The sequence below is a fragment of the Pseudomonas sp. RL_15y_Pfl2_60 genome, from assembly GCF_963970595.1.
Classification (GTDB): domain Bacteria; phylum Pseudomonadota; class Gammaproteobacteria; order Pseudomonadales; family Pseudomonadaceae; genus Aquipseudomonas.
Genome location: NZ_CAXAOE010000002.1, coordinates 169,592 through 227,262 on the forward strand (window position 1 = coordinate 169,592; position 57,671 = coordinate 227,262).

Here is a 57,671-nt window from a genome sequence, read left to right on the forward strand (position 1 = left end):
GAGCCCGGCAAGAGTCGTCTCCAGGTTCTTACGCCGTGATTTGTAGAGCTGGGTTTCCGACTTGATCAACTGCAACTGGCCATCAAGCTCTGCCGGAAAAGCAAGCGGCGTACCGTCGACTTCCGCACGCAACCGCGAGGCCGTGGCCAAGGCTGCGGCATATTGTGAACGAGTCTCCTGAACAGCAGATTCAGATTTGATGATGTCCAGTTGGGCCAAGGTCTGGCCCTGCTCCACGATATCCCCCGTTCTTACATAAAGTTGTTTGAGAATGCCGCCTTCAAGCGATTGAATGGTCTGTTCGTGCGCCGAAGGGACAATCTTGCCGATGCCTGTAGTCACTTCATCCAGTTCAAAGTATGAGGCCCAGGCAAGAAAGCAGCCTAGCAACAGCAAGATAACAAGAATTGTAAGACTCGACCCTCTTAACGGTTGCTCCCGGTGGTGCCTCGTTGCCGAATGTTTTGCAGGTAATTTCGATTCCATATTCACAGCGCACCTTTGATGAATGCTCAATGTCCTGAGACCTTTTTCAAGATTTCGCTTTTCTCGCCATCCATCACGATCTTTCCGTTATCCACGATGATGACCCGCTCGACCAATTCCAGAAGCGCTGGTCTGTGCGTTGCAAGGATCAAGGTGCGCGGCCCAAGCCATGCCTTGAGCTGAGCAATGACTTCGCGTTCGGTCACGTCATCCATTGCCGCGGTAGGTTCATCAAGTAGCAGGATATTGGGCTGGGTGAGCAGCATGCGCGCCAACATCAATGCCTGGCGTTGCCCGCCCGAAAGGCCGTAGCCGCCTTCGAGAATCATATAGTCGAGCGCCTTCGTCTGCTTCTGCACGAACGAGAGCGCACCACTCATCAGCAAGGCGCGATAGATTTCATCATCAGTGGCCAGCGGCCTGCCCATGGTCAGATTCTCGCGAATCGAGCCGAAAAATAGTCGTGAGTTCTGATGCAAAAAACCCATGTCCCGGCGTAAGTCAGCCGTATCCAGCGAGGTGATGGCAATATCATCCAGCAGAAGCTGGCCTTGGGTGGGGAAACGCATGCCGGAAAGCAATTGCAAAACCGTGGATTTACCTGCGCCATTGCGGCCCAGGATGGCTATTTTCTCCCCAGCCTTGATCGTCAATGCTGAAATACCGATATCCGAGGTTTTACCATCGGGATCGTAGCGAAACTCCACATCCTTGAGCTGATAGGCGCCACGCAGGGAAGCCTTGTGTACCGCCTTGCCCCGCTCCGGCTGATCAATCGGCCGACTCATCAGTTCATCCAGGCCTTTGCGCGCCACCTTGGCTTGCTGCCAACGCGACAGTACACCGGTAATCTGCGACAGCGGCGCAATGGTACGCGACGACAACAAGGTCATGGCAACCAGTGACCCCGTGGTCAAATCACCTTGGATGACCATATAGCAGCCAATCAACAATACTGACGCATAGACCAAGCTGGATACTTGCTGGGTCCAGGTCATCAACAAGGACGTCCAAAACCGTTGGCGCATGTTGATTTTCGCCGCAACCTCGTTGTTATAGTTCCATTGATTTTGAAAACGCTGCTCTGCACGAAGTAGCTTGATATCCTCGATGCTTTCCACCGTCTCAACTAGGGTGGCGTTGCGTATAGCTGACTCGCGCATTCCATCGTTGGACAACTTCGCAAGAGGTCTCTGCACTAGCAAGCCTGGAATCAACAGCATCGGGACTGCAGCCAAAACCACGTACACCAGCGGGCCACCAATCATCCAGAGAATAAATACAAACAAGAAGAAAAACGGCAGGTCTGCAACGGCGCTGATCGTTGTCGACGTGATCAACTCCCGCACCTGCTCCAGCTCACGTATCTGAGAAATAAACGAACCTGTTGACTTGGATCTGGCGCTATTTTGAACACGCAACGCATGGCCGAGTACACGGTCTGAGATATTGAGATCGGCACGCTTACCAATCGAATCCGAGACATAAGTGCGCACCATGCGCAGGGTAAACTCGAAGGTAATAGCCAGCATCAGCCCGCCAAACAAAACCCACAGAGTAGGATATGACTGCGCCGGGATGACGCGATCATAGACCTGCAAAGAAAATACGATGCTGGCAAGCGCCAAGACGTTAATCGCCAGGGAGGCGGCAATAATCTCGCCGTACCGACGCCAGTCGCGTAGTGCAATGTCCCAGAACCAGTTTTTCTTGAACGGCTTGATGTATTCATCAACCCGGATATCCGCGATAGTCGTCAAGGGCCGCAATACAAGCAGGCGCTCAACCTGCTCTGATAGCTCACTGACACCCATGGTCTGCGCTAGACCACCTTCATTACTGAACTGCATGGACACTTGCCCGGCACTGTCCATGCGTTCGAGCACAGCTATATCCCCATTGGCCAGCTGCACGATAAATGGCAAGTGCCGGGGATCAAGAAACTGCTCTGAAAACTCGGTGATGTAGAGCTCAAGCCCAAGTTGACGCCCCATGTCTTCCAGCAACAGATCCAGGGGCGTATCTTGCTCCCAACTCAGTGCGACCCGCACATTCTCCTCTGAAAAATCCAAGCGATAATGTTTCGCAACCATCAGCATCGCTGACAGCCATGACTCATGACTTGATGTTAAGCGACTCATTCAAGATAACCTGTCTAGCAATCACAACGGTTCTACCCCCCGCTTATCAGCAGCGTGGTAGATGTGCGATTGGAAGCGTGTAAAGGAGGGTCAGGACGACCCAAGTATTAGGTTGCCAACAGGGGGCACATGGCCCCCTGTTGGCCTGGTTGCTATGAGACCAGTAGTTGATGGTTGGCTAGCAGCGTTGCTAAATCGACCTGCACACCGCTTAGTGAAACCAGTGTGGTCGGGATAGATGCTCCACCGAGACCGTCATGATCGAACTGAATTTCAGTGCTGGAGCCGCTTTGCAGCACATTGAGGTAGTCCTCAATGTTGCCTGCCGAAGCATCCAGGGTTGCCACACCATCGATGTAACTTGCACTGCCAGTCCCTGTGTACCCAGCACTGTGCAACAACTCGCTGATATCGATGCGATCAGTGTCGTCGGTCCCCTCCCATGTACCGACGGTAAAACCATTGACGGTATCGCTACCGTTACCCAAGGTTGCATCGGTTGCGTTAAGCAACTTATAGATCAAGGTGTCGTGCCCACCGTTGCCGATATTGAGGATGTCGTTGCCACCACGCCCGTTGAACTGGTTATCACCCGCGCTGCCAGTAAAGGTATCGTCAAAACTACCGCCAGAAACACCTTCAATATCCGCCAACTGGGTTAGATTGAATCCCGTATCCTGTAGAGCGCTGGAGCCAAGGTTAAGCGTAACGCCACTGCTTGCCTGGCCGTAGTCGACAACATCCATACCGCCATTAGCAGCGACCCATGTGCCATGCTCTGAGCTGTAGCTCCAACCGCCAGCGCCGCTATAAGTGTCCGAGCCAGCCGTCGCAACAAATGTGTCGTTGTACCCTGTACCGACAAACTCCCCATTATTGCTGGCGGTGCCAGCCTCTGCAGACAGCACGTAATTGTGCGTGGCATCGCCTGTGCTCAACCCACCCCAGCCAGCGTTCACGCTCTCGTTCACATCAGCACGGACACCATCAACAATACGAATCAACTCGACAGAATAGGTTTCGTTGGCGTCCAGGCCATAAAAATTCAGTAAAGCCGAGCTGTCATTCACACCGATCCCTGATTGTTGATTGAGTACCTGGGTCGCGACCAAGGCGCCGCTGCTATCAAACAGATGCACAGTGTTGCCATACAATGCATTGATGCCATTTTGATCGAGTATTCGCAGGTGCAATGCAGTCCCTTCAGCGACAGCATTGGTGTTCTTCACCACAAAGGAATGACCGTTGCTGGTAAAGCCAACCAGGTCGACGGCCCCATCCCAGTCATAGTCCATTGCAGCGGCGCCAGTCAGCCGTGAACCGTAGCTGTAGTTCAGGTTGGCATTGGTCCAACTCAGACCATTGCCGTTATTGAGAATCAACTGAATCGTGTCGCTGCCATTGTAGCCCCCCATCTTGGCGATATCAGTGGTGCCGTTATGGTCCCAGTCGACAGCCAGGGCAATACGTGAACGAATGTCCGGGCCGGCGTTGATCTCAACGTAGTTATTCAGGGTGCCGTTGTTGTTAATTAGAACAGCTGATTTGTTCGAACCTCCTTGGTGTTGGTTGAGGTACAAATCAAGGGAGCCGTCACCATTGAAGTCGGCCCAGGTCATGCTGCTGCCTGATCCGTCGGTACCACCACCATCATTGAATACATTATTCACAACCTGGCCTATAGCCATGGTGCCATCACCTGAATTGGTGATGACGCCAAGCGCACGATTGTTACTGCCACCGCCGCCACTTATCTGACCAACGATATCAATCGCACCATCGTTATTTAAATCTACGCCGGAGATGCTGGAGCCAAATGTATAGGATGGGTTCAAGCCGCGCGTTACCAAATCTTGGGTAAAGGTTCCGTCTTGATTATTGTTAAACCAACCTGCCGAATTGCTATCTAGATTGCTATCGCCCAGCACAAGATCGAGGTAACCGTTACCCGTGCGATCGTATGCGACAGTGCCACCATAGTAGGTATCCAAGGCTCCATATGCGATGGTTTTGCTGGTATAGCTGCCGTTATCGTTCTGCCAGTACTGAAATGGACGAGCATAATTGCTTTGCGATGCGAAGATATCCATATCGCCATCACGATCCAGATCGAAATAGGTGTAGTTCACGGTTCTACCCGTGTCACTTGCTTTCGTCAGGACACCAGTGCTGTAGCTGTTCAAATCACTGCTGCGATAAACAGCTGTATTCGAAACAATATTCCACAGACCGTTTTCGCCAATGCTGTAACTTAGGCCTTGTTGGCTGTCTGTCCTTGAGCCCGGTGCATCGCCTGCCCATTGTGTATTGATAACCGGTTCGGCAACTACAGTTTGCGTCCCGATAAAGCTCTGATTAAGCAGATTACCGTTACCACCTTCGTCAACCACCCTGGTAGTTACATCATAGGTACTTAGCCCCAACGCATTATTGTTCGGAATTTGCACATACCAAGTATGGTTTGTGGCATCGACAACAACTCGACCGTCACCATAGCTCGCGCTGGATGAATAAGTGATGCCATTAACCGTGACATACAGGACCTCACTACCGCTAAAGTCAGCCCCAACCGTGCCGCGCAATATCGGCGTCTTGTCAGAGGTTACCTGCGACTCGAGCGTGATAGTGCTCGGAACACTGGTGTCCACGTTCAAGGTATAGAGATCAGAAGCTGTCGTGTTACCCGCTAGGTCAGTGACCACCGCCGAATAGTCGTATTTATTGGCGTTTTCCAAGCCGCTGAGTGCATAGGTCCAAGTGGTTCCACCAACCGTTGCGTTGCCCAGATAAATACCGTTTTGGAAAATTTTAAGCACTTCACCCGTTTGCAACGCAGCACTAAGGGTGCCTTGCAACACCGGCGCAGTGTCGTCAGTAACGTTCATAGTTGTCTGAACGCCTTGACGTGTCCCTTGGTCATCGGTATAGCCGGTAATAGTGGCCTGCTCCAGTGGAGCAATTGTGTCGACCACCACCGTTTGGCTATCTGTCTGCCCAATATTGCCTGCCTGATCGATAACCCGGAGCTGATAGTCGTGGCTGCCATCGCTCAAGATGCGCGAGTCGTTGTAGCTCCAGTCTGTGCCGCTGACATCCGTCAGCGTGATCCAGTTCGCACCACCATCTATGCTAATTTGTGCGTATTCGTCGCTTTCCAACGCTTTGCCCAAGGTGCCAGACAGCAAGAGGCTAGTGTCACTGGTAGTAAAGTCCGTCAAGGACAACCCTGTGTCGTCGCTGATGCTGTCGATACTGATCGACGTGGTCGGTGCAACGCGATCTACCGTTACAGCCTGCTGCTCGACGGGGCCCGAGTTACCGGCAAGGTCAATGACACGCACTTGATAGGTATGAACGCCATCAGATAGTGAACGTGCGTCGACGTAGCTCCAAGTCAAGCCGTCAGTCTCTACGGCGGTCCATGTTGCGCCGTCGTCCAGGCTGATCTGAGCATACTCGTCAGCATTGAGCACTGCGCTCAAGGTGCCATTGACCACTAGCTGATTATCGTTAGTGATGTAGTCCGTCGCAGACACGCCGGTATCATCCGTAATGCTGTCGATATGAATAGCGGTAACCGGCGCTGTAGTGTCGACCTCGACTGTTTGCGTGTAGGTCGAGCCAATGTTGCCAGCCACATCTATGACGCGCACTGTGTATTGGTATGAACCCTCAACTAAAGCGCGAGTATCGACATAACTCCAGCTCGTGCCCGCAACGTTCAATGCAGTCCAGGTCACGCCGTTGTCCAAGGTAATTTGCGCCTGCTCATCGACCGTTAAAGGGCTGGATAAGCTGCCATTGACTGTCAAGCTTGTGTCATTGGTGTTGTAGTCGGCGAACAAACCGCTGTCATCGCTGATGCTTGTGATGGCGATGTTTGACGTAGGCGCCGCGGTATCAATAGTCACCAGTTGACTGGCGGTTGAACCCACATTCCCTAAGGCGTCGATCAGGCGAATCGAATAGTCATGTTTGCCATCAACCAACGTTCGGCTGTCTAGGTACGTCCATGCCGTACCCGAAACATTAAGGTCTATCCAGGTTGCTCCGCTGTCGAGGCTGATTTGCATCAACTCGCCTGCCCCCAACTCAGCACCCAGCGTACCTTTGACGGCCAAAGCAGTATCATTGGTAATGAAATCGCTGCTGGATGAGCCGCTGTCTACGCTGATGCTGTCAATGGTCAGCGTCATCGATGGGCCGCTAGTATCAACCGTAAAGGAACGATCGTTGGAACCGGTGTTCCCCACGCTGTCTGTGGCTGTAGCAGTAATACTGTAAACACCCGCGTCTGCAAGAGCAGCCAAATCAGCTGTGCCTACTACCACGCTCCAGGTGTGATCCCCTTGTACTGTAGCGCTGTACTCCTTGCCATTGAGAGTCAGGGTTACAACACGCCCAGCATCAACCGATGCAGTGCCCGAGATAGTTTGAGCGCTACCTTGTTCAAGCTTGCTGAGGATATCGTCCGCAGTGAGGCTGTTGATGGTTACAGTCGGCACATCCCCTTGCAGAGAGACACTGCTGCTTGTTGAACCTGCATTGCCAGCCTGGTCGACCACTGAAGCGGTGATGTCGTAATCACCATCGGGGGTATTGAGAAAATCACGCGAATCAACATCTACGCTCCAAGTGCCATTGTCGGCCACTACAGAGTGATATGTACGACCATTAAAGGTGACCTCTACAGCCTGACCTGGTTCAGCATCAGCAGTACCGCTGATAACCTGCCCGGCTTTCTGCTCGGTGCCATCAATAACATTGTCACCGGCAACCGTATCAATGCTCACCGCGGGTACACTGGTATCCAGCGTCACATTGCTGGTGGCCGTTACCCCGTTGAGTGTTGCAGATACCGGTACCGTACCGTTGGCAATGCCATCCCAGACGTTGCTCGGCAGGTCCAACGACCAATTCAAGCTGGCATCAACGGTAGCGCTGTAGCTTTGTCCGTTGATTTCAATGCTTACTGTCTGGCCAGCAGCCGCGGCTGTCACACTCCCCGTCAGGGTTTGTGTCGCAGCAGCTTCCACACTATTGATGGCGTTATCGGCAGTCAGCGGGTTAATCCTGATGGTCGGAATCTCACCATCGACTGCAATTGTACGTGTCGCATCGCCAGTGTTACCGATGGCATCAGTAGCCTGCGCTGTAACAACCAAGTCGCCCTTGCCAAAAGACGCAACGTCAGTATCAGGGATGGTAACGGTCCATGCACCCGTGCTGTCTACGCTCGTGGTGTAGTCATGACCATTCACTGTCACCTGTAAATCGGTGCCCTCAGCCAAGCCACTGGACGTACCGCTGATATCAAGCGATTGGGTTTTCTCAGCAGCGCTGATCACATCATCAGTTGATACAGCATCAATAGTCACAGCCGGAGGCGTCAAGACCACGTTGACGTTATGACTGGCGGTACCGGTATTACCTGCCGCATCGTTGACGCTGACAGTAATGTTGGCAGTACCTGCCTGCAAAGCAGCCACGTCGGCTTTTGCAACAGAAAGCCCCCAGGTACCGTCCGCATTCACGGTGGTGGTATAGCTCTTGCCATTAAGGCCAACTGTAATAATTTCGCCACCGGCTAAACCGTTGGAGGTGCCTGTAACTTCAAGCGCCTGGCCGTGCTCGCTGGCATTGATGATGTCATCACCTGCAACGCTATTGATAGTCACAATCGGCGCCGTGAAATCCACGATCACATCATGACTGGCATATGCATTGTTGCCCTCAACACTGGAGACACTGGCATCGAAACGTAGATTGCCATCAGCAACACCAGCCCATACGGAACTGGGCAAGCTGACCGACCAGGACAAATCCTCATTTACCGTTGCGGTGTAGTCCGTACCGTTCATGGACAGCGTTACAACTTGGCCAGCCTCGACATTGAGTACACTACCGCTGACGATGACATTGGCCCCTGCCTCAACCGTATTTAGACGATCATCACCTGCGACGGTATTGATGCTAATTAGCGCGTTGAGCGTACCAATTACCACGGTGGTGTCGGTGTTTGCCTGGTTGCCAATATCATCTTCGGCTGATACCGATACCTTATGTTGGCCATCGCGCACACCGTCAAAATCACTCGGCTGGACTTCGACACTCCACTTGCCGTCAGCCGCTACAGTCGCCTGATAATCCTTGCCATTGAGCGTAAGAGTGACAACTGCACCTGAGTCCAATCCCGTAGAAGAACCACTAATTTCAACAGGAGCGCTTTTTTCGGCGCTATTGATAACGTTGTCATCGGCAATGGTGTCAATCGTGAGGGTTGGCAACAGGGTCACTACATCAACGCCGTGGTTCGTCGAAGCGCTATTGCCAGCCGCATCCGCCACCTGGGCGCCAATGCTGTAATGACCGTCGGTAAGTGTTGCAATGTCAGCAGCTGCAACGGACAGGCTCCAGGCACCATCAGCCCCGACGGCCGTGGTGTAGTCCTTGCCATTGACGCTGATGGTCAGGACTTCGCCGCCTTCGAGGCCACTTGCATGCCCTGTAACCAGTACTGCATCAGTTTTCTCATTTGCATTGATGATGTCGTCGCCAGCTACGGTATCAATGGTGATAACCGGTGCAGTTGTATCGACAGTCAACTCGCGCGATTGCTCTACGATGTTGCCCGCTTTATCGGTAGTCGTTGCTGTAATGATTAAAGTACCGTCAGCTGCGGTAGAGAAGTTTGCGGCCGCAATGCTAACGCTCCAAACGCCACCCTCGCCAACCACAGTTTGATAATCCTGACCATTGAGGCTAACTGTCAGGGCTTGCCCTACCTGTGCGGAAGTCACACCACTGACCATGAGATCCTGATTGACTTCCATGCTGTTCAGAAGATCGTCGCGCGCAGAATCCAGCCCGCTGCTGCTAGTCGTAGGTTCGATAACCAATATCGGCGTTGTCAGGTCAACCGCAACGATCTGCCCACTTTGCGCGACACTACCTTGAGTGTTGGTGACTTTAACTTCCAGGTTGCGATAACCATCGGAGAGTCCCGCAAGGTCAGCTGCAGGTACAGCAACCTCCCAGCTCCCGTCACCCGCAACGGTGGCTTGATATTGATGGCCGGCGAAATTGATAACAACAACCTGCCCAGCTTCAACATTGGCCGTGGCACCCGAAAGCAGCAATTCAGAACCCTGCTCGACGCTGTTGATGATATTGTCTTGCGCCACGGCATTGATACTGACCGCAGTGTCCGCCAAATCGACCATGACCTGATGGTTGATCGTCACAGGATTACCCGAAACATCGGCACTGCTGACATGAATGTCCAGCGCGCCTTGGGAAAAACTGGAAACGTCACTGGCCTTCAAACCAAGCTGCCAACTGCCGTCAGCGTTGACCGCAGTCATATAGCTATTGCCATTGATAGTGACAGTTACAGCCTGACCGGACGTTAGCCCTGTACTCGTACCAAAAACAGTCAGGTCCTGAGCGTGCTCGATTGCGTTGATAATATCGTCGCCGGACACAGTCGCGACACGCAATCCAGGTAAACCCGCAGCAATCGAAATGCCGCGACTGGCCTCGCTTGTATTGCCAGTAGCATCGGTAACGCTGGCTGTGATTATCAGCCCACCATCACCCAGTGCAGTCCAGGTAGAGCTTGGGATATCCAAAGTCCATGTATGATCATTGCCCAGCAAAACCTCATACAAGGCACCCCCAACGTTAACCGTGACAGTCTCACCGGCTGCGGCCCCCATTACTGAGCCACTGATGGTCTGCGCAGTCGACACTTCGGAAGCATTAAGCACATCATCCAGAGCCACGGCATTAATACTCACTACCGGAGCTGAAGTATCGACGGCCAACCCCTGGGAGGCCGTGTGTACATTACCCGCAGAGTCGGTGGCACTTACCTCGACGGTGTAAAAGCCGTCATGCAGGCCAGCCACTACCTCGGCTGGCAGTTCGAGACTCCAGCCTCCACCTTCGATAACCTGAGTTGTATAGTTCTCGCCTGCGATTGAGACAATGATTTGCGTACCGGCTTCAAGGCCTGATGCAGTACCACTCAGGAGCACAGCTGCTCCTGCTTCGCTTTCACCGATCTGGTTATCGCCGCCTATTGGGTCAATCGTCAGTTCGACGTTATCGCCTACAATATCAAGACTGATCGTGCCCGCACTGAGATTGCTGTCACCACTGAGCTGAACAACTTCATAGCTATGCTGACCCAAAGTTTGATCGGCAAGAGTAAGAGCCCAAGTCCCGTCCGCACCGACTTGGGTGCTCGCAATAACAACACCTTCTGCGTTGATTATCTGGATACTTGCGCCGGCTTGGCCAGTACCTGTGAAGGTGGGACTTAGGTCGTCTGTCTTACTACCCGAGACCAAGAGCGCCTGTACCTGGCCTTGATTATCGGTTGCAATAAATGAAGGGTGGACAATCTCAGCCGGCAAGGTGTTATCAACATATTCGACCCGGGTATGACCGCCACCATTGTCGTCATTCAATCCCGCCCCCACCAAGGCACCGCCAAGCCCTGCCCCGATTAGACCAAGTAGTCCATATTCGGAGAAAACATAATTGCCATAGAGCAACGGATCAATGCTATCGAGCACTTCGGCACTGGCTTGCAAAGGTACAATTTGGCCAGAGGCAAGTTCAGGCACATCTGCGAAACTGATGTGGGTCAATGCAGCATTATCATCTTGAAAAACTAGCGCGCTATGGTGCTCGGTTTCATCAACCTGAAAGTACCCATCGCAACGAATGACACTGCCATCCTGCATATGAATTAACAGGTCATTACCGATTCGTTCATAACGACTGACATCGGAAACGGATGCCTGAACGAGTACAACACTGGGTTCATTCAGGGTTAGGGTCAGGTTACCATTGGCGATCAGATTGACTTCATTATTGGCATCACGATCAATTATTTTAATAGACGTTTTCATATCAATTATTCACCTCTGTGATTAACTCATGAAATGCAGAGTCAAATATTTGGAAGACTTTCCGTATCTTCAATTGTGTGTATGTCTAGCACATCAACAAGGTTGTCAACGGCAGACGCATAGTCAACAGCGGCATCCCAGCCATCAAATTCAGCGTTGATCAACGCCAGATGAGACTGATACAAATCTTGCTCAACCGTTATTAGGTCATTCACGCTGCGACGGCTTAATTTGTATTCATCCAAATAAACAGCACGTGCGCGCTCAGCAATTTCAACCTGGCGAACACTCACCCTATAATTGCTCCGTGAGCCTTCATAGTTAGAATATGCCGTTGAAGCATTAGTCATTACATCAAACTTAACTTTGTTGATGCCTTGCTCTGCCGTTTCTTTGGCACCCATGGCTTGAGCCACGCGCGCGGACACAGCACCGCCGGTATAAAGTGGAACATCCAAATTCAAATAAATTTGATTATCCCAATACGGATCATTTTTATTTTGGTAGCGCGTGCGACCCGCTTCTAACTTTATGGTTGGCAAATACCCAGCTTTATTTTTTTCAATAACGCTGGAGGCTGCTTCGGATTCAGCCATCGCTCTTTTAACAGCCGCAATAGCTGAGTAGTCGATGGCTGACACTTCCATGGTTTGTTCAGACAACCCCAAAGGCGGGGTCGAATAGGTGTTGGCTCTAACCCCGGTGAGGACTACGAGCTGGGCAATGGCTGTTTCTTGGCGGGTAAAAAACTGCTCTACCTGCGACTGCATAATGGCAATACGCGACTGGGCTTGAAGATAGTCAGCGCTTGAACTAAGCCCACTGTTTGCACGGACCTTGGCAATGCGCTCAACAGTCCTAAGCGACTGGACGCCCTGTTCAGCTGCTTTCTTTAATACGCCATAACGCTTGACCAGCAAATAAGTCTTGGCCGTTTTTTTTGCCACATCACTCATGGTTTGCTGGAGCGCGAACACATAGCTTTTTTTAATGTGTTTCTGTTGCAGGATATTGTTATTCGTTTTGCCGAAGTCATAGACCAACTGCGTCAAAGTAACGCCGTAGGTTTTATCCGTGTAATTGTTGTCGTCATTTGCGAGGTTGCCATTCGCACCGCCGAGCCCTGACTGCAATCCTATTTGTGGTTGCCAAGCACTTTCGGCCTCATCGATCAACCCCTGCCCAATACTCACCTGCGCAGTCATCTGGGCAATAGTCGGGTCATGCGCAAAGGCATAAATGACACTTTCACGCAATGTCATTTCTTGATCACTGGTGAATTCAGGTGCGCGGTATGAATCCAACTCAACCGCAGTAATCGACAACGAAAACAACCCACACCCACTGACTAAAAAAACACCAACCAAACGGTTTAAAAACAAATTAATTTTCATCAACTCTTTACTCCCTGTAAGCAAGCTGAAAATTAAAATCACTCATACCTGCTTGAGGCTTTACTGGATAGCGCATCCAAAAAACACAAACCAGATACAAATAAGCTCTACTTATCCGAGCACGAGCAGAAAAGCCAATCTATTTATCGAAACAAAATCTCCACGACAGAAAATTAAATTACTAACTAATAAGTTAACGTTAGGATAAACATAGATTCGCAAAACAACATGTAGGAAATATCCTAGGCTGGCGAAGAATACTCCCATTACGCACCCATACAGCTATATGTAGCCTTGTTCAAACCCTTGGATAGGCACGCACAGTTGACAAATAACATCAAAGTTGACAGGCAACATATTTTCGAAAATTTCATACAGAACTAAAAACTGGTCTTTGATGCCAAGCAACTCGTTCGCCAGACCAAGGCCAACGCGCAGCATCAGAAAATACCGATCCCCGTAAGGCCTTCTTACGCACCTGACAACTTTGCTTTAAAGGCTCGTAAGCAACCAGGTCCTGCAGGACACCTCGTGACGTATCCTGCGGCTACTGCGCCACACTCTCGCCCTGATGCCATAAAGAACGAGACAATGGGCTGCTATCCACAGGCTCAGTTGCCCGCTCCAGCGGCCAAAGCAACCAGGGGCATCCCCTTGAGCTGCGCTAAGCACGAAGTCAGCCTGGGCTGTGCGCCTACCGCCCGGCTCTAGACCTTGGTCTACAGTTTGAAGTTCTTAGTTTGGGTTGCACGGTGCTATAATGCTCAGCCGTGACCTTACAGTCATAGAGAACGGCTCGTTCGTAACAGGACGCCCGCTTCTCGAAACGTCAGTCACTATCATCCTAGCGCTGGCGAATAACACTCTACTGGTACAACCAACCTTGCGTGGTAACTACTCGAATTCCGACTCAAGCCAAGCCGTTGAGTGGAAGTGCCTACAGGGCGCACCTCGAGATCATGTCCGCGCCTAGCAAAGAAGAGAGTTTTCTTGATGTCAAACCGCTCGAAGATCATCTATACCTTCACCGACGAAGCTCCAGCTCTCGCTACCTATTCCCTACTTCCTATCGTCAAAGCTTTCGCCGCCTCTGCTGACATTGATGTCGAAACCCGTGATATCTCTCTTGCTGGCCGTATCCTTGCTGCCTTTGCTGATCAGCTCGGTGCCGATCAACAAATTGAAGACGACTTAGCCAAACTCGCTGTGCTGGCTACTGCGCCCGAAGCCAACATCATCAAGCTGCCAAACATCAGCGCTTCGGTGCCTCAACTCAGGGGCGCCATTGCCGAACTGCAGGCTCAGGGCTTCAAGCTCCCAAACTACCCTGAAGACGCTCAAACCGAGCAAGACAAAGACACCCTGGCCCGTTACAGCAAGGTGCTGGGCAGCGCGGTCAACCCGGTTCTGCGTGAAGGTAACTCCGACCGCCGCGCACCTGCCGCCGTCAAAGCCTACGCACGCAAGCACCCGCATTCCATGGGCAAGTGGAGCATGGCTTCGCAGTCGCATGCCGACTACATGCGCGACGGCGATTTCTTCTCCAGCGAACAATCCTTCACCCTGGATAAAGCTGGCGACGTACGCATCGAGTTCGTCGGTAAAGACGGCAAAGTTGAGCTGAAAAAAGTTGTCAGCCTGCAAGAAGGTGAAATCTTCGACGGCATGCGCATGAGCGCTCGCAAGCTGCGCGACTTCTTCGAGCAAACCCTGCAAGACTGTAAAGAAACCGGCGTTATGTGGTCCCTGCACGTCAAGGCGACCATGATGAAGATCTCCCACCCGATCGTCTTTGGTCACGCCGTTAGCGTTTACTACAAAAAAGCCTTCGAGAAGCACGCCAAGCTGTTTGACGAACTGGGCGTTAACCCAAACAACGGCCTGAACAGCGTCTACGAGAAAATCAAGTCACTGCCAGCTTCGCTGCAGGAAGAAATTCTCCATGACCTGCACGAGTGCTACAGCGACCGCCCAGAAATGGCCATGGTTGACTCGGTCAAAGGCATCACCAACCTGCACATCCCAAGCGACGTCATCGTCGACGCCTCGATGCCAGCGATGATCCGCAGCTCGGGTCAGATGTGGGGCAAGGACGGCAAGCTCAAAGACACCAAAGCCGTTATGCCTGAAAGCACCTACGCGCGCATCTATCAGGAAATGATCAATTTCTGCAAAACCAACGGCGCGTTCGACCCAACCACTATGGGTTCGGTGCCAAACGTTGGCCTGATGGCGCAGAAAGCTGAAGAGTACGGATCCCACGACAAGACCTTCGAAATGGAAGCCGACGGCACCATGCGCGTCGTACTGGCCGATGGCACTGTCAAAATTCAGCACGAAGTCGAAGCCGGTGACATCTGGCGTGCCTGCCAGACCAAAGATGCCCCGATCCGTGACTGGGTCAAACTGGCGGTTACCCGTGCACGCGCCTCGAACACCCCAGCTATCTTCTGGCTGGACCCAGAGCGTGCGCACGACGAACAGCTCAAGCTGAAAGTAAATGCCTACCTCAAAGATCACGATACCAACGGCCTGGAATTGCTGATTCTTGATTACAACCAGGCGATCCGCGTCAGCATGGAGCGCATGATCCGTGGCCTCGACACCATCTCGGTAACCGGCAACGTACTGCGTGACTACCTGACCGACCTGTTCCCGATTATGGAACTGGGCACTTCGGCGAAAATGCTTTCCATCGTTCCTCTGATGGCGGGCGGCGGCATGTACGAAACCGGTGCTGGCGGCTCTGCACCCAAGCACGTACAGCAATTGGTTGAAGAAAACCACCTGCGCTGGGATTCCCTGGGCGAGTTCCTCGCTCTGGCCGTTTCCCTGGAAGAAACCGGGATCAAGAGCAATAACCAGAAAGCCAAGATTCTTGGCACCACGCTGGATATCGCCACCGGCAAACTGCTCGACAACGGCAAATCCCCTTCGCGCCGTACTGGCGAACTGGACAACCGTGGCAGCCATTTCTACCTGGCGCTGTACTGGGCGCAGGCTCTGGCAGCACAGACTGAAGACGCCGAGTTGGCCGCTCATTTCGCTCCACTGGCCAAAACCCTGACCGAGCAGGAAGAAGCCATCGTTGCCGAGCTCAATGAAGTGCAAGGCAAGCCGGTTGATATTGCTGGTTACTACCGCTCCAACCCGGAACTGACTGCCAAGGTCATGCGTCCGAGTGCAACCCTCAACGCGGCGATCGATCCCCTGATCTAAGCCTGCTGCGGGTTACAAGCAACTCCACAACCCCCGGCCACGTGCCGGGGGTTGTGTTTTACGACACACAAGGATCAGAACATGAGCTGGCAACCGCATATCACCGTCGCGACTGTTGTAGAAGACAACGGCCGTTTCCTGTTGGTTGAAGAACACGCCGAAGGCCGCCAGGTATTCAATCAACCTGCTGGTCATCTTGAAGCCAATGAAACCCTCGGCCAGGCGGCACTGCGCGAGACACTCGAGGAAACTGGCTGGGAAGTCGAACTAACAGCCGTAACTGGCATTTACCTCTATACAGCGCCGAGCAATGGCGTGACCTATCAACGGGTATGCTTTGCTGCCAAACCCATCGCCCATCACCCCGAGCTAGCCTTGGATGACGGAATCATTGGCCCGCAATGGCTGACTCGCGACGAACTGTCCGCGCAGCCTGAACGCTGGCGGAGCGAGTTGGTTCTGCGCTGCATTGACGACTACATCGCCGGTGATCGTTTTCCCCTGGCCCTGCTGCGCGACTAACCGAACCCTCAACCGTCGCCGCCAGCGTCGCATCCTGCTAGAATCGCGTCCTTTTGAGCTTCAGCGCACTTCCCCATGCCAGATATCGCCATGCAAACGACCCAAGTCTACGACCCTGCCACAACCCGCGTAATCGTCGGTATGTCCGGCGGCGTCGACTCGTCTGTGTCCGCCCTGCTTCTGCTTGAACAGGGCTACCAGGTCGAGGGGCTGTTCATGAAGAACTGGGACGAAGACGACGGCACTGAATACTGCACGGCCATGGACGACCTGGCCGATGCACAAGCTGTGTGCGACAAAATAGGCATCAAGCTGCACACCGCCAACTTTGCCGCTGAATACTGGGACAATGTATTCGAACACTTTTTGGCTGAATACAAAGCCGGTCGTACCCCCAACCCAGACATCCTGTGTAATCGCGAGATCAAGTTCAAAGCCTTTCTCGATTACGCCCTGATGCTCGGCGCCGACCTTATCGCCACAGGCCACTATGTGCGCCGTCGCGACATTGATGGCCGCACCGAACTGCTCAAGGGCCTCGACCCGAACAAGGATCAGAGCTACTTCTTGCACGCTGTCGGTGGTGAGCAAATCGCCAAGACCCTATTCCCAGTTGGCGAGCTTGAAAAACCGCAAGTCCGTGAAATAGCTGAGAAATACCAGCTAGCGACGGCTAAAAAGAAAGATTCAACCGGCATCTGCTTTATTGGCGAGCGGCGCTTCAGCGACTTCCTCAAGCAGTACCTGCCAGCCCAGCCCGGCGATATTGAAACCACCGAAGGTGAAGTCATCGGCCGCCATCACGGCCTTATGTACCACACCATTGGCCAACGCCAGGGCTTGGGCATTGGCGGCCTGAAGGACGCCAGCGATGAGCCTTGGTATGTGCTGCAAAAAGACCTGGAGCGTAATGTGCTGATGGTTGGCCAGGGTAATGATCACCCATGGTTATTTTCCAGCGCCCTGCTCGCCTCGGACATTTATTGGGTCAACCCGATCGATCTGAGCCAGCCTCGTGAGCTAACCGCCAAGGTTCGCTACCGCCAGGGCGACCAGCACTGCACGCTTGAAAAGACCAGCAGTGGCTATCGGGCGACCTTCGCCATGCCGCAACGCGCTGTCACACCAGGTCAATCCGTTGTGTTTTATGACGGTGAAATCTGCCTTGGTGGTGGCGTCATTGAAGTCGCAGAGCCATGGAGCAGTAAGGATATGCGTCGATGAACCAGACTCAAGAGCAACTTGTCGCCCTTGGCGCTGTGTTTGAAGCAGCCGTGCAAGTCGACAAACTCGCCCGGACCGGCCAGTGCAGCGAAGCCGTCACGGCCTGCCTGATCGGCAGCCTGCTGGTACGAAATCCGGACTCGACCCTAGACGTCTACGGCGGTGATGACCTCAACCTGCGTGACGGCTATCGTGCGTTGATCAGCTCTTTGGAGCGCGACCCCGCGAGCCTGCAGCGTGAACCCCTGCGCTACGCCCTGGCCTTGCTTAATCTTGAACGCCAGTTCTCCAAACGTGACGACCTGCTGCAGATCATGGGCAGCCGCCTCGACCAGATCCAACAACAAGTCGAGCACTTCGGCATCACCCATCAGAACGTCATAGCCAACTGCGGGTCGCTCTATCAAGACACCATCAGCACCTTCCGCCAACGCATCCAGGTGCAAGGCGATATGCGCCATTTGCAGCAAAGTGACAACGCGGCAAAGATCCGCGCCCTACTGCTGACTGGCATTCGTGCAGCACGGCTTTGGCGCCAACTGGGCGGTCACCGCTGGCAATTGGTATTTGGCCGGAAAAAATTGCTCACCGAGTTATATGCCATGTTGCGCGGATGAGAAATCCGCCGCAGCCTGTTGATTTAAAAACGATTCAGTAATTTCGCAGCAATTGCCTGCAATCATGTGCATGGATTACGAAGACAGCTACCGCTGAACGGCCATCACCGAATGCGGAAACTCGCTGGTTTTCATGTATGATATGCGCCCTTTTCAATGCCCGACTGTCCGAGAACGCCTTCTTATGCAGCTTTCCTCGCTCACCGCGGTTTCCCCCGTTGATGGCCGCTATGCCGGCAAAACCAGCGCTTTGCGCCCTATTTTCAGCGAATATGGCCTGATCCGCTTCCGTGTAATGGTTGAAGTACGCTGGCTCCAGCGCCTCGCTGCGCACCCAGGCGTGCCTGAAGTCGCGCCATTTTCAGCCCAGGCTCAGGCAGTGCTTAACGAATTGGCAGAGAACTTTGCCGAAGAGCACGCGCAACGGGTTAAAGAGATCGAACGCACCACCAACCACGACGTCAAAGCCGTCGAGTACCTGCTCAAAGAGCAAGCTGCAAAGCTGCCTGAGCTGGACAAGGTCAGTGAGTTCATCCACTTCGCCTGCACCTCTGAAGACATCAACAATCTTTCCCACGCGCTGATGCTGCGTGAAGGCCGCGACACTGTATTGCTGCCGCTGATGCGCCAGATTGCCGGTGCCATCCGCGAGTTGGCGGTCCGCTTTGCCGACGTGCCGATGCTGTCGCGCACCCACGGTCAACCTGCCTCGCCAACAACCTTGGGCAAAGAACTGGCCAACGTGGTTTACCGTCTTGAACGCCAGATCAGCCAGATTGCAGCAGTACCGCTGCTGGGCAAGATCAACGGCGCCGTGGGCAACTACAACGCCCACTTGTCGGCCTACGCCGATATCGATTGGGAAGCCAACGCCCGCGAGTTTATCGAAGGCGACCTGGGCCTGCAGTGGAACCCCTATACCACGCAGATCGAGCCGCATGACTACATTGCAGAACTGTTTGACGCGACCGCTCGCTTCAACACTATTCTGATCGACTTCGACCGCGACATTTGGGGCTACATCTCGCTTGGCTACTTCAAGCAGAAGACCATCGCTGGCGAAATCGGCTCCTCGACCATGCCGCACAAGGTCAACCCGATCGACTTTGAAAACTCCGAAGGCAACCTCGGTATCGCCAACGCCCTGCTTCAGCACTTGGCGAGCAAACTGCCAATTTCGCGCTGGCAGCGTGACCTGACCGACTCCACCGTACTGCGTAACCTCGGTGTTGGCTTTGCTCATAGCGTTATTGCCTATGAAGCAAGCCTCAAAGGAATCAGCAAGTTAGAGCTGAATTCTCAACGGATCGCTGCGGATCTGGACGCCTGCTGGGAAGTATTGGCTGAGCCGATCCAGACCGTGATGCGCCGCTATGCCATCGAAAACCCATACGAAAAGCTCAAAGAGCTGACGCGTGGCAAGGGCATCACCCCTGAAGCCCTGATGGACTTCATCGACGGCCTCGACATGCCAATTGAAGCCAAGGCCGAGCTCAAGCTGCTCACCCCGGCCAACTACATTGGCAATGCAGTCGCCCAGGCCAAGCGCATCTAAGCAACCCAGCCGTTTAAACGCCCGGCAGTGCCGGGCGTTTTTATTTAAGGCTAAACATTAATTTCAAAGGCTTAGCGATGAATCCTGATAATCCACTGCAATTGCTGGGCGGCTTAACTCCACGGGAGTTTCTGCGCGACTACTGGCAGAAGAAACCCTTGCTTGTGCGCCAGGCAATTCCGGACTTTGAAAGCCCGATCTCGCCAGACGAGCTGGCGGGCCTGTCACTCGAAGAAGAAGTCGAGTCACGCCTGGTGATCGAGAACGGCGAACGCCCGTGGGAGCTGCGCCGCGGACCGTTTGCAGAAGATGCCTTCAGCCAATTGCCGGAAAAGGACTGGACCCTGCTGGTTCAAGCTGTCGACCAATTCGTCCCCGATGTCGCTGAGCTCATGGAGGCATTTAAGTTTCTGCCCAAATGGCGAATTGATGACGTGATGGTCAGCTTTGCCGCACCAGGCGGCGGCGTTGGCCCGCACTTTGATAACTACGACGTATTTTTGCTCCAGGGTTATGGCAAGCGCCGCTGGCAAGTTGGCCAGATGTGCGACTCAAATAGCCCGCTACTCGAACACTCGGATCTCAAGATCCTTGCTGAATTTGCACACACTGAAGAATGGGTTCTCGAGCCTGGCGACATGCTGTATCTGCCGCCACTTCTGGCCCACTGTGGTACCGCTGAGGATGATTGTATGACGTATTCTGTAGGCTTCCGCGCGCCTAGCGCAGCTGAAGTACTCACTCACTTTACTGACTTTTTAAGCCAGTTCCTGCCGGATGAAGAGCGCTACAGCGATGCTGATGCGCAACCCACCAGCGACCCACATCAAATTCAGCACGACTCACTCGACCGCCTCAAGGCGCTTCTCAACCAGCACATGGGCGACGAGCGTCTGCTGATGACCTGGTTTGGTCAGTTCATGACTGAGCCACGCTACCCGGAACTGGTCAGCGGCATCGAAATCGACGAAGAACAGTTTCTCGATCAGATAGAAGCTGGCGCCATCATTGTGCGCAACCCAAGCGCGCGCATGGCCTGGTCTGAAGTTGGCGACGGCCTGGTGCTGTTTGCCAGCGGCCACAGCCGCATGTTGCCTGCCAACCTGCGTGAAATGCTCAAGTTGATCTGTTCTGCCGATGCCCTGCACATCGAAAACCTCGGCCAGTGGCTGGCGGACGACGAAGGCCGTCTCTTGGTTCTGGAGCTGATCAAGCAAGGCAGCCTGGAGTTCGCAGATGAATAAAATCAGCGTCCGGCTAGCCGACTGGAACAAGGACAACGCCGACATCCGGCGTATCCGCGAGGCAGTGTTTATCGCCGAGCAATCGGTGGCTCCGGAGCTCGAATGGGACTCCGAAGATGCCCAGGCCGCACACTTCCTGGCCTGCGAAGGTGATTACCCAGTTGGCACCGCACGCCTGCTGGACGATGGCCATATTGGCCGCGTCTCGGTACTCAAGGACTGGCGTGGCCTGAAAGTCGGTGACGCCCTGATGGAAGCGGCAATTGCCGAGGCCGAAAAACGTGGACTGCGCCGCCAAATGCTCAGCGCCCAGGTGCATGCCAGCGCGTTTTATGAAAGGCTAGGCTTTAATATTATTAGTGAAGAATACCTTGAAGCCGGTATTCCTCATGTTGATATGGTGCGCAACAGCGACTAAGGACCCTCTGGAAAACTACTACGCTCGATATTACCGCGTTAAAAAACTGCTCAAAATGCTCATTTACAACTCGTAAACTCCGCTTTTTCGCAGTTTTTTGCCTTGTCCTATCGTCGCTCGCTACCTTTTTCAGAGGTTCCGAACTGGCCAAAACCTGCGTTACAAGCAGCGGCCAGGTTTATCGGCTGCGCTCTAACTTGGTTTTCGAGGTCAAGATGGTCAATGAATCAGCCCCGCACGACCCCTTCGATCAAGAGCAAGCCCTTGAGCTGCCCGACATCGAGTTTGAGTCGCCGGGGCTTTTTTCTGTGCACAACCCAGAGATGGTGACCAGCACTAGCCAAAGCTCTGAACATGCGCCCTTCAGACTCGGCGAACATACCTCGCTTGAACGCTTCAATAATCAAGAGCAGGCCCGCGCGCACGCACTTGCCCTGCTGCAGCAGGCCAAACGCAGCCTGTGTATCTATAGCCAGGATCTTGAGCCATGGCTTTATCACCACAGCAGCGTGCAACAAGCCTGTACCGCGTTCCTGTTGGCCAACCCCAGGAATCGCCTGCGGATTCTGGTCAAAGACCTGAGCTTCGCCATCAAAGACGGTAACCGGCTGATTAGCCTTTCTCGACGTTTATCAAGCAACTTGCTGATTCGTAAACTAAACCCAGATTACCCGATTGAAGATACTGGCTACCTCCTGGCTGACGACCATGGCCTGCTGGTGCGCCCCGAAGCTGATCAGTTTGCTGGCTACGCCAGTTATCAAGATGCTGGCCGGGTTCGACTGCGCCAAGCACACTTCAATCAAGCCTGGGAAACCAGCATCACCGACCCTGACTTGCGGAGCTTTTTGTTATGACTGCGCGCCCCCTGCTGTTGGCCGCCCTGCTCTGCATTAGCCAAGCGCTAATGGCAGAGACCCAGGTGATTGACCTGAACTTCCGTACGGCCGATGAAATATTGCCCGCGATTCAATCAACCCTGGGCAGTGAAGGCAAAGTCACGCCCTACGGCAACAAACTGATTATCAACAGCTCAAGTGAGAAAATCAGCGAAGTGCGCAGCCTGCTTGAGCAACTCGACACCAAGCCGCGTCGCCTGCTGATCAGCGTCGATACCAGTGACTCAAATGTACAAACTGATCGTGGCTACAGCACCAATGGCACTATCAGTGCGGGTAATGGCGAGGTGGTAGTCGGCCGTGGCGAGATCAATGGCCGTGACCAGGTGCGGATCATCAACCGCAGCACCAACAGTCGTGGCGGCGGCGTGCAGCAGGTGCAAACCAATGAAGGCTATCCCGCGCTTATCCAGGTCGGCCAGAGCGTACCACTGACCTCAACTGGCACCGGCCCCTACGGCCAGGTGTACAACAACACCGAATACCGCAATGTCACCCGCGGCTTCTACGTGACAGCCAGCCTGACTGGCGACCAGGTACATATTTCCCTGAGCAGCAACCGCGATCGAGTCAGCCAGAATCGTCCTGATGTGATCGACGTACAAAGCACTGACACCCGCGTCAGTGGCCCTATTGGCCAGTGGATTACCGTTGGCGGCGTCAACGAACAAAACCAGAGCCAAAACAGCGATTTCCTGCAGCGTCGCTCGACCCAGGGCAGGGAAGATATGACCTTGCGCGTTAAGGTCGATGTAGTCGATTAATGCCTGACCGGTACTGACTTGCCGGTCATCCAGATAATTATGTAGTAGCGCTAAAAAACCACTACAAAACGTTTGACGAACGCTTGGCAGCGATGCATTATGGCCTCGCTCCCGCTAATCAGGGGCTCTGGAAAGAGCTTCCGGGTTGACTTCAGGCTTACCGCCCGAGCGACCTGTGTTGTACAAGCCCACAAGGCAGATCGACGAGATTGCGACTGGAACGAAGTTGTCCTGAGGGACGGGGAAGCGCTTTCAACCAGCATGACCGTAACAGACACTGCATCGCCTGAGGCATCCACGAGTCGAATGGCGAAAAATGACCCGCTCATGTGCAGATACTGGTGTCATAAAACTGGTCGACATCCCCCCACCTGATCCAACTCCGTATTAGTCACTTTCTCTTTATCTGTTGTGAGCCCCGCCACCAGTATCTGTCTACTACAGTTGCTGAGCGGGAAAGCGGTGCTCAACCAAACACATACTTTGAAGGATTGACCATGTCAGCTTATCAAAACGACATCAAAGCCGTTGCGGCCCTTAAAGAAGCCGCCGGCAACAGCTGGAGCGCTATCAACCCTGAGTCCGTTGCTCGCATGCGCGCTCAGAACCGCTTCAAAACCGGTCTTGATATCGCCAAGTACACTGCCGCCATCATGCGCAAAGACATGGCCGAGTACGATGCTGACAGCTCTGTCTACACCCAGTCGCTGGGTTGCTGGCATGGTTTTATCGGTCAGCAGAAGCTGATTTCGATCAAAAAGCACCTGAAAACCACCAACAAGCGCTACCTCTACCTGTCTGGCTGGATGGTTGCTGCACTGCGCTCCGACTTCGGCCCGCTGCCTGATCAGTCGATGCACGAAAAAACTGCAGTTTCAGGCCTGATCGAAGAGCTGTACACCTTCCTGCGCCAAGCTGACGCCCGCGAACTGGATCTGTTGTTTGTTGATCTGGACAAGGCTCGCGAAGCTGGCGACAAAGCCAAGGCCGCTGAAATCCAGGACAAGATCGACAACTACGAAACCCACGTAGTGCCAATCATTGCCGACATCGACGCAGGCTTCGGCAACCCAGAAGCCACTTACCTGCTGGCCAAGCGCATGATCGAAGCAGGCGCTTGCTGCATCCAGATCGAAAACCAGGTTTCCGATGAGAAGCAGTGCGGCCACCAAGACGGCAAGGTAACTGTTCCCCACGAAGACTTCCTGGCCAAGATCAACGCTGTTCGTTACGCCTTCCTCGAGCTGGGCATTGACGACGGTGTAATCGTTGCCCGTACCGACTCCCTCGGTGCTGGCCTGACCAAGCAAATCGCCGTGACCAAGACTCCGGGCGACCTGGGCGACCAGTACAACTCGTTCTTGGATTGCGAAGAAGTTTCCGCGGCAGATCTGGGCAACGGCGACGTTGTAATCAACCGTGGTGGCAAGCTGCTGCGTCCTAAGCGCCTGCCGAGCAACCTGTTCCAGTTCCGTAAAGGCACAGGCGAAGACCGCTGCGTACTTGACTGCATCACGTCCTTGCAGAACGGCGCCGACATGCTCTGGATCGAAACCGAGAAGCCACACGTTGGCCAGATCGCAGCCATGGTCAACCGCATCCGCGACGTGATCCCGAACGCCAAGCTGGTTTACAACAACAGCCCATCGTTCAACTGGACACTGAACTTCCGTCAGCAAGTGTTCGATGCATTCGTAGAACAAGGCAAGGACGTATCTGCATACGACCGCGCCAAGCTGATGAGCATCGAGTACGACAACACTGAGCTGGCTCAGGTTGCTGACGAGAAGATCCGCACCTTCCAGCGTGATGGTTCAGCTCAGGCCGGTATCTTCCACCACCTGATCACCCTGCCGACGTACCACACTGCCGCGCTGTCTACCGACAACCTGGCAAAAGGTTACTTCGCAGACCAAGGCATGTTGGCCTACGTAAAAGGCGTTCAGCGTGAAGAGCTGCGCCAAGGCATCGCCTGCGTCAAGCACCAGAACATGGCTGGCTCCGATATCGGTGACAACCATAAAGAGTACTTCGCTGGCGAAGCGGCTCTGAAAGCAGGCGGCAAAGACAACACCATGAACCAGTTCGGCTAAGCCCAGCAGTTCAGCCCTGCGCAATCAATACGCGAGGCATTAAGCCCGGCAGAAATGCCGGGCTTTTCTATTTACAGGGCGATCTGTACATCAATAAAAGCTGATCAAATGGTCAGGTTATTTGAATCTGTACAGAGTTCGACTTAATATGGCGCGTATAAATAAACCCGCACTGTTTGTTTTGGATACAATTTGGCGCAAATAGTCATACTTGCCTAGTATTGAATTGGCCGATGTGGCAAGATCTACTCCGAAGAAAAGTGTAACTAAAGTCTTCGTTTACGAGGTACGAATAGCATGTCAGACCCAGTCTCCAATTTTTCCCAAAACTGGGCGTTTGCAGTATTCATCCTCGGTGTTTTTGCCCTCATCGCATTTATGCTCGGTCTTTCCAGCTTGCTCGGCAGCAAAGCCTGGGGACGCAGTAAAAACGAACCCTTCGAATCAGGCATGTTGCCAACCGGCACTGCACGCCTGCGCCTATCGGCAAAGTTTTATTTGGTCGCGATGCTCTTCGTGATCTTCGACGTTGAAGCCCTCTATCTTTTTGCTTGGTCAGTCTCCGTACGCGAAAGCGGCTGGGCGGGACTTATCGAAGCGACAGTATTTATAGCAATTCTGTTGGCAGGTCTTGTCTACCTATGGCGAATCGGTGCGCTCGATTGGGCACCGCAGAGCCGTCGCGATCGACAGGCGAAGCTAAAACAATGAGGCTTTGGCGATGCAATACAACCTTACACGGATCGATCCGGATGCGCCTAACGAGCAGTATCCGGTCGGCGAGCGGGAGACCGTAAGCGATCCACTGCTGGACGATCAGGTCCACAAAAACATCTACATGGGCAAACTCGAAGACGTCCTCAGTGGCGCCGTCAATTGGGGTCGCAAGAACTCCCTTTGGCCTTATAACTTCGGGTTGTCCTGCTGCTATGTAGAGATGACCACGGCCTTCACGGCGCCGCACGATGTTGCGCGCTTTGGTGCGGAAGTAATCCGTGCATCCCCTCGCCAGGCTGACTTCATGGTCATCGCCGGCACCTGCTTCATCAAGATGGCACCGGTCATTCAACGCCTGTACGAACAGATGCTTGAGCCTAAATGGGTTATTTCCATGGGGTCATGCGCTAACTCAGGCGGCATGTACGATATCTATTCGGTGGTTCAGGGCGTCGACAAGTTCCTGCCTGTGGATGTGTACATCCCAGGTTGCCCTCCTCGTCCAGAAGCATTCCTTCAAGGTCTGATGCTCCTTCAGGAGTCAATTGGCCAGGAACGTCGCCCGCTGTCTTGGGTCGTCGGTGATCAGGGCGTTTATCGCGCTGATATGCCTTCGCAAAAAGAACAGCGCCGCGCCGAGCGAATTGCTGTGACCAACCTGCGCAGCCCCGACGACGTATAAGCCAGGCTCACCAAGAAGCCTGCTTACCGATGCCGTACCCTGATTAGTGACTGAGACCATGACAGCTAATAGCGTTCTGTCCATCGCGCCCTATACGCCAGATGACCACAGTGTCATTAGCGAGCTAAGCGCAAAATTTGGCGCTGAGGCCTTCACCGTACAAACCACCCGCACCGGCATGCCAGTGCTGTGGGTTGCCCGTGAACAGCTGACCAATATCCTTACGTTCTTGCGTAACGTACCGCGTCCATACGTCATGCTATATGACCTGCACGGCGTTGATGAGCGTCTGCGCACCCAGCGTCGCGGCCTGCCGGACGCCGATTTCACTGTGTTCTATCACCTGATGTCGATAGAACGTAACAACGACGTGATGATCAAGGTAGCGCTGTCCGAAGGCGATCTTAATCTGCCAAGCATCACCAGCATCTGGCCCAACGCCAACTGGTATGAACGCGAAGTGTGGGACCTGTACGGCATCCACTTTACCGGTCACCCTCACCTGACGCGCATCATGATGCCGCCCACTTGGGAAGGCCATCCGCTGCGCAAAGACTATCCGGCGCGGGCCACTGAGTTCGATCCATTCAGCCTGACATTGGCCAAACAGCAGCACGAAGAAGAAGCTGCTCGCTTTCGCCCGGAAGACTGGGGTATGCAGCGCGGCGGCTCGCATGAGGACTTTATGTTCCTCAACCTGGGGCCTAACCACCCGTCCGCCCACGGTGCGTTCCGTATTATTTTGCAGCTCGACGGTGAAGAAATCGTCGACTGCGTACCCGAGATTGGCTACCACCACCGTGGCGCCGAGAAGATGGCCGAACGCCAGAGCTGGCACAGCTTCATCCCGTACACCGACCGTATCGATTACCTCGGCGGCGTGATGAACAACCTGCCTTACGTCCTTTCGGTGGAAAAACTGGCAGGGATCAAAGTCCCGGATCGGGTTGATTTTATCCGGGTGATGATGGCCGAGTTCTTCCGTATCACCAGCCACCTGCTGTTCCTCGGCACCTATATTCAGGACGTGGGGGCAATGACCCCGGTGTTCTTCACCTTCACCGACCGGCAGCGGGCCTACAAGGTTATTGAAGCCATCACCGGTTTCCGCCTGCATCCGGCCTGGTATCGCATCGGCGGTGTTGCCCACGACTTACCGCGCGGCTGGGACAAGCTGGTCAAGGAATTTGTCGACTGGCTGCCAAAGCGCCTCGACGAATACGAAAAAGCCGCATTACAGAACAGCATCCTGCGCGGCCGTACCATTGGGGTCGCCCAGTACAACACCAAGGAAGCGCTGGAATGGGGTGTGACAGGCGCCGGCCTGCGTTCGACCGGTCTGGATTTCGACCTGCGCAAAGCGCGCCCCTACTCTGGCTATGAACACTTCGAGTTTGAAGTGCCGCTGGCCAACAACGGTGATGCTTACGACCGCTGCATGGTTCGCGTAGAAGAGATGCGCCAGAGCATTCGGATTATCGACCAGTGCCTGCGCAATATGCCGGAAGGGCCATACAAGGCCGATCACCCCTTAACGACACCGCCACCGAAAGAGCGCACGCTGCGTGATATCGAAACCTTGATCACCCACTTCCTGCAAGTCTCGTGGGGGCCGGTCATGCCGGCCAATGAGTCGTTCCAGATGATTGAGGCGACCAAGGGCATCAACAGCTATTACCTGACCAGTGATGGCGGCACCATGAGTTATCGCACGCGTATCCGTACGCCGAGTTTCCCGCACCTGCAGCAGATCCCGCCGGTGATTCGCGGCAGCATGGTTGCAGACTTGATTGCCTATCTGGGCAGTATCGATTTCGTTATGGCTGACGTGGACCGTTGATTATGAATACCCTTATTCAAACTGACCGTTTTGCCCTTAGCGATGCCGAACGCTCAGCTATCGAACATGAAATGCACCACTATGAAGACTCACGCGCGGCCTCCATCGAAGCGCTGAAGATCGTCCAGAAGCACCGTGGCTGGGTGCCTGATGGCGCCAGCGAAGCCATTGGCCAAGTGCTGGGCATTCCCGCCAGCGATGTAGAAGGCGTGGCGACCTTCTATAGCCAGATCTTCCGCCAACCTGTGGGCCGTCACATCATTCGCGTGTGCGACAGCATGACCTGCTTTGTCGGCGGCCATGAAAATGTCCTGGCCAGCATCAAGGATCAGCTTGGCATCGTGCCTGGACAAACCACGGCTGATGGCCGCTTCACCCTGCTCCCGGTATGCTGCCTGGGCAACTGTGACAAAGCCCCTGCAGTGATGGTTGATGACGACACCTTTGGTCATGTTCAGCCCGACTGCGTTGCAAGCATGCTGGAGGCCTACTCATGAGCACGCTACTGAGCCGCAGCACCGAGGTGCTGACATCAATTGGCCCGGCCAACCTGATCAAGCGCAGCGAAGAAACCCATCCGCTGACCTGGCGCCTGCGCGATGACGGCCAGCCGGTCTGGCTTGAAGAATACCAAGGCAAGAATGGCTACAGCGCCGCCCGCAAGGCGCTGAGCGAGATGGCCCAGGCCGATATAGTGCAACAGGTCAAGGATGCCGGTCTCAAAGGACGCGGCGGTGCAGGCTTCCCAACTGGTGTGAAATGGGGGCTGATGCCAGCGGATGAATCGCTGAACATTCGCTACCTGTTGTGCAACGCCGATGAGATGGAGCCCAACACCTGGAAAGACCGGATGTTGATGGAGCAACTGCCTCACCTGTTAGTTGAAGGCATGCTCATCAGCGCCCGTGCGCTCAAGGCCTATCGTGGCTACATCTTCTTGCGTGGCGAATACGTAGACGCCGCGACGAACCTTAATCGTGCAATTGCCGAAGCCAAGGCCGCTGGCCTGCTGGGCAAGAATATCCTCGGCAGCGGCTTCGATTTCGAGTTGATCGTGCACACCGGCGCCGGTCGTTATATCTGCGGCGAAGAAACAGCGCTGATCAACTCGCTGGAAGGCCGTCGAGCCAATCCACGGGCCAAGCCACCCTTCCCTGCGGCTGTCGGGGTTTGGGGCAAGCCAACCTGCGTCAACAACGTTGAAACCCTGTGCAACGTGCCGTCGATTATCGACCACGGCGTTGACTGGTACAAAACCCTCGCCCGCCCAGGCTCGGAAGACATGGGTACCAAACTCATGGGTTTTTCCGGCAAGGTCAAGAATCCGGGCCTTTGGGAGCTGCCATTCGGCGTACCCGCCCGTGAACTGTTTGAAGACTACGCTGGCGGCATGCGTGATGGCTTCACCCTGAAAGCCTGGCAACCTGGCGGCGCTGGCACCGGCTTTTTGCTCCCCGAACATCTCGATGCACCGATGTATGCAGCGGGTATCGCCAAGGTCGGCACGCGGATGGGTACAGGCCTGGCGCTGGCGGTGGACGACTCAGTCAACATGGTCTCCTTGCTGCGCAACATGGAAGAATTTTTCGCCCGCGAATCATGCGGCTGGTGCACGCCATGCCGCGACGGCCTGCCCTGGAGCGTGAAGATTCTGCGCGCACTGGAGCGCGGCCAAGGCACCCGCGAAGACATTGAAACATTGCTGGGCCTGGTCAACTTCCTCGGCCCAGGCAAGACCTTCTGTGCTCACGCACCGGGCGCGGTTGAGCCGTTAGGCAGCGCAATCAAGTATTTCCGGGAAGAGTTTGAAGCAGGTGTTACCAGCTCAGCCATTCCGGCAGCGACGGGGCAATTCGTCCCCGCGTAACGATTTCAGGCTCTGGCGGCCAGGTCAAACTGGCCACGGAGCAAACCGTTTTCCATTAGCCAAGCCCGCTCCGGCGGGGAAGAAGAAACTCAACCATGGCCACTATCCACGTAGACGGCAACGATTTTGAAGTCGATGGAGCGGACAACCTGCTACAGGCTTGTCTGTCTCTGGGGCTCGACATTCCCTATTTTTGCTGGCACCCCGCTCTTGGTAGCGTCGGTGCGTGCCGCCAGTGTGCGGTTAAGCAATACAGCGATGAGAACGACAAGCGCGGCCGTCTGGTCATGTCCTGCATGACGCCAGCGACCGACAACAGCTGGATCTCCATCGACGATGAAGAAGCCAAGCAATTTCGCGCCAGCGTTGTTGAATGGCTGATGACCAACCACCCGCACGACTGTCCGGTGTGCGAGGAAGGCGGTCATTGCCATCTCCAAGACATGACCGTCATGACCGGTCACAACGCCAGGCGTTATCGTTTCAGCAAACGCACACACCAGAATCAGGAACTCGGTCCCTTCATCGCCCACGAGATGAACCGCTGTATCGCCTGCTATCGCTGCGTTCGCTATTACAAGGACTACGCTGGCGGCACCGACCTCGGCGTGTACGGCGCCCATGACAACGTCTACTTCGGTCGCGTTGAAGACGGCACCCTTGAAAGCGAGTTCTCCGGCAACCTCACCGAAGTCTGCCCGACCGGCGTATTCACCGATAAAACCCACTCCGAGCGTTACAGCCGCAAGTGGGACATGCAATTCTCGCCGAGCATTTGCCACGGCTGTGCCAGCGGCTGCAACACCAGCCCGGGTGAGCGTTATGGTGAAATCCGCCGCATCGAAAACCGCTTCAACGGCTCGGTAAACCAGTATTTCCTCTGCGACCGCGGTCGCTTTGGCTATGGCTACGTCAACCGCAAAGACCGCCCGCGCCAGCCGATGATGATGCTCAGCAAAATGAAGATGGGCATCGACTCGGCCCTGGATCAGGGCGCTGCCTTACTCAAAGGCAAACGGGTTGTCGGTATCGGCTCGCCCCGCGCCAGCCTGGAAAGCAACTACGCGCTACGTGAGTTGGTCGGCCGTGAGAATTTCTACTCCGGCATTGCCGCCGCCGAACAGGCCAACATCGCCATGGTGCTCGACATCATGCAAAACGGGCCGCTGCCGGTGGCCAACCTGCGCGATGTAGAAAGCCACGATGCGGTGTTCGTATTGGGCGAAGACCTCACCCAAACCGCAGCACGCCTGGCCCTTGCCCTGCGCCAGTCGGTCAAGGGTAAAGCTACTGAAATCGCCGCCTCGATGAAAATCCAGAACTGGCACATGGCAGCAGTGCAAAACGTCGCGCAAGACGCTATCAACCCACTGTTTATTGCCAGCGTGACCGCCACCCGCCTCGACGATATCGCCGAACAATGCGTGCACGCCGCCCCCGATGACCTGGCCCGGATTGGCTTTGCCGTCGCCCATGCCATCGACCCAAGCGCGCCCGCCGTGACGGGTCTTGAGGCTGAAGCCGCCGAGTTGGTGCAACAAATTGCCGATGCCTTGCTCAATGCCAAGCGTCCGCTGTTGGTTGCGGGCACATCCTTGGGCAATAAGGCTTTGCTCGAAGCTGCGGCGAATATTGCCAGCGCCCTGAAAAACCGCAAGAAAAACGCCTCGATCAGCATGGTCGTCGCGGAAGCCAACAGCCTCGGCCTGGCGCTGCTGATGGGTGATGACTTTGCAACCAAGTCGGTCGATGCCGCGCTCAACGCCCTGACTTCAGGTGAAGCTGACGCTCTGGTCGTACTGGAGAATGATCTCTATCGCCGCGCTGATGCCGCTGCCGTCGATGCTGCCCTTGCAGCCGCTAAAACCATCATCGTTGCCGACCATCAGCACACACCAACGGTTGCCAAGGCGCATCTGGTGCTGTCTGCGGCCAGCTTCGCTGAAGCCGATGGTACGCTGGTGAGCAGCGAAGGACGTGCACAGCGCTTCTTCCAAGTCTTTGAACCAAGCTATTACGACGACAAGATTCTGGTCCGTGAAAGCTGGCGCTGGCTCCATGCCTTGCTCGCCACGCGTCAAGACCAGCCAGTCGATTGGACCCAGCTTGACCAAGTAACGGCAGCCTGCGCGGCAAGCAGCCCGCAATTGTCTGCCATCACCGAGGCAGCGCCAAACGCTTCGTTCCGCATCAAAGGCCTGAAACTGGCCCGTGAACCGCTGCGCTACAGCGGCCGCACGGCCATGCGCGCCAATATCAGCGTGCACGAGCCGCGCCAGCCGCAGGATAACGACAGCGCCTTTGCTTACTCGATGGAAGGTTATTCGGGCAGCAAAGAAGACCGTCAGCAAGTTCCCTTTGCCTGGTCGCCGGGCTGGAACTCGCCGCAGGCCTGGAACAAGTTCCAGGATGAAGTCGGCGGCCATATTCGTGCTGGCGACCCTGGCGTTCGCTTGATCGAGGCCAAGGGCCAGGCGCTGCCCTGGTTTGCGCCAACTGCTGCATTCAACCCAGCGCAAGGCACCTTGCAAGCGGTGCCACTGCATCACCTGTTCGGCAGTGATGAAACCTCGGCTTTGGCCGAGCCCATCCAGAAGCGTATTCCTGCGGCCTACATCGCGTTGGCCAAGGAACATGCCGATCAGCTTGCAATCAATGAGGGTGCCTTGGTCAGCTTCAGCATCAATGGCCAAACCCTGCGTTTGCCGGTGCGGATAACTGAAGAGTTGGCGATTGGTCTTGCGGGCCTACCAGTTGGCCTGAGCGGTATTCCAGCCATTATTGCCGGCACCAGCATCAGTAACCTGCAGGAGGCCGCGCAATGAGTTGGCTCACGCCTGAACTGATGGACGTGCTGATTGCGGTGCTCAAGGCCGTGGTCATTCTCTTGGTTGTAGTCATTGCCGGTGCCTTGCTGAGCTTTATCGAGCGGCGTCTGCTTGGCTGGTGGCAAGACCGTTATGGTCCGAATCGGGTCGGCCCATTTGGCATGTTCCAGATTGTTGCGGACATGTTGAAAATGTTCTTCAAAGAAGACTGGACGCCGCCCTTCGCCGACAAATTCATTTTCACCTTGGCGCCTATGATCGCCTTTGCCGCGATGTTGCTGGCCTTTGCGATTATCCCGATCAGCCCGAATTGGGGGGTTGCTGACCTCAATATCGGCATCTTGTTTTTCTTTGCCATGGCCGGTTTATCGGTCTATGCCGTGCTTTTTGCGGGCTGGTCGAGTAACAACAAGTTCGCCCTGCTCGGTGCACTGCGCGCATCGGCGCAAACCGTCTCGTACGAGGTGTTCCTAGCCTTGGCCCTGATGGGCGTCGTGGCGCAGGTCGGCTCGTTCAACATGCGCGATATCGTTGAATACCAGGCCCAGCATCTGTGGTTCATCATTCCGCAGTTCTTCGGTTTTTGTACCTTCTTTATCGCTGCGATCGCGGTGACCCACCGTCACCCGTTCGACCAGCCAGAGGCGGAACAAGAGCTGGCCGACGGCTACCATATTGAATACGCCGGTATGAAATGGGGCATGTTCTTCGTTGGCGAATACATTGCGATCGTCACCGTCTCGGCGCTGCTGGTCACCCTGTTCTTCGGCGGCTGGCATGGGCCGTTTGGGCTGCTGCCACAGATTCCATTTATCTGGTTTGCGCTCAAGACCTGCTTCTTCATCATGATTTTTATCTTGTTGCGCGCCTCTATTCCACGCCCGCGATATGACCAAGTCATGGCGTTCAGCTGGAAGTTCTGCTTGCCGCTGACCCTGATCAACCTGCTGGTGACCGGCGCATTAGTGCTGGCCTCGGCCCAGTAAGGAGTTTTGCATGTTCACTTATATTAAGGACGTCGTTTACGGCACCTACACCCAGCTTCGTAGCATGGTGATGGTGTTCAGCCACGGTTTCCGCAAACGCGACACCCTGCAATACCCTGAAGAGGCGGTTTATCTACCGCCGCGCTACCGTGGCCGGATCGTGCTGACCCGCGACCCTGATGGCGAAGAGCGCTGCGTGGCCTGCAACCTCTGTGCGGTCGCCTGTCCGGTTGGCTGCATCTCGCTGCAAAAGGCAGAAACCGAAGATGGACGCTGGTACCCGGACTTTTTCCGGATCAACTTCTCGCGCTGCATTTTCTGCGGTTTATGCGAGGAAGCCTGCCCAACCACGGCCATCCAGCTGACACCAGATTTCGAGATGGGTGAGTTCAAGCGCCAGGACCTGGTCTACGAAAAAGAAGACCTCCTGATTTCCGGTCCTGGCAAGAACCCTGACTACAACTTCTATCGCGTAGCCGGTATGGCCATCGCCGGTAAGCCGAAAGGCGCCGCGCAGAATGAAGCCGAGCCGATCAACGTGAAAAGCCTGCTCCCCTAAGGACGCATATGGAATTCGCCTTCTATTTCGCTGCTGGCATTGCCGTGGCAGCCACATTCAGGGTTATCACCGGTACCAATCCGGTGCATGCCCTGTTGTACCTCATCGTCTCGTTGCTGGCGGTCGCCATGACCTTTTTTGCCCTTGGCGCGCCGTTCGCCGGTGCGCTGGAGATCATCGTCTACGCGGGCGCAATCATGGTGTTGTTCGTGTTTGTGGTGATGATGCTTAACCTTGGCCCTGTCGCCGCTGAGCAAGAGCGCAAGTGGCTGAGCCCGGGGATTTGGGTCGGGCCGTCGATTTTGTCCTTGCTGCTGCTGGCCCAAGTACTCTATGCCCTGTTCAGCACGCCAAGTGGCGCAGTGATTGGCACCCAGATGGTCGATGCGAAAGCGGTCGGCATCAGTTTGTTTGGTCCGTATTTGTTGGTGGTCGAACTGGCTTCCATGCTGCTGCTGGCCGCGCTGGTTGCGGCCTATCACCTGGGCCGCCATGAAGCTAAGGATGTGACGCCATGAGTGCGATTCCAATGGAGCATGGCCTTGCGCTGGCGGGCCTGCTATTCAGTCTCGGCCTGATTGGCCTGATGGTTCGGCGCAACATTCTGTTCGTGCTGATGAGCCTTGAAGTCATGATGAACGCCACCGCCCTCGCCTTCGTGGTCGCGGGCAGCCGTTGGGTTCAACCCGATGGCCAGGTGATGTTTATTTTGGTGATTACCCTTGCAGCAGCCGAAGCCAGCATTGGCCTGGCCATCTTGCTGCAGCTGTATCGCCGCTTCAACACGCTCGATATCGACGCAGCCAGTGAGATGCGCGGATGAATCTATTATTTTTAACCTGCCTGTTTCCTCTGCTTGGCTGGCTTGCCCTGTCGTTCTCACGCGGACGGATCTCGGAGAACCTCGCCGCATTGATTGGCGTAGGCTCGGTCGGCCTCAGCGCCCTAACTGCAGCCTGGGTCATCCTGCAGTTCAACATCAACCCACCGGCTGACGGCGTCTACACCCAAGTGCTGTGGCAGTGGATGAGCGTGGAAAGCTTTACCCCAAGCTTCACCCTGTATCTGGATGGCCTGTCGGTCACAATGCTCGGTGTAGTGACCGGCGTAGGCTTTCTGATCCACCTCTTTGCCAGTTGGTACATGCGCGGTGAGGAAGGCTATTCGCGCTTCTTCTCCTACACCAACCTGTTTATCACCAGCATGCTGTTTCTGGTGCTGGGCGATAACCTGATGTTCCTGTACTTCGGTTGGGAAGGTGTAGGCTTGTGCTCATACCTGCTGATTGGTTTCTACTTCAAGCACCGCGCTAACGGTAATGCAGCGCTGAAGGCCTTTATCGTCACCCGTATTGGTGATGTGTTCATGGCGATTGGCCTGTTTATCCTGTTCCAGCATCTGGGCACACTGAACATTCAGGAACTGATGATCCTGGCGCCGCAGAAATATGCCGCCGGTGACAGCTGGCTGTGGATTGCGACCCTGATGTTGCTCGGCGGCGCCGTCGGTAAATCGGCGCAACTGCCGCTGCAAACTTGGTTGGCAGATGCCATGGCTGGCCCGACGCCAGTCTCGGCACTGATTCACGCTGCAACCATGGTGACCGCCGGTGTTTACCTGATCGCGCGGACTCACGGTCTGTTCCTGCTAACCCCCGAGATCCTTGAGCTAGTCGGGATTGTCGGCGGTGTGACCTTGGTTCTGGCCGGATTTGCCGCACTGGTACAAACCGATATCAAGCGCATCCTCGCCTATTCGACCATGAGCCAGATTGGCTACATGTTCCTGGCCCTGGGTGTTGGCGCCTGGGATGCGGCCATCTTCCACCTGATGACTCACGCTTTCTTCAAAGCCTTGCTGTTCCTGGCTTCTGGCGCGGTGATCAATGCCTGCCATCACGAGCAAAACATCTTCAAAATGGGTGGTTTGTGGAAGAAGCTGCCGCTGGCCTACGCCAGCTTTATCGTCGGTGGTTCGGCACTCGCTGCATTGCCGCTGATTACCGCTGGTTTCTACTCCAAGGATGAAATCCTTTGGGAAGCCTTTGCCAGCGGCCATAGCTACTTGCTGTATGCGGGCTTGCTCGGTGCATTCCTGACCTCGATCTACACCTTCCGCCTGATCTTTATCACCTTCCACGGTGAAGCCAAGATTGAAGCCCATGCAGGCAAAGGCGTTGCCCATTGGCTGCCGCTGACGGTGCTGATCATTCTTTCGACCTTCATTGGCGCGCTGATCACGCCACCGCTGGCCGGCGTCCTGCCTGAAAGTGTTGGTCACGCAGGCGGCGATGCTCAGCATCAGTTGGAGCTGGCTTCGGGCTTGATCGCCATTGCCGGGATATTGCTGGCAGCGCTGTTGTTCCTTGGCCAGCGCCGCGTGGCCAGTGCTATTGCCAGCAGTGCTCCTGGGCGTTTCTTGTCTGCCTGGTGGTTTGCCGCATGGGGGTTCGACTGGCTGTATGACTGGCTGTTCGTCAAGCCCTATTTGCTGATTACGCGCCTGCTGGCTCGCGACCCCTTTGATCGCACGATCAGCATCATTCCGCGCAGCACACGAATCGCTCACCTGGCGCTTAGCCGCACCGTAACCGGTGGCCTGCGCTGGTATGCCATGTCCATTGCCGGGGGCGCCGTTCTCGTGCTCGCCCTGCTGCTTCTGAATTAAGGAAAACCGACAGTCATGATTCTGCCCTGGCTAATCCTTATCCCCTTTATTGGCGGCCTTTTGTGCTGGCAATTCGAGCGCTACAGCAACACGCTGCCGCGCTGGATTGCCCTGTTTACCATGCTTTCGCTCTTTGTATTGGCGCTCTGGCTGTGGATCACCGGTGACTTCACCCTCGCCCCGGCACCGGGCGGCGATCCTGTATGGGCGCACGAGTTCAAGATGCAGTGGATTCCACGCATGGGCATCACCATCCATTTGGCGATGGATGGCTTGTCAGTGCTTATGGTGGTACTCACCGGTCTGCTCGGTGTGCTGTCAGTACTCTGCTCCTGGAATGAAATCCAAAACCGCGTTGGCTTCTTCCACCTCAACCTGATGTGGATTCTCGGCGGCGTGGTCGGCGTGTTCCTCGCCGTCGATCTGTTTCTGTTTTTCTTCTTCTGGGAAATGATGCTGGTCCCCATGTACTTCCTGATTGCCTTGTGGGGACACAGCGGCAGCGAAGGCAAGACGCGGATCAACGCAGCGACCAAGTTTTTCATCTACACCCAGGCCAGCGGCTTGGTGATGCTGATCGCGATCCTGAGCCTGGTGTTCATCCACTTCCAACAAACAGGCGACTGGACATTCAACTACGCTGATCTGCTGCGCACCCAGTTCGCCCCGCACACTGAATACCTGCTGATGCTCGGCTTCTTTATCGCCTTTGCGGTCAAGTTCCCGGTAGTGCCGTTCCACTCCTGGTTGCCCGATGCCCACGCGCAAGCGCCAACTGCGGGTTCGGTCGATCTTGCCGGTATTCTGCTGAAAACCGCAGCCTATGGCTTGATCCGCTTTGCCCTGCCGCTGTTTCCCAATGCATCGGCGGAGTTCGCGCCTATCGCCATGTACCTGGGTGTGTTTGCGATTATCTACGGTGCGCTGTTGTCCTTTGCCCAGACCGATATCAAGCGTTTGATCGCCTACTCCAGCGTTTCGCACATGGGTTTTGTCCTGATTGCTATCTATTCAGGCAACGAGATCGCCATGCAAGGCGCCGTAGTGCAGATGATGGCTCACGGTCTTTCAGCGGCTGCACTGTTTATTCTCTGCGGTCAGCTGTACGAACGCCTGGGCACTCGCGATATGCGCCAAATGGGTGGTATCTGGGGACGCATGCCATGGCTTCCGGCAATCAGCCTGTTCTTTGCAGCTGCCGCACTGGGTATGCCGGGCACGGGGAACTTCGTTGGCGAGTTCCTGATTCTCATCGGCAGCTTCCCTGGCGCCCCCTGGATCACCTCCATCGCAGCGACCGGCTTGGTATTTGGCTCGGTCTACTCGCTGATCATGATTCACCGCGCCTACTTCGGCCCGAGCAAATCAGATGAACCCTTGCTCGGCTTGAAGGCCCGCGAGCTGACCATGGTTCTAGGCCTTGCCGGCTTGCTGGTATTGCTCGGCGTTTATCCGCAGCCGGTGCTCGACACCTCCGCCGCCAGCACCCATGGTGTGGTGCAGTGGATGAGCAGCGCGTTCAATCAACTTGATCAGGCCCGGTAAGCAGTTTTATGGACTTCACGACTCAACATCTACTCGCCCTGCTGCCGTTGCTGATCACCAGCCTGACTATTGTCGCGGTCATGCTGGGAATCGCCTGGAAGCGCAATCACGCCATGACCTTTGGCATCTCGGTCATTGGCCTGAATCTGGCACTGCTTTCAGTGTTTGCCGCCATCAGCGTTGCCCCGTTACAGGTCACGCCGCTGTTGATGGTCGATAAATTCGCCTGTTTCTACATGGTATTGGTGCTGGCATCGACCCTTGCCTGCGTGACCTTGATTCATGCCTATCTGGGCGGGGAATCTGGCAAAGGCTACCCCGGCAACCGCGAAGAGCTGTACCTGCTGATCCTGCTCAGCGCTGCAGGCGGCTTGGTCCTGGTCAGCGCCCAGCATCTGGCGGGCCTGTTTATTGGTCTTGAGCTGTTGTCGGTGCCAAGTTACGGGATGATCGCCTACGCTTTCTTCAACAAGCGCTCGCTGGAAGCCGGTATCAAATACATGGTGCTCTCGGCGGCGGGCTCGGCCTTCCTGTTGTTCGGCATGGCACTGCTCTATGCCGACTCTGGCAGCATGAGCTTCGCCGGTATTGGTCAAGTGGTGGCCGGTGGCGCCCCGAACCTGTTGGTTGAGATTGGCTTTGGCATGATGCTGGTCGGCTTGGCCTTCAAGTTGTCGCTGGTGCCTTTCCACCTGTGGACAGCAGATGTCTATGAGGGCGCCCCTGCCCCAGTGGCCGCTTTCTTGGCGACCGCTAGCAAGGTGGCCGTGTTCGCCGTGCTATTGCGCCTCTACGAAGTCTCACCGGCGGCAAATGGCGGCTGGCTAACAGACTTGCTGACGGTGCTCGCCATCGCCTCGATTCTGTTCGGCAATCTGCTGGCGCTGTTGCAAAACAACATCAAACGTCTGCTTGGTTATTCATCCATCGCACACTTCGGCTATTTGCTCATCGCCCTGATCGCCAGCAACGGCCTGGCGATTGAAGCGGTGGCGGTTTACCTGGCCATGTATGTGCTGACGACACTTGGCGCCTTCGGTGTTATCACCTTGATGTCGACCCCCTTTAAAGGCCGCGATGCGGACGCGTTATACGAGTACCGTGGCCTGTTCTGGCGACGCCCGTACCTGACTGCGGTGCTGACGGTAATGATGCTCTCGCTGGCGGGTATTCCGCTCACCGCAGGCTTTATCGGCAAGTTCTACATCATCGGCGTCGGTGTTGAGTCGCAACAATGGTGGCTGCTCGGAGCGCTGGTGCTCGGCAGTGCGATTGGTGTGTTCTATTACCTGCGGGTCATGGTGACCTTGTTCCTGGTAGAGCCTAACCTGCATCGCCATGACGCACCGTTCGACTGGGGTCAACGCGCAGGCGGCGTGATGCTGATGGTGGTTGCCTTCTTGGCATTCTTCCTCGGCGTTTACCCGCAGCCATTACTGACCCTGCTCGCGCAGTTCAGCATCGGCTAGGCCGAGCTGTTGCATAAAAATGGAGACCCATTGGTCTCCATTTTTGTTTACGCCCTGATTACACAGCCAGATGCTCGTAAAGAATCGCCGCGCCAACCAGCATAAGAACAACACCGCCAATCATTTCCGCACGCTTGCCAACTGCATTGCCGAGCATGCGACCGAGCATCACGCCAATAGTGACCATTACGGTCGTGGCAAGGCCGATAGACGCAGCCGCTATCCAGATATTTACATCTATAAAAGCCAGGCCTACGCCGACTGCCAGAGCGTCAATGCTGGTGGCAAAGGCGGTCACTGCCAAGATCAGGAAGGAGTGTTGATTAGGCTTTTCAACAGACTCATCATCGTGCTGAAGACCGTTGTAGATCATGTGCAGACCCAACACCATGAGCAAGGTGAATGCAATCCAGTGATCCCAGCGCTCAACGTATTGGCTGGCAACCTGGCCAATGCTCCAGCCGATGACCGGTGTAATCGCTTCAATCACACCAAAGATCAGGCCTGTTCGCAGGGCTTCGCTTAAACGCGGGTTATGCAGACTGGCGCCTTTACCAAGAGCCGCTGCAAAAGCGTCCGTTGACATGGCCATGGCAAGAAAAAATAAGGAAATGGGATTCACGATTAATATCCAGTCGGGCTATGAGACAACGACGCAACCACACGCCCGACTTTAGGCATGGATGCATCGCTGGTCTCGCCAACCAGAAGGTGTTCGTACCACGGCATGCTGCCGAGAATGTTGATACGAACGCTCTATGACCGCAGGTCAAGAGCAGGCTACTCCCCAACAAGGGCGAAAAGTATAGCTTCTTGAGCAGAAAATGGCCAGACCCAAAGCCTGACCGGATACCTGCGAGCTGGGTGTAGCCTTCGGCCACAGCTTCGCAAGCCAATGCAAAAACGCGGCGGCCAATTACTTGGCCACCGCGTTAATTACCGATTACAGGTCAACGCATTTAATGCGTCAAAGCACCATTGCTGCAATCCAGCCGAATACCAGCAGCGGTATGTTGTAGTGCAGGAATGTAGGCACCACGCTGTCCCAGATATGGTTGTGCTGGCCGTCGATGTTCAAGCCCGAGGTCGGCCCCAGGGTTGAGTCGGATGCGGGTGAACCCGCATCACCCAAAGCACCGGCAGTACCAACAATGCTGACAATCGCCAGCGGGCTAAAACCCAGTTGCAGTCCCAGCGGAACAAAGATCGCAGCGATAATTGGCACGGTCGAAAACGACGAGCCAATCCCCAAGGTCACCAGCAAGCCGACCAATAGCATCAGCAAGGCACCTACGCCCTTGTTATTTCCGATTAGCGCGGCGGCATCGTCAACCAGGTGCTTGACGTCGCCTGTGGCCTTCATCACCTCGGCAAAACCGGCGGCGGCAATCATGATGAAACCAATCATGGCCATCATCTTCATGCCTTCAGTGAACAGGCCGTCGGCCTCTTTCCAACGCACTACGCCAGACACTGAAAACACCACAAAACCGGCCAGTGCTCCGATGATCATCGAGTCCAGCCAGAGCTGCACGACAAACGCCACAGCGACAGCTACCGCTGCCACTAACAAGCTGCGCGGATTGTACTTAACCTCGACACGCTCGACCTGTTCGATCTTCTCAAGGTCATAGACGCGTTTTTTGCTGTAGCTAAACAGTACAGCAACCAGCAACCCGCAGAACATCCCCAGCGCAGGCAGCGCCATGGCATGGGTCACGCTGATGCCCTTGATATCGACCCCGGCTTTAGCCACGTTGGCCAGCAGGATTTCATTGAGAAAAATCCCGCCAAAACCAACCGGCAAGAACATATAGGGCGTGACCAAGCCAAAGGTCAGGACGCAGGCAATCAAACGCCGATCGAGCTGCATTTTGCTCAAGATATAAAGCAGCGGCGGTACCAGCAGCGGAATAAACGCAATATGAATCGGCAACACGTTCTGCGACGCAATCGCCACGCACAGCAGCAATGCAATCAACATCCACTTCAAGGTTCCGGTTGCACCACCTTGATCTTTTCCGCCGACCAATGCCACAGCCTTGTCGGCCAACGCATGGGCCATGCCTGACTTGGCAATCGCCACCGCAAAGGCACCCAGCAATGCGTATGACAAGGCGACCGTTGCACCGCCGCCAAGCCCGTTGTTGAATGCCTCAAGTGAACCATTGAGGCCGAGACCGCCAATCATGCCACCGGCCAACGCGCCGACGATCAACGCCACCACCACGTGCACCCTGCACAAACTGAGGATCAGCATGATGCCGACCGCTGCTATGACTGCGTTCATCAATTGCTCCCTAGAGCTCGACTAGAATTCACCGGAATACGCCTTTGATTCGGCGATCCGCAAAAAAAGGCGGCTACTCTGCCGCATCAACCCTAGGCTGTCAAAACTTCTCGCCCGCTGGTGGTTATGGCTATTTGCAGCCCTCGAAAACCAACCACAGCAACGGCCTGGCCTAATAAGCCAGTTCAATTGGCGTTTGCACACTTGCCGCTCCACCCATTTACTCGCTAGCCTGCATCTTTCTATACAGGGAGTGCTGCATGCTTAATATCGCCGTAGTCGCCGGTTCCAGTCGCAATAACAGTCAATCAGGAAAGGTGGCGCGATTTCTTCGCAAGCGCCTGATGCATCTTGGCCTGACCAGCGAGACGCAAAGCCAGGTCATCGACCTTGGACTTGCACCTTTGCCACTTTGGCCTGCTGAAGATGATGGTCCATGGGGATTATTCAGCCAGCAACTGAAAAGCGCTGATGCCGTTATCATCGTTGCGCCTGAATGGAACGGCATGGCTTGTCCAGCGATCAAGAACTTCTTTATCTACGCCAGCAAAGCTGAGCTCGCACACAAGCCTGGGTTGCTAGTTGGTGTTTCGTCAGGGATTGGCGGCAGTTCCCCGATCAGTGAACTGCGCGCGTCGAGCTACAAAAACTGCCGGCTGTGCTATCTGCCTGAACACTTGATTGTGCGTCATGCCGAGCAAGTGCTGAACATGCCTGAACCACAGTCCGAGGATGATCAGCGCATTCGTGCGCGGATTGACTACAGCCTCGACATCCTTGGTAAATACGCCCAGGCACTCAAGCCTGTACGCGAATCCATCGACATGTCGCAAGCAGCGTTCAGCAACGGCATGTAGGCAGGCTGTCACAACCCATTGCCAAGAGCCCGGTTGATGCCGGGCTTTTTAGTGTTTACAGCCCGAGTGAAACTGCAAAAAAGCGTGAATTTGAATGTCTTGATCGTGCGTTTCCCGTTGCATTTGGTTCGAATTCAATAAAACAGTCATGCAGATGAATTTCTTATCAAGAAACCCAGTATCTAGCCGATAGTTCGGTATCCAAGGTTTTCACAAAGGAACACTGCATGATGTTCAACCGGCTCTCGATCCAGCTCAAAATCACTCTACTTGCAGGGCTATGCCTGGTGGCAATTGTGACTTTGCTGGTAGGCGCATCACTTTATCAAGCTAAGCAGAGTGCCGACCTGGTCAGCGCATCAAGCAGCGAGATGCTTAAAGACAGTGCCGAATTGCGCCTTGAATCGCGCGGGGAACTGCAAGCGATTCGCATCCAGCGCTACTTCATGGACTCCTACCAATACGGCAAGGGGTTTTCTCGGCAGATTCTATTCCTTCGCGAACAAGCCGAGAAACGCTTCCTCGATGCCTTTGACCTGCGTGAAGACCTTACCCGCCAGGTACGCACCAGCCTTGAAGCAAACCCGGCGATTCTTGGCTTGTACCTGATATTCGAACCCAACGCCCTGGATGGCAAAGACGAGTTGTTCTCCGATCAAGCCGAGTTGGGTAGCAATGAAAAAGGCCGGTTTTCCTTGTACTGGTCACAGTCCACACCCGGCCAGCTTGAGTCGGAAACCCTGCCTGAAGAAGACCTCAATAAAACCGAGACAGGCCCTAGCGGCGACCCGTACAACGCTTGGTACACCTGCCCGCGCGACACCGCCCAAGCGTGCGTGCTGGAGCCCTATTTCGATGATGTAGCGGGCAAGCAAGTACTGATGACCAGCATTGCATTCCCGCTTCAAGTCGAGGGCAAGGTAATAGGTGTGGTCGGCCTTGATATCAGCCTCGATAGCCTTCAACAACTGAGCACGCAGGCCAGCAGCGAGCTTTACGACGGCCAGGCGCACGTCAGCATATTTAGCCCAGCAGGTTTGATTGCTGGCCACAGTCTAGACGCCAGCATGCTCAGCAAGTCGCTGGACAAAGCCTTTCCAGAGCAAAGCAACGAAATCCAGGCACTGATTAGCGCCGGGAAATCAGCCGCGTTGCACCAAGCCGAGATGCTGCGTGTGGTCGAGCCATTCAAGCCGATTCCTGAAGCCAAACCCTGGAGCGTGATGATTCAGGTACCGGAACAGGTTTTGCTGGCCCCTGCCCTGAAGCTCCAAGCTCAGCTTGATGAGCGCAGCACACAAGACAGCACGGTAGCCCTGCTCATTGGTTTGGTTGCGGCAGTGCTCGGCCTGCTCCTGATGTGGCTGACCGCTCGTGGCGTGACGCGTCCGATCATTGGTGTCTCGACCATGCTCAAGGACATTGCCAGCGGTGAAGGTGATCTGACCAAACGCCTGAACTACACCAAACAGGATGAACTCGGCGAGCTTGCGAGCTGGTTCAACCGTTTCCTCGATAAGTTGCAACCGATCATCGCCGAGGTGAAGCGCAGCGTCGTAGACGCTCGGGCGACCGCCGACCAGTCGGCGTCGATAGCCAGCCAGACCAGCGCCGGCATGCAACAGCAGTTCCGCGAAGTTGACCAGGTTGCAACAGCATTCCAGGAAATGAGCGCCACCGCCCATGATGTCGCACAAAACGCAGCGCAAGCCGCCGAGGCTGCGCGCAGTGCTGATCATGCAACCCGTGATGGGCTCGGCGTTATCGATAAAACCACCTCATCCATCGAGTTGCTCGCCAATGAGATGAGCGTCGCCATGCAAGAAGTCGAAGGACTGGCAGCCAGCAGTGACCAGATCGGTTCGGTGCTTGAAGTGATTCGCTCCATCGCCGAGCAAACCAATCTTCTGGCGCTCAATGCCGCGATTGAAGCCGCACGCGCCGGTGAAGCCGGCCGAGGCTTTGCCGTGGTTGCCGATGAAGTGCGCAGCCTGGCCAAGCGCACCCAGGACTCAGTCGAGGAAATTCGTCAGGTCATCGAAGGTCTGCAGAGCGGCACCCGTGAAGTGGTCAGCACCATGAACAGCAGTCACCGCCAGGCTCAAGGCAGTGTCGAGCAAGTTGAGCATGCGGTTGCCGCACTGCAGCGCATCAGCGAGGCGGTGAGCATCATTACCGATATGAACCTGCAGATTGCCAGTGCCGCTGAAGAGCAAAGCTCGGTGGCGGAGGAAATCAATCGCAACGTGGCCTCCATCCGCGATGTCACCGAGTCGATCACCAGCCAGGCAGATGAATCCGCCCAAGTCAGCCAGGATCTCAATCGCCTGGCCAACCAGCAACAAAGCCTGATGGATCAATTCCGCGTTTAAACTGGTTGTGAGCGGTTATCCGTGCATCACGGATAACCGCATGCCTGCGACAACAGGCGCGGCTGGATATTATCTGGGTTTGATCGCCAAGCGCCGGGACGGCAGCAGGATGCATACACTCAAGCCACCCAGCGTGCTTTCTCCCAAGGAAATATCACCGCCCCAGGCATCAACGATATCGCGCACAATCCCCAACCCCAATCCATGGCCGCTGACTTGTTCGTCAAGGCGAATCCCGCGGTTGAGCACATCTTCGCGGCGTTCGGCATTGATACCAGGGCCGTCATCCTCAATAAGCAGACGATAACCATCGCTACTCTGGCTAACCTGCAACTGCACCTTGGATTCAGCCCACTTACAGGCGTTATCAAGCAAGTTACCCAACAGCTCAAGCAGGTCTTCACGATCCCAAGGCAGGCGCAGCCCCGTGGGTGCCTGCCAATCGAGCTGTAAACCACGGTTGTGAATCATCTGCAGGGTGCTGAACAAACCGGGCAGCTCTGCTGCGCAATCAAAATGGGCACCGGGCAATGCCTCGCCGGCAAGCCGGGCTTTATTCAGCTCACGACTCAGCCGCTGCTCGATTTGCTCAAGTGCTTCTTCGAGCTTCTTGCGTAGCGCTGGATGGGCTTCAAGCTCGCTGCGCGATGACAGGTTAACCAATACTGCAAGCGGGGTTTTCAATGCATGGCCAAGATTGCCCAATGCATTACGTGAGCGGCGCAGCGTTTCTTCGGTATGCGCCAGCAGATGGTTGATCTGCTCGACCAACGGTTCCAGCTCAACCGGTACCTGGCTGTCCAATTCATTGAGCTGGCCTTGCTGCAATTGGGCAATCTGCTTACGGGTATTCTCCAGCGGCCTAAATGCCCGACGCACGATACTGCGCTGCAGGATCAGGATCAGCAGCAAGGCCCCGAGCCCGAGTCCCAGGCCGATGACCTGTACGTCGCGCACGCTTTTCAGAATGGGCGTGTAGTCCTCAGCCACATAGATGACCAGTTTCTGACCGAAGCGTTGATAGTCGCCTCGATAAGTCAGCAACTGTTGGTCTTGTGGGCCTTCGCTCAAGCCATCCTGCAACCCGGGCTTTTTCCCTGGCTGCAACTCGCTGTCCCACAAGGAGCGCGAACGCCAGGTTGTGTCAGCGAAATCAATGCGGAAATACAGCCCAGAGTATGGGCGTTTGTAGGCTGCGCTCAGGCGTTGTTCGCTCAGTTGAAAGCCTTGTGGGCCGCGCACCATTGCAACGATCAGCGACTCTGCTTCATCTTTGAGCCTGACCTCTATTTGCTCGCGCAGGCTGTGCTCGAACACCCATAACAGAGCTTGTGCCAGCAGTAACCCAACGACCACCAGAACCGCGACAAGCCCCAAGCTCAAACGCCGTTGAATAGATCTCAAGCGCTGGCACTGCCGAAACGGTAGCCTTGGCCGCGCCGGGTTTCGATCACTTCCCGGCCGAGCTTTCGGCGCAGATGGTTGACGTGTACTTCAATCACGTTGGAGTCGCGCTCGGTTTCACCGTCGTACAAATGATCGGCCAAGTGGCTTTTGGAGAGAATTTTACCCGGGTGCATCATGAAGTAGCGCAACAAACGAAACTCGGCAGCGGTGAGGTCAATCTCGGCGCCTTGACTGACAACGCTTTGCCGTCCCTCATCAAGCTGCAGGCCCGCGGCTTCGAGCTGTGGCTGGTTGGCCAGGCCACGAGCGCGACGCAGCAGCGCCTGGATGCGTAGCTGCAGTTCTTCAGGGTGAAAAGGTTTGCTCAGGTAATCATCCGCACCGGCTTTGAGGCCCGCGATACGATCAGACCAGGAGTCGCGGGCGGTCAGAATCAGAACCGGCGTTGCCAGCGCGCCACTGCGCCATTGCTGCAACACGTCAAGCCCTGGCAGGCCAGGCAACCCCAAGTCCAGGATTATCAAGTCATAGGGTTCGCTCGCCCCTTGGTAAACCGCATCGCGGCCATCGGCCAGCCAATCAACGGCATAACCTTGCGCAGTCAAGCTGGCGAGTAATTCATCGGCCAAAGGTACATGGTCTTCTACCAGCAACAGGCGCATTCAGTCGTCTTCCTCATCCTTCAAGATTCGCCCATCCCGGGCATCCAGTTCCAGTTCACGCACCTGGCCTTGCTGGGTCAGGAGTTCGATTTCGTAAACAAGTACATCATCCTCTTCCTCAAGCTCGGCTTCCAGCAAGGTCGCTTGCGGGTAACGTTCCATCGCGGGGCGCATAAGCTGCTCAAGAGGCTGTATCACACCCTCTCGGCGTAGACGCAAAGCTTCATCCTGATCGAGGTCGCGTGCATAGGCGCCCTGCGACAGGGTCAGTGCAAGCAACCCTGTCAGCAGGAACATTTTAGCCAGGACTTTCATTAGGAAACCTCTGAAAAAGGTAGCGCCGATAGCCATTGCAGCCGGACGCAGGCCCGAAGTGTATTTAATCGTCCTGATGATTTTTTAGCATTTTGCCTGTAGTGGCATCCATCTCAACATCCCATTTGATGCCGTCTTTATCCATGACTTCAAGCTGATAAATATACTTGCCGTATTCTTGCTCAAGTTCGGTTTCGCTAATGCGGCCACCAGGATGCAGCTTCAACACACTTTCGTTGAGCGACTGGAAATCCTTGATGGTCCCCGCATCACGCAATTTTACCGCTTCATCCGGGCCCAGGTCACGGGCGTTGGCGATGCCAGCACAGAGCCCGAGCACGGCAATCATGCCAACAGTCGTAAAGCGTTTCATAGTCGGTCCCCCATAGGGTTACTGTTGATGTTGGCCAGCTTACCCAGCTTGACTTAAGCCAAGCTGAATAAGCCTATCCGGCAGTAAATAAACTAAGAGCCGGCCATTCACCTCGTGAAGCCACTTGGCCTGTGCGCCATGGGCTCTATAATCGCTGCCTTGCGTGATGGAGACCAACATGAGCGCGATTATTATCAAAGCCCCTGCCTTGACTGTTAAAGCAGGCACACGCGCCATCGCTCGTATTCGTGAGCGCGGCTTACAGCCTGCGGATATTGGTATTTTGCCGGGCGCAGCAGGCGGCCCGAAGGCGCTGGGAATTCAGGGACTTGATCTGGCCTTGTTCGGCGAATGGCTACCGAAAGCGCCGCGTGAGCGCTCGCTGATCGGCGCCTCTATTGGTTCCTGGCGGTTTGCCAGCGCCTGCCTCCCGGATGCGGCGCAAGGGATACGCCGCCTGGGCGAACTCTACACTTCGCAGCGTTTCGCCAAGGGCGTGACCATGGCTGAAATCTCGCAGAGTTGCCGGGTCATGCTCGATGAGTTGCTCGAAGGCCAGGACGCGGCAGTATTGGATAATCCCAATTACCGGCTGAATATTGTCGTGGTCAAAAGCCACGGCCTGCTAGCTCACGATCATCGCGGCGTACTCGGCCTGGGGTTGTCATCGGTTATCGGCAACAACCTGTTGGCGCGGTCGCGACTGGCCCGCCATTTCGAGCGAGTCATTCTGCACGATGCCAGGCTTGCCCCGCCCCTCCATCCGCTGACCGATTTCCCTTCGCGCTATTTGCCCCTTGATGTTAACAACCTGCGCCACGCCCTATTGGCATCAGGCTCTATCCCAATGGTGATGGAAGGCGTACGCAATATTCCGGGAGCTGGAGACGGCACCTATCGCGATGGCGGCTTGCTCGATTACCACCTGGACCTGCCGTATAACGGCGACGATATCGTCTTGTATCCGCACTTCACCGACAAGGTCATCCCGGGCTGGTTCGACAAAACCATGCCATGGCGTCGCGGTGATAGCGAGCGGCTGAAGAATGTGGTGTTGCTCGCCCCCTCAAGCGAGTACCTGGCCAAGCTGCCCTACGGCAAACTACCAGATCGTAAAGACTTCACCCGCTTCCTTGGGGACGATACCAGTCGTGAGCGCTATTGGCGCATCGCTATGCAAGAAAGCCAGCGCCTGGGCGATGAATTCCTAGAACTGACCGAGACTGCCCAATTGAACGCTCGGTTGATCCCACTTTGAATCTCAAGACTCTCGGGTAAGCCTTTGATTAACCCTGTTTCGAGCAAGCTAAATAGGCCAATAAAAAGCGGAAAATTTCGCGTTTTATTGCCGCTGATCAGTGCAAACACACTTTTAATGCAAAAATCCATCTTTTTTCGAACTGATATGTGACTTCTGGGTCAACACCCGTCATCAACACTGTGAAGAGTCAGTAAAGACGCGCTCTTGCTGGCTTTCACATTTTTGGGACTAACTAGGAGTCACTGACCCAATGGACGCACAATTGCGTTGCAACGAAGCACTACTGATTGTCGACCGCGCCTTCCAACCGTTCCACTGTGTCGCCTGGTCGCCACAAAACGGCTCTGACGAGCTGACACTGACCATCCTCGACCACACCAGCACGCGCCTACTGGGCCGTACCAAGCTGTCGAGCAGCACATACAGCAACCCTGAGCTACTGGCCAAGGTGCTTACAGAATCTCGTGAAGAGTTGAGCCGTAAAGGCTTCGACCTCGCACCTTGGAGCATGCCGGCTTAATCTTCCGCCTGCCTCTCATCAGGCTACCGCTGCGCCGTTCAGTTTATCCTTGAGCGCAGCGGGGCCTGAATATTTGCCTGTCTCTGCCGAGGCAGCCATTTCTTGATCAGGATATTTGGCAATATCTGTGGGATTACTGTCCTTGTTGCCAAATAGCCATTGAGCGACACTGCATCCATCGCTCATCGAGCCAATCTTGATTGGAAAGCCCCATGGATGCGCTTAAAACAATTGCCTGCCTGATCTATCCCGACTTCATGAGCCTTGATGCAATAGGCCCATTGCAGGTCTTCGCCTCCGCAAACGTTGAACGCCAGCGCCAGGGCTTGCCAGCGTATTACCGCCCCCTGCTGCTCGCTCAGCAGGCGGGTCCCATCCGCACATCTGCCGGGATCGAGGTTATTGCCGAGCGGGCACTGGATGAAATCCAGGCCAAGGAAATCGATACACTGCTGATTCCTGGCGGCATTGGTGAGCAACAGCAAGTTTGCAATCAGCGACTACTGGCCTGGTTGCGGGCGAGCGAACCACAGATCCGCAGGCTTGGCTCAGTCTGCTCCGGCGCATTGATTCTGGCTGCGAGTGGCCTGCTTGATGGCCACCGCGCCACTACGCATTGGGCCGACGTTGAGACCTTACGGCGTAATCACCCGAATATCGAAGTACTCGCTGACCAATTGCATACCTATGACGCCCGCGACACACAGGGCAACGCCCATCTTTTTACCTCTGCAGGTGTGACCGCAGGAATTGACTTGGCGCTGGCCTTGATCGAAGCCGATTTGGGCCGGGTAATGGCACTCGCAGTTGCTCGCCGGCTGGTAATGTTTCTGCGCCGCCCAGGCGGTCAAGCGCAGTTCAGCGCCCTGCTCAGCCCGGAACCAAGCCGGACACCGCGCTTAGCGGCGCTGCTTGATTGGATTCCGACTCGAATCGGTGAAGACTTGAGCCTTGAGGTCCTAGCCGCGCAAGCCTGTATGACGCCACGGACGCTGTCACGGGTGTTTATCCAGGAACTTGGCGTTGGCCCCGGCAAATACGTCGAAAAAGTCCGGTTAGAGGCCGCACGCAACCTACTGCAAGACGCACAGGCTTCGATCAGTACGGTGTCCAGGCTTACGGGGTTTGGTCATCCTGAAAACCTGCGCCGCACGTTCCAGAAGCATTTGTCGGTAAGTCCGCAGGAATATGCCCAGCGCTTTACCTGACTAGCTTGTCTTGGCCGCGCATAGCGTCCGACCAATCCCCTGCTGATCCACCACTGATGCTTCACAACTGTGAGGTAAGGACTTTCCATGCTCGAATTACGCCCAAACTGCGAATCCTGTGCCCGTGAGCTGCCCGGAGACAGTGATGCTGCATTTATCTGCTCATATGAATGCACCTTTTGCCGCGACTGCGCCACTGAGCATTTGCAACTCAAGTGCCCAAACTGCTCAGGTGAACTCGTAGCGCGCCCGCGCCGGGCAATTGAAAAACCGCCACAAAGCACTGCACTGCAAAGCTGTCCGGGCCTATCTCAGGGAGATTACTGACATGCTATTGATCATGCAGCCAACCATTGCGCGTTTATTCATTTGCCAGGCCCTGTATTGGTGCTGCTCGATGATTGGCATCACCTTGACCGCGTTAATTGGCCTGCAGCTAGCGCCTTTGAACATTTTGGCGACTTTGCCGCTGGCTTTACTGGTGCTGGGTAACTTGTTGGCGGTGCAGCCGCTGTCGCTATACATGCAGCGCAACGGCAGGCGTGCAGGCCTGCTGCTCGGCGCGGGTTGCGGAGTCCTGGGCGGGCTGATCAGTGCTCTGGGTGTCTGGCTCGGCGATTTCACTATTTTGTGCATTGGCGCTCTGCCCATCGGCGCCTATCAGGCATCGGCTATGTACTACCGCTTCGCCGCACTGGAGGCGGTTCCCGAATCAACCAAAGGGCGTGCCAGCGCCTATGTAGTCGGCGGCGGTGTGGTTGCTGCTCTGATTGCACCGAGCCTGGCGCTTTGGTCAAAAAACGCATTGGCTACGCCATTCACCGGAGCTTACTTGATGATGGCAGTGTTAGCGCTTGTCGCCGCTGGCGTGCTCAGTAAGCTGCCGCAGGGGGCAGTGCCAACAGCCAGTACCGGCGGTTGGTCAGCCATGCATGATCTGCTACGCAGACCCGTGGTACGCGCTGCAATTGCCACAACTGCAATTGGCCATGGCTTGATGATTCTGGTGATGAATGCCACACCGCTGGCGATGCGTGGATGCGGTCTGTCCCTGGAAACCAGTGCATTGGTTATGCAATGGCACATGCTTGGTATGTTCCTGCCGGCATTTGTCGCTGGGCGCTTGGTCGATACGCTGGGGAGTCGGCGGGTGGCCGTGATCGGCAGCGGCGTGTTGTTAGTCAGTGCGGCTATTGCCATGAACGGTATCGCTCGCGACCATTTCTTGATCAGCTCGTTCTTGCTCGGCCTGGGCTGGAACCTGATGTTGATCGCTGGAACCACCCTACTCGCCCAGGGACATACACCAACTGAGCGAGGTCATGCCCAAGGTTTGATGGAGTTGAGCAATGGCTCAATGGCAGCCAGTGCTTCATTTGCCTCTGGTGCCTTGATCAGCACAATTGGTTGGAATGCCGTCAATATCAGCATTTTGCCGCTGATTGTCATCGTACTCTTGATGCTGATCCCCAGTCGGCGCACGCAACTGGCATAAGCCGTTCAGCACCAAAAGCAAAGGCGCCATCAAGGCGCCTTTGTTCACTGCGATCACTGCTTAGTAGTAAGCATTTTCTTTGTTGCTGTGATCGGTTACATCGCGGACGCCCTTGAGCTCAGGAATCCGCTCAAGCAGGGTTTTCTCGATACCTTCCTTGAGCGTCAGGTCAGCCTGGCCACAACCTTGGCAACCACCGCCAAATTGCAGCACGGCAATACCTTCATCAACCACATCAATCAAGCTGACCTGACCGCCGTGGCTGGCCAGGCCCGGGTTGATCTCGGTTTGCAGGTAATAGTTGATACGCTCGTTGATCGGGCTGTCTTCATTGACCATCGGCACCTTGGCATTGGGTGCCTTGATTGTCAGTTGGCCGCCCATGCGATCAGTCGCGTAATCAACCACGGCATCTTCCAGAAACGGCTCGCTTACTGCGTCGATCCAGGCAGTGAAGCTGGCCAGGCCCAGTGCTGTGTCTTCAGGCTTCTGCTCACCCGGCTTGCAATAGGCAATACAGGTTTCGGCATATTGGGTGCCAGGTTGGGTAATAAATACGCGAATGCCGATGCCCGCTGTGTCCTGCTTGCTCAGCAAATCAGCTAGATAATCGTGGGCAGCGTCGGTAATAGTAATAGTGCTCATGGCAACTCCTCGCAAACATGGGTGCAGTGTACGCCAACAGGGGCCATTTGATAAAGCCCGAGCATTTTTGTCGGATTAAATTTGGCTGTAACAACTCAGTGCCTCAACCGTCCAGTCTTTATCATCACACTGGCTGAGTGGAGACACCGATCAATGAACAAATCATGGCAAGTTTGGCCCGCCGTTTTGCTCCTGGGTTGCACAATGGCCCAAGGCTCGGTGCAGACGCTAACCAGCAGCGAACAACCCACCAGCGTGCTAGAGCTCTATACCTCTCAAGGTTGCAGCTCTTGCCCGCCGGCTGAAAAATGGTTGTCATCCCTTACTCAGTCGCCGGATTTATGGAAGCAGGTCATTCCCCTCGCCTTTCATGTCGACTACTGGGATTACCTCGGCTGGCAAGATCCCTTCGCCAACCAGAGCTATAGCGCCCGGCAACGTGCCTACGCGCGCAGCGGAGGCACCCGCTCGGTGTACACGCCAGGCTTCGTTGTTGCAGGTCACGAATGGCGTGGCTGGTTTCAAAATCAACCGTTGCGCTTGCCTGAGCAACAAAAAGCGGTTGGCAGGTTACAACTGAGCCTGGATGACAATCAGGTTGAAGTAGCGTTTAAGCCCGAGCAAACACCGCCCAAGGGGCTTACCCTCTATGTCGCTCGCCTTGGCTTCGGCATAGACACCCAGATCACCAATGGCGAGAACGCAGGCAAAACCATCAAGCACGACTTTGTGGTTCTGAGCCTGCAACAAGTCAGCGCAGTCAGTGACAACCACTGGCGTACCAAGCTGCATAAAGATCCGCGTGGTGAGCGCCAGGCGGTGGTTGCGTGGCTTGGCGCATCGGGTAACCCGGCGCCTTATCAAGCCGTCGGCGGCTGGATTGACCAATAAGCCTCAGTGGCCGCGCAGCGTTTCTGTGCGGCCATTATGACTCAGAGATTTTCGTAGCGGTTCATGTCCAGCACACCTGCCTGCACTGGATCAGTCTCCTGAATGTAGCGCGTCAGATCATGGAAGTAGCGCCAGAAGTCAGGATGGGTGCGGCGAACGCCCCAATGATCAACCACCCTTTCGAATGCGCCAGCATCCTTGGCTTGCTCTAGCGCGCTGACAAACTCCGGCACCTCTTGCGCCGGGACATTAAAGATAAAATTCGGATAGCTGCTCATGACCCCTGGATAGATGGTCAAGGTATCCAGCCCAGGTTCATAGCGCAGCCCTTCGCCTACCATAAAGGCAACGTTGCTGTGCATGCGGTTGCGCAAGATGCTGTAGATATTGCGTTTGCCGCTGGCTTCTTCGACGCGCAGCATTGTCGCTTCTGGTAACTGATGAATAACCTTGAGACCGGCCGCAGGCCTATTCGCCAAGCGACTTAATGCTTGCTCGGCTTGTTGCATCTGCGGGTCGGAACTGGCTTGGTAGCAATGGCCGTCCGGGCAGCGATTTATAGGGTCTGGCGCTGCATTCAAATCACCTGCGCGCACCAGTAGCTGTTTGGCAAAATCACGCATGGGTTGCTTGGGATCAAGCGAAAGCGCGGTTTTGGTATCGGTGTCGATACTTTCATAGTAGTCGAACCATAGCTTCAGGCGACCGCTATCGCGGTACCAGTCCTTCAATATGCCTTCGCGTGAGTCCGCAGGCATCAGGCGCAGGAAGTTTTGCTCGGCGCCATTGCGGATCAAATCAAAGTACAGGCGGGTTTGCGCTTGATGCGAGACATTGCCGTACACATCGAAATTGACCACCAGTTGATAGTAGGTGCGCTCCAGCAGAGGATAATCCATCCACCACATGGTTTGCGGAGTGCCACCGATCAGGCCACGGCGCACGGTTGCGCTGTCAAACTGACGAAAAATCGACAACAAGGCTTGATCATTTCCGGACCAGATATTGGACCAGCTCGGTAGCGGCGCGTCCTCATAACGTTCACTGCGCAGCTCTTCGTACTCATTACGTTTGTCGTGATAGGCATCCCACATACTGACGAGGTTGCCAATGTCATCAAACTGCCCCGGCATCGCCAACAAAGGCGTTGCCTCTGCGCGATATTCCGGGTCAGTGATGTACAGGTCGTGCTTGGGGTCCTGGAAGAAGGTCCAGAAATTATCACGGATCACATCCGTGGCAATTTGACCTCGACAAACCGGGCCACGAATAAAGGTACGGACAAAATACTCGGCGTCATCGAGCATGAATTGATAACGCGCCTCGGCCGGAATCGCCTTGTAGGTCTCGAACGGATTGGCCCGGCGATGAGCACCGTAGCCGGGTATGGCGTCAGCCGTCCAGGATGAATCAAAGAACATCGACTTGATATGCGCCATCTTCTTGCGGCTAAACGCATAGGTGATATGAGTCTTGTGCACTATGACATCGGGCACCATCGCCAAGCGGTAATAAAATTCATTGCCTGGGTCTTCGTTGGGACGACGGGTAGCGATCGGATCAATCGGTTTTCCGCTCGGTGTCCGTGAGCGCACTAACTGGAAAAAGTGCCGGGTCTTGCCATCGTCAAAGTACAGGTGCGCAAGGAACAGGTGCTCGTACAACCAGCGTGAAACCAACTCCTCACGCGCACCACGCTGGTTGAGAAATTCCTCCCACTCCTGCACCTGGGCGATTTCTGCGGGCGTGGCCAGCGGTACTGACTTATCGACAGGCGCCCCACTGGCGAGCCAGCGCTGCAGGGTTTGGTAGTCCTCAGCTGTCAGACCTGTCACTGCGAACGGCATGCCGACAGCCGGGTTTTTAGCGGCAAACTTATCAAAGTCACCAGGCAGGGTGCACTGGTTGACTCGGTTGATGCCAAGGTCGAGCTTTTCAGGCAATTTGCTGTTTGGGACAAAGCTATTGTTGTCGTGCCCAAGCTTGAGCATGCGCGCCATTAATGCAGCTTGGCCGCCTTGTTGATCGAGCACCGAGTTGAAACCCTTGTTACGCCACTCGGTCACGGTATGGGCGTCGTAGAACAAACGCGTAGGGTCCTGCGCCTTTTTACGCGCGCCGTCATATACCGGAGACTGACTGGCCCCGCGCTCTGCCCCTTCACCGCTTTCAAGCTTGAGCTGGCAAGGTGCGTCATAGCAGGCATGGCAAGCAACACAGTTTTTAGTGAAGATCGGCTGAATATCTTTGCTGTAGGAGATTTGTTCTGCCGCCAACAAAGGGCTGAACAAGGCAAAACATGCCGATATAAATGAACGATGCTGCATTACCACATCCTTATAAAATGTTGCGGCGATTCTAGCCTCCAGTGCTATGCGTGGCTATCGGCATCATCATGAATCAAATTCATGTTAATTCGCGCGCGCTGCAAAAGCGTGCAGGTTTGCTATCATCGCGCCCTTCTGTATCTCGTAATTCTCAGGTATTCGTGTCCATGTCTTTGTCAGATCGTAGCGCCCGCACACTCGCTCTTCAGCAAGCCCTCAAGGATCGTATTTTGATTCTCGACGGCGGTATGGGCACCATGATCCAAAGCTATAAGCTCGAAGAAGAGGATTACCGTGGCGAACGTTTTGCCGACTGGCCCAGCGATGTCAAAGGCAACAACGACCTGCTTATTCTGAGCCGTCCTGATGTTATTGGTGCCATCGAGAAAGC

Annotated in this window: 43 protein-coding genes, 2 pseudogenes and 1 riboswitch (2 of these 46 running past the window's edge); of the genes and pseudogenes, 33 read left to right on the plus strand and 12 right to left on the minus strand. The window is 55.2% G+C overall.

Features of this window, described 5'->3' with window-relative positions; all coding sequences use genetic code 11:
* The 4 genes from AACY26_RS05990 to AACY26_RS06005 form a co-directional block, all read right to left on the minus strand.
* On the minus strand, positions 1–486 hold the start of the coding sequence (locus tag AACY26_RS05990) for an HlyD family efflux transporter periplasmic adaptor subunit (protein ID WP_339512009.1). 702 nt of this gene lie to the left of the window's left edge; the window shows 486 of its 1,188 coding nt (coding positions 1–486); it begins with the start codon at positions 484–486; the stop codon falls past the left edge of the window.
* A gap of 26 nt (positions 487–512) precedes the next feature.
* Positions 513–2,627 (minus strand): type I secretion system permease/ATPase, encoded by a 2,115-nt coding sequence (locus AACY26_RS05995; protein WP_339512011.1) that lies wholly within the window; start codon positions 2,625–2,627, stop codon positions 513–515.
* A gap of 152 nt (positions 2,628–2,779) precedes the next feature.
* Positions 2,780–11,548 (minus strand): Ig-like domain-containing protein, encoded by an 8,769-nt coding sequence (locus tag AACY26_RS06000; protein ID WP_339512013.1) that lies wholly within the window; start codon positions 11,546–11,548, stop codon positions 2,780–2,782.
* Positions 11,549–11,589: 41 nt separating this feature from the next.
* Positions 11,590–12,942: a TolC family outer membrane protein gene (locus AACY26_RS06005; RefSeq protein ID WP_339512015.1), complete on the minus strand. Its 1,353-nt coding sequence runs from the start codon at positions 12,940–12,942 to the stop codon at positions 11,590–11,592.
* Between the two features lie 993 nt (positions 12,943–13,935).
* Between AACY26_RS06005 and AACY26_RS06010 the strand changes: the two genes are divergently transcribed.
* The 23 genes from AACY26_RS06010 (at position 13,936) to nuoN (ending at position 40,657) form a co-directional block, all read left to right on the plus strand.
* Complete coding sequence (locus AACY26_RS06010; protein ID WP_339512017.1) at positions 13,936–16,161, plus strand: NADP-dependent isocitrate dehydrogenase; 2,226 nt, start codon at positions 13,936–13,938, stop codon at positions 16,159–16,161.
* Positions 16,162–16,242: 81 nt separating this feature from the next.
* On the plus strand, positions 16,243–16,683 hold the full coding sequence (locus AACY26_RS06015; RefSeq protein WP_339512019.1) for an NUDIX hydrolase: 441 nt from the start codon (positions 16,243–16,245) through the stop codon (positions 16,681–16,683).
* Between the two features lie 90 nt (positions 16,684–16,773).
* Positions 16,774–17,907, plus strand: a complete 1,134-nt coding sequence (gene mnmA / locus AACY26_RS06020; protein ID WP_339512021.1) for a tRNA 2-thiouridine(34) synthase MnmA — start codon at positions 16,774–16,776, stop codon at positions 17,905–17,907.
* Positions 17,904–18,524, plus strand: coding sequence for a high frequency lysogenization protein HflD (gene hflD / locus AACY26_RS06025; protein WP_339512023.1), 621 nt, complete (start codon positions 17,904–17,906; stop codon positions 18,522–18,524). The genes mnmA and hflD overlap by 4 nt, the downstream gene beginning before the upstream one ends.
* Positions 18,525–18,708: 184 nt before the next feature.
* Positions 18,709–20,079: an adenylosuccinate lyase gene (gene purB / locus AACY26_RS06030; protein WP_339512025.1), complete on the plus strand. Its 1,371-nt coding sequence runs from the start codon at positions 18,709–18,711 to the stop codon at positions 20,077–20,079.
* Between the two features lie 77 nt (positions 20,080–20,156).
* On the plus strand, positions 20,157–21,323 hold the full coding sequence (locus AACY26_RS06035; RefSeq protein WP_339512027.1) for a ribosomal protein uL16 3-hydroxylase: 1,167 nt from the start codon (positions 20,157–20,159) through the stop codon (positions 21,321–21,323).
* Complete coding sequence (locus AACY26_RS06040; protein WP_339512029.1) at positions 21,316–21,741, plus strand: GNAT family N-acetyltransferase; 426 nt, start codon at positions 21,316–21,318, stop codon at positions 21,739–21,741. The genes AACY26_RS06035 and AACY26_RS06040 overlap by 8 nt, the downstream gene beginning before the upstream one ends.
* A 215-nt stretch (positions 21,742–21,956) precedes the next feature.
* Complete coding sequence (locus AACY26_RS06045; RefSeq protein ID WP_339512031.1) at positions 21,957–22,598, plus strand: DUF7931 domain-containing protein; 642 nt, start codon at positions 21,957–21,959, stop codon at positions 22,596–22,598.
* The gene (locus tag AACY26_RS06050) at positions 22,595–23,404 is read left to right on the plus strand and encodes a secretin N-terminal domain-containing protein (protein ID WP_339512033.1); all 810 of its coding nucleotides are present in this window, start codon (positions 22,595–22,597) and stop codon (positions 23,402–23,404) included. Before AACY26_RS06045 ends, AACY26_RS06050 begins: the two co-directional genes overlap by 4 nt.
* 497 nt (positions 23,405–23,901) lie before the next feature.
* Positions 23,902–25,497: an isocitrate lyase gene (locus tag AACY26_RS06055; RefSeq protein ID WP_339512035.1), complete on the plus strand. Its 1,596-nt coding sequence runs from the start codon at positions 23,902–23,904 to the stop codon at positions 25,495–25,497.
* Between the two features lie 297 nt (positions 25,498–25,794).
* Complete coding sequence (locus AACY26_RS06060) at positions 25,795–26,208, plus strand: NADH-quinone oxidoreductase subunit A (protein WP_010483914.1); 414 nt, start codon at positions 25,795–25,797, stop codon at positions 26,206–26,208.
* A 10-nt stretch (positions 26,209–26,218) separates the two neighbouring features.
* Positions 26,219–26,896 (plus strand): NuoB/complex I 20 kDa subunit family protein, encoded by a 678-nt coding sequence (locus AACY26_RS06065; protein ID WP_339512036.1) that lies wholly within the window; start codon positions 26,219–26,221, stop codon positions 26,894–26,896.
* A gap of 58 nt (positions 26,897–26,954) precedes the next feature.
* Positions 26,955–28,736 (plus strand): NADH-quinone oxidoreductase subunit C/D, encoded by a 1,782-nt coding sequence (gene nuoC / locus AACY26_RS06070; RefSeq protein WP_339512037.1) that lies wholly within the window; start codon positions 26,955–26,957, stop codon positions 28,734–28,736.
* 2 nt (positions 28,737–28,738) lie between these two features.
* Positions 28,739–29,233 carry an NADH-quinone oxidoreductase subunit NuoE gene (nuoE, locus tag AACY26_RS06075; protein ID WP_445261281.1) on the plus strand — a complete coding sequence of 165 codons (495 nt, stop codon included), beginning with the start codon at positions 28,739–28,741 and terminating at the stop codon, positions 29,231–29,233.
* On the plus strand, positions 29,230–30,603 hold the full coding sequence (nuoF, locus tag AACY26_RS06080; RefSeq protein WP_339512040.1) for an NADH-quinone oxidoreductase subunit NuoF: 1,374 nt from the start codon (positions 29,230–29,232) through the stop codon (positions 30,601–30,603). Before nuoE ends, nuoF begins: the two co-directional genes overlap by 4 nt.
* Before the next feature lie 95 nt (positions 30,604–30,698).
* A complete protein-coding gene (gene nuoG, locus AACY26_RS06085; protein ID WP_339512042.1) occupies positions 30,699–33,428 on the plus strand; it encodes an NADH-quinone oxidoreductase subunit NuoG in 2,730 nt (909 codons plus the stop codon).
* Complete coding sequence (nuoH, locus tag AACY26_RS06090; protein WP_339512044.1) at positions 33,425–34,417, plus strand: NADH-quinone oxidoreductase subunit NuoH; 993 nt, start codon at positions 33,425–33,427, stop codon at positions 34,415–34,417. Before nuoG ends, nuoH begins: the two co-directional genes overlap by 4 nt.
* A gap of 10 nt (positions 34,418–34,427) precedes the next feature.
* The gene (nuoI, locus tag AACY26_RS06095) at positions 34,428–34,976 is read left to right on the plus strand and encodes an NADH-quinone oxidoreductase subunit NuoI (RefSeq protein ID WP_087516784.1); all 549 of its coding nucleotides are present in this window, start codon (positions 34,428–34,430) and stop codon (positions 34,974–34,976) included.
* Positions 34,977–34,984: 8 nt separating this feature from the next.
* On the plus strand, positions 34,985–35,494 hold the full coding sequence (gene nuoJ, locus AACY26_RS06100) for an NADH-quinone oxidoreductase subunit J (protein ID WP_339512046.1): 510 nt from the start codon (positions 34,985–34,987) through the stop codon (positions 35,492–35,494).
* Entirely contained in the window at positions 35,491–35,799 is a 309-nt protein-coding gene (gene nuoK, locus AACY26_RS06105; RefSeq protein WP_010483897.1) for an NADH-quinone oxidoreductase subunit NuoK, read from the plus strand. The genes nuoJ and nuoK overlap by 4 nt, the downstream gene beginning before the upstream one ends.
* A complete protein-coding gene (nuoL, locus tag AACY26_RS06110) occupies positions 35,796–37,643 on the plus strand; it encodes an NADH-quinone oxidoreductase subunit L (RefSeq protein WP_339512049.1) in 1,848 nt (615 codons plus the stop codon). Before nuoK ends, nuoL begins: the two co-directional genes overlap by 4 nt.
* 15 nt (positions 37,644–37,658) lie before the next feature.
* Positions 37,659–39,188, plus strand: a complete 1,530-nt coding sequence (gene nuoM / locus AACY26_RS06115) for an NADH-quinone oxidoreductase subunit M (protein WP_339512051.1) — start codon at positions 37,659–37,661, stop codon at positions 39,186–39,188.
* A gap of 8 nt (positions 39,189–39,196) precedes the next feature.
* Entirely contained in the window at positions 39,197–40,657 is a 1,461-nt protein-coding gene (gene nuoN, locus AACY26_RS06120) for an NADH-quinone oxidoreductase subunit NuoN (protein ID WP_339512053.1), read from the plus strand.
* Between the two features lie 58 nt (positions 40,658–40,715).
* On the opposite strand, the gene mntP is transcribed toward nuoN, so the two are convergent.
* Together mntP and AACY26_RS06130 are read right to left on the minus strand one after the other, a co-directional pair.
* Complete coding sequence (gene mntP, locus AACY26_RS06125; protein WP_339512055.1) at positions 40,716–41,279, minus strand: manganese efflux pump MntP; 564 nt, start codon at positions 41,277–41,279, stop codon at positions 40,716–40,718.
* Between the two features lie 7 nt (positions 41,280–41,286).
* Positions 41,287–41,458, minus strand: a riboswitch (yybP-ykoY riboswitch).
* A 166-nt stretch (positions 41,459–41,624) separates the two neighbouring features.
* On the minus strand, positions 41,625–42,947 hold the full coding sequence (locus AACY26_RS06130; RefSeq protein WP_339512057.1) for a Na+/H+ antiporter family protein: 1,323 nt from the start codon (positions 42,945–42,947) through the stop codon (positions 41,625–41,627).
* A gap of 260 nt (positions 42,948–43,207) precedes the next feature.
* Here AACY26_RS06130 and AACY26_RS06135 point away from each other — a divergent pair, with 260 nt between their 5' ends.
* From AACY26_RS06135 to AACY26_RS21360, 3 genes and pseudogenes are all read left to right on the plus strand, one after another.
* Positions 43,208–43,804 carry an NADPH-dependent FMN reductase gene (locus tag AACY26_RS06135; protein WP_339512059.1) on the plus strand — a complete coding sequence of 199 codons (597 nt, stop codon included), beginning with the start codon at positions 43,208–43,210 and terminating at the stop codon, positions 43,802–43,804.
* A 446-nt stretch (positions 43,805–44,250) separates the two neighbouring features.
* A pseudogene (locus AACY26_RS21355) lies at positions 44,251–45,270 on the plus strand (PDC sensor domain-containing protein); the annotation flags it as partial.
* A gap of 390 nt (positions 45,271–45,660) precedes the next feature.
* Positions 45,661–46,176, plus strand: a pseudogene (locus AACY26_RS21360) (methyl-accepting chemotaxis protein); the annotation flags it as partial.
* Between the two features lie 69 nt (positions 46,177–46,245).
* On the opposite strand, the gene AACY26_RS06145 reads toward AACY26_RS21360, so the two are convergent.
* From AACY26_RS06145 to AACY26_RS06160, 4 genes are all read right to left on the minus strand, one after another.
* Positions 46,246–47,580 carry a sensor histidine kinase gene (locus AACY26_RS06145; protein ID WP_339512063.1) on the minus strand — a complete coding sequence of 445 codons (1,335 nt, stop codon included), beginning with the start codon at positions 47,578–47,580 and terminating at the stop codon, positions 46,246–46,248.
* A complete protein-coding gene (locus AACY26_RS06150; RefSeq protein ID WP_339512065.1) occupies positions 47,577–48,245 on the minus strand; it encodes a response regulator transcription factor in 669 nt (222 codons plus the stop codon). Before AACY26_RS06150 ends, AACY26_RS06145 begins: the two co-directional genes overlap by 4 nt.
* Positions 48,246–48,560, minus strand: a complete 315-nt coding sequence (locus AACY26_RS06155; protein WP_339512067.1) for a PepSY domain-containing protein — start codon at positions 48,558–48,560, stop codon at positions 48,246–48,248.
* 64 nt (positions 48,561–48,624) lie between these two features.
* Entirely contained in the window at positions 48,625–48,933 is a 309-nt protein-coding gene (locus AACY26_RS06160; protein ID WP_339512069.1) for a PepSY domain-containing protein, read from the minus strand.
* Between the two features lie 178 nt (positions 48,934–49,111).
* Between AACY26_RS06160 and AACY26_RS06165 the strand changes: the two genes are divergently transcribed.
* The 5 genes from AACY26_RS06165 to AACY26_RS06185 all read left to right on the plus strand — a co-directional run bounded on the left by AACY26_RS06165 (position 49,112) and on the right by AACY26_RS06185 (position 53,417).
* Complete coding sequence (locus AACY26_RS06165; protein ID WP_339512071.1) at positions 49,112–50,191, plus strand: patatin-like phospholipase family protein; 1,080 nt, start codon at positions 49,112–49,114, stop codon at positions 50,189–50,191.
* A 253-nt stretch (positions 50,192–50,444) separates the two neighbouring features.
* Complete coding sequence (locus AACY26_RS06170; protein WP_339512073.1) at positions 50,445–50,714, plus strand: hypothetical protein; 270 nt, start codon at positions 50,445–50,447, stop codon at positions 50,712–50,714.
* Between the two features lie 212 nt (positions 50,715–50,926).
* The gene (locus AACY26_RS06175) at positions 50,927–51,922 is read left to right on the plus strand and encodes a GlxA family transcriptional regulator (protein WP_339512075.1); all 996 of its coding nucleotides are present in this window, start codon (positions 50,927–50,929) and stop codon (positions 51,920–51,922) included.
* A gap of 87 nt (positions 51,923–52,009) precedes the next feature.
* Entirely contained in the window at positions 52,010–52,249 is a 240-nt protein-coding gene (locus AACY26_RS06180; RefSeq protein WP_339512077.1) for a DUF1272 domain-containing protein, read from the plus strand.
* 1 nt (position 52,250) lies between these two features.
* The gene (locus AACY26_RS06185; protein ID WP_339512079.1) at positions 52,251–53,417 is read left to right on the plus strand and encodes an MFS transporter; all 1,167 of its coding nucleotides are present in this window, start codon (positions 52,251–52,253) and stop codon (positions 53,415–53,417) included.
* A 60-nt stretch (positions 53,418–53,477) separates the two neighbouring features.
* Here AACY26_RS06185 and nfuA read toward each other — a convergent pair whose 3' ends face one another.
* A complete protein-coding gene (gene nfuA, locus AACY26_RS06190) occupies positions 53,478–54,062 on the minus strand; it encodes a Fe-S biogenesis protein NfuA (protein ID WP_010483868.1) in 585 nt (194 codons plus the stop codon).
* Positions 54,063–54,215: 153 nt separating this feature from the next.
* On the opposite strand from nfuA, the gene AACY26_RS06195 reads away from it, so the two are divergent.
* The gene (locus tag AACY26_RS06195) at positions 54,216–54,953 is read left to right on the plus strand and encodes a DUF1223 domain-containing protein (RefSeq protein ID WP_339512081.1); all 738 of its coding nucleotides are present in this window, start codon (positions 54,216–54,218) and stop codon (positions 54,951–54,953) included.
* A 41-nt stretch (positions 54,954–54,994) separates the two neighbouring features.
* Here AACY26_RS06195 and AACY26_RS06200 read toward each other — a convergent pair whose 3' ends face one another.
* Positions 54,995–57,280 (minus strand): fatty acid cis/trans isomerase, encoded by a 2,286-nt coding sequence (locus AACY26_RS06200; protein WP_339512083.1) that lies wholly within the window; start codon positions 57,278–57,280, stop codon positions 54,995–54,997.
* Between the two features lie 161 nt (positions 57,281–57,441).
* Between AACY26_RS06200 and metH the strand changes: the two genes are divergently transcribed.
* Positions 57,442–57,671 carry the 5' portion of a methionine synthase gene (gene metH, locus AACY26_RS06205; RefSeq protein ID WP_339512085.1) on the plus strand. The gene runs 3,475 nt beyond the window's last position, so 230 of the gene's 3,705 nt are visible here — the first part of the coding sequence; its start codon is at positions 57,442–57,444; the stop codon falls past the right edge of the window.

What these genes read in the sequence shown, in the direction of transcription:
- AACY26_RS06180 (WP_339512077.1), top strand. Translation starts at nt 52,010, where the DNA reads ATGCTCGAATTACGCCCAAACTGCGAATCCTGTGCCCGTGAGCTGCCC.
- nuoM (WP_339512051.1), top strand. Translation starts at nt 37,659, where the DNA reads ATGATTCTGCCCTGGCTAATCCTTATCCCCTTTATTGGCGGCCTTTTG.
- AACY26_RS06065 (WP_339512036.1), top strand. Translation starts at nt 26,219, where the DNA reads ATGCAATACAACCTTACACGGATCGATCCGGATGCGCCTAACGAGCAG.
- AACY26_RS06060 (WP_010483914.1), top strand. Translation starts at nt 25,795, where the DNA reads ATGTCAGACCCAGTCTCCAATTTTTCCCAAAACTGGGCGTTTGCAGTA.
- AACY26_RS06010 (WP_339512017.1), top strand. Translation starts at nt 13,936, where the DNA reads ATGTCAAACCGCTCGAAGATCATCTATACCTTCACCGACGAAGCTCCA.
- AACY26_RS06130 (WP_339512057.1), bottom strand. Translation starts at nt 42,947, where the DNA reads ATGAACGCAGTCATAGCAGCGGTCGGCATCATGCTGATCCTCAGTTTG.
- AACY26_RS06170 (WP_339512073.1), top strand. Translation starts at nt 50,445, where the DNA reads ATGGACGCACAATTGCGTTGCAACGAAGCACTACTGATTGTCGACCGC.
- AACY26_RS06035 (WP_339512027.1), top strand. Translation starts at nt 20,157, where the DNA reads ATGAATCCTGATAATCCACTGCAATTGCTGGGCGGCTTAACTCCACGG.
- nuoJ (WP_339512046.1), top strand. Translation starts at nt 34,985, where the DNA reads ATGGAATTCGCCTTCTATTTCGCTGCTGGCATTGCCGTGGCAGCCACA.
- AACY26_RS06175 (WP_339512075.1), top strand. Translation starts at nt 50,927, where the DNA reads ATGGATGCGCTTAAAACAATTGCCTGCCTGATCTATCCCGACTTCATG.
- AACY26_RS06155 (WP_339512067.1), bottom strand. Translation starts at nt 48,560, where the DNA reads ATGAAAGTCCTGGCTAAAATGTTCCTGCTGACAGGGTTGCTTGCACTG.
- AACY26_RS06000 (WP_339512013.1), bottom strand. Translation starts at nt 11,548, where the DNA reads ATGAAAACGTCTATTAAAATAATTGATCGTGATGCCAATAATGAAGTC.
- nuoK (WP_010483897.1), top strand. Translation starts at nt 35,491, where the DNA reads ATGAGTGCGATTCCAATGGAGCATGGCCTTGCGCTGGCGGGCCTGCTA.
- AACY26_RS06200 (WP_339512083.1), bottom strand. Translation starts at nt 57,280, where the DNA reads ATGCAGCATCGTTCATTTATATCGGCATGTTTTGCCTTGTTCAGCCCT.
- mnmA (WP_339512021.1), top strand. Translation starts at nt 16,774, where the DNA reads ATGCAAACGACCCAAGTCTACGACCCTGCCACAACCCGCGTAATCGTC.
- nuoN (WP_339512053.1), top strand. Translation starts at nt 39,197, where the DNA reads ATGGACTTCACGACTCAACATCTACTCGCCCTGCTGCCGTTGCTGATC.
- AACY26_RS06005 (WP_339512015.1), bottom strand. Translation starts at nt 12,942, where the DNA reads ATGAAAATTAATTTGTTTTTAAACCGTTTGGTTGGTGTTTTTTTAGTC.
- nuoI (WP_087516784.1), top strand. Translation starts at nt 34,428, where the DNA reads ATGTTCACTTATATTAAGGACGTCGTTTACGGCACCTACACCCAGCTT.
- hflD (WP_339512023.1), top strand. Translation starts at nt 17,904, where the DNA reads ATGAACCAGACTCAAGAGCAACTTGTCGCCCTTGGCGCTGTGTTTGAA.
- nfuA (WP_010483868.1), bottom strand. Translation starts at nt 54,062, where the DNA reads ATGAGCACTATTACTATTACCGACGCTGCCCACGATTATCTAGCTGAT.
- nuoF (WP_339512040.1), top strand. Translation starts at nt 29,230, where the DNA reads ATGAGCACGCTACTGAGCCGCAGCACCGAGGTGCTGACATCAATTGGC.
- purB (WP_339512025.1), top strand. Translation starts at nt 18,709, where the DNA reads ATGCAGCTTTCCTCGCTCACCGCGGTTTCCCCCGTTGATGGCCGCTAT.
- AACY26_RS06045 (WP_339512031.1), top strand. Translation starts at nt 21,957, where the DNA reads ATGGTCAATGAATCAGCCCCGCACGACCCCTTCGATCAAGAGCAAGCC.
- nuoG (WP_339512042.1), top strand. Translation starts at nt 30,699, where the DNA reads ATGGCCACTATCCACGTAGACGGCAACGATTTTGAAGTCGATGGAGCG.
- AACY26_RS06160 (WP_339512069.1), bottom strand. Translation starts at nt 48,933, where the DNA reads ATGAAACGCTTTACGACTGTTGGCATGATTGCCGTGCTCGGGCTCTGT.
- AACY26_RS06015 (WP_339512019.1), top strand. Translation starts at nt 16,243, where the DNA reads ATGAGCTGGCAACCGCATATCACCGTCGCGACTGTTGTAGAAGACAAC.
- AACY26_RS06050 (WP_339512033.1), top strand. Translation starts at nt 22,595, where the DNA reads ATGACTGCGCGCCCCCTGCTGTTGGCCGCCCTGCTCTGCATTAGCCAA.
- nuoH (WP_339512044.1), top strand. Translation starts at nt 33,425, where the DNA reads ATGAGTTGGCTCACGCCTGAACTGATGGACGTGCTGATTGCGGTGCTC.
- AACY26_RS05995 (WP_339512011.1), bottom strand. Translation starts at nt 2,627, where the DNA reads ATGAGTCGCTTAACATCAAGTCATGAGTCATGGCTGTCAGCGATGCTG.
- AACY26_RS06150 (WP_339512065.1), bottom strand. Translation starts at nt 48,245, where the DNA reads ATGCGCCTGTTGCTGGTAGAAGACCATGTACCTTTGGCCGATGAATTA.
- AACY26_RS06135 (WP_339512059.1), top strand. Translation starts at nt 43,208, where the DNA reads ATGCTTAATATCGCCGTAGTCGCCGGTTCCAGTCGCAATAACAGTCAA.
- AACY26_RS06185 (WP_339512079.1), top strand. Translation starts at nt 52,251, where the DNA reads ATGCTATTGATCATGCAGCCAACCATTGCGCGTTTATTCATTTGCCAG.
- nuoC (WP_339512037.1), top strand. Translation starts at nt 26,955, where the DNA reads ATGACAGCTAATAGCGTTCTGTCCATCGCGCCCTATACGCCAGATGAC.
- AACY26_RS06040 (WP_339512029.1), top strand. Translation starts at nt 21,316, where the DNA reads ATGAATAAAATCAGCGTCCGGCTAGCCGACTGGAACAAGGACAACGCC.
- AACY26_RS06195 (WP_339512081.1), top strand. Translation starts at nt 54,216, where the DNA reads ATGAACAAATCATGGCAAGTTTGGCCCGCCGTTTTGCTCCTGGGTTGC.
- AACY26_RS06055 (WP_339512035.1), top strand. Translation starts at nt 23,902, where the DNA reads ATGTCAGCTTATCAAAACGACATCAAAGCCGTTGCGGCCCTTAAAGAA.
- AACY26_RS06165 (WP_339512071.1), top strand. Translation starts at nt 49,112, where the DNA reads ATGAGCGCGATTATTATCAAAGCCCCTGCCTTGACTGTTAAAGCAGGC.
- nuoL (WP_339512049.1), top strand. Translation starts at nt 35,796, where the DNA reads ATGAATCTATTATTTTTAACCTGCCTGTTTCCTCTGCTTGGCTGGCTT.
- nuoE (WP_445261281.1), top strand. Translation starts at nt 28,739, where the DNA reads ATGAATACCCTTATTCAAACTGACCGTTTTGCCCTTAGCGATGCCGAA.